The sequence below is a fragment of the Nonomuraea sp. NPDC049625 genome (assembly GCF_040675285.1).
Taxonomy (GTDB): domain Bacteria; phylum Actinomycetota; class Actinomycetes; order Streptosporangiales; family Streptosporangiaceae; genus Nonomuraea; species Nonomuraea angiospora_A.
On record NZ_JBFAOQ010000026.1, the window covers coordinates 57,672 to 112,323 of the forward strand.

56 protein-coding genes and 1 pseudogene (1 of these 57 running past the window's edge) are annotated in these 54,652 nt (G+C 69.7%); 23 read left to right on the top strand and 34 right to left on the bottom strand.

Going from position 1 to position 54,652, the window contains the following annotated elements:
• The 9 genes from AB0J87_RS58070 to kdpF form a co-directional block, all read right to left on the bottom strand.
• Nucleotides 1–350, bottom strand: the 5' end (the start) of a protein-coding gene (locus AB0J87_RS58070) for a condensation domain-containing protein (RefSeq protein WP_363983664.1). Its footprint begins 2,881 nt before the window's first position; only the first 350 of its 3,231 coding nucleotides appear in the window; it begins with the start codon at nt 348–350; the stop codon falls past the left edge of the window.
• A 79-nt stretch (nt 351–429) separates the two neighbouring features.
• Nucleotides 430–1,287 (bottom strand): ABC transporter ATP-binding protein, encoded by an 858-nt coding sequence (locus tag AB0J87_RS58075; RefSeq protein WP_363983666.1) that lies wholly within the window; start codon nt 1,285–1,287, stop codon nt 430–432.
• Nucleotides 1,284–1,700 carry a GntR family transcriptional regulator gene (locus AB0J87_RS58080; RefSeq protein ID WP_363983668.1) on the bottom strand — a complete coding sequence of 139 codons (417 nt, stop codon included), beginning with the start codon at nt 1,698–1,700 and terminating at the stop codon, nt 1,284–1,286. The genes AB0J87_RS58075 and AB0J87_RS58080 overlap by 4 nt, the downstream gene beginning before the upstream one ends.
• 73 nt (nt 1,701–1,773) lie before the next feature.
• On the bottom strand, nt 1,774–2,442 hold the full coding sequence (locus tag AB0J87_RS58085) for a response regulator (RefSeq protein ID WP_363983670.1): 669 nt from the start codon (nt 2,440–2,442) through the stop codon (nt 1,774–1,776).
• Nucleotides 2,439–4,979, bottom strand: coding sequence for a DUF4118 domain-containing protein (locus AB0J87_RS58090; protein WP_363983672.1), 2,541 nt, complete (start codon nt 4,977–4,979; stop codon nt 2,439–2,441). The genes AB0J87_RS58085 and AB0J87_RS58090 overlap by 4 nt, the downstream gene beginning before the upstream one ends.
• Nucleotides 4,976–5,812, bottom strand: coding sequence for a potassium-transporting ATPase subunit C (locus tag AB0J87_RS58095; protein ID WP_363983674.1), 837 nt, complete (start codon nt 5,810–5,812; stop codon nt 4,976–4,978). The genes AB0J87_RS58090 and AB0J87_RS58095 overlap by 4 nt, the downstream gene beginning before the upstream one ends.
• Nucleotides 5,812–7,908 carry a potassium-transporting ATPase subunit KdpB gene (gene kdpB / locus AB0J87_RS58100; RefSeq protein WP_363983676.1) on the bottom strand — a complete coding sequence of 699 codons (2,097 nt, stop codon included), beginning with the start codon at nt 7,906–7,908 and terminating at the stop codon, nt 5,812–5,814. Before kdpB ends, AB0J87_RS58095 begins: the two co-directional genes overlap by 1 nt.
• Before the next feature lies 1 nt (nt 7,909).
• Nucleotides 7,910–9,571, bottom strand: coding sequence for a potassium-transporting ATPase subunit KdpA (gene kdpA, locus AB0J87_RS58105; RefSeq protein ID WP_363983678.1), 1,662 nt, complete (start codon nt 9,569–9,571; stop codon nt 7,910–7,912).
• The gene (gene kdpF / locus AB0J87_RS58110; protein WP_350737184.1) at nt 9,571–9,660 is read right to left on the bottom strand and encodes a K(+)-transporting ATPase subunit F; all 90 of its coding nucleotides are present in this window, start codon (nt 9,658–9,660) and stop codon (nt 9,571–9,573) included. Before kdpF ends, kdpA begins: the two co-directional genes overlap by 1 nt.
• A gap of 408 nt (nt 9,661–10,068) precedes the next feature.
• On the opposite strand from kdpF, the gene AB0J87_RS58115 reads away from it, so the two are divergent.
• Both AB0J87_RS58115 and AB0J87_RS58120 read left to right on the top strand, forming a co-directional pair.
• Nucleotides 10,069–11,859, top strand: a complete 1,791-nt coding sequence (locus AB0J87_RS58115) for an APC family permease (RefSeq protein ID WP_363983680.1) — start codon at nt 10,069–10,071, stop codon at nt 11,857–11,859.
• Nucleotides 11,856–12,329 carry a hypothetical protein gene (locus AB0J87_RS58120; protein WP_363983682.1) on the top strand — a complete coding sequence of 158 codons (474 nt, stop codon included), beginning with the start codon at nt 11,856–11,858 and terminating at the stop codon, nt 12,327–12,329. Before AB0J87_RS58115 ends, AB0J87_RS58120 begins: the two co-directional genes overlap by 4 nt.
• A gap of 20 nt (nt 12,330–12,349) precedes the next feature.
• Here the strand turns inward: AB0J87_RS58120 and AB0J87_RS58125 are convergent, their stop codons facing one another.
• A complete protein-coding gene (locus AB0J87_RS58125; protein ID WP_363983806.1) occupies nt 12,350–12,703 on the bottom strand; it encodes a YbaB/EbfC family nucleoid-associated protein in 354 nt (117 codons plus the stop codon).
• A 239-nt stretch (nt 12,704–12,942) separates the two neighbouring features.
• On the opposite strand from AB0J87_RS58125, the gene AB0J87_RS58130 reads away from it, so the two are divergent.
• From AB0J87_RS58130 to lysA, 3 genes are all read left to right on the top strand, one after another.
• Entirely contained in the window at nt 12,943–13,104 is a 162-nt protein-coding gene (locus tag AB0J87_RS58130) for a hypothetical protein (RefSeq protein WP_363983684.1), read from the top strand.
• 322 nt (nt 13,105–13,426) lie between these two features.
• Nucleotides 13,427–13,687, top strand: a complete 261-nt coding sequence (locus tag AB0J87_RS58135; RefSeq protein ID WP_363983686.1) for an SAV_915 family protein — start codon at nt 13,427–13,429, stop codon at nt 13,685–13,687.
• Between the two features lie 347 nt (nt 13,688–14,034).
• Nucleotides 14,035–15,378, top strand: a complete 1,344-nt coding sequence (gene lysA, locus AB0J87_RS58140; RefSeq protein WP_363983688.1) for a diaminopimelate decarboxylase — start codon at nt 14,035–14,037, stop codon at nt 15,376–15,378.
• Between the two features lie 194 nt (nt 15,379–15,572).
• On the opposite strand, the gene AB0J87_RS58145 is transcribed toward lysA, so the two are convergent.
• The 6 genes from AB0J87_RS58145 to AB0J87_RS58170 all read right to left on the bottom strand — a co-directional run bounded on the left by AB0J87_RS58145 (nt 15,573) and on the right by AB0J87_RS58170 (nt 21,346).
• A complete protein-coding gene (locus AB0J87_RS58145) occupies nt 15,573–17,468 on the bottom strand; it encodes a CocE/NonD family hydrolase (RefSeq protein WP_363983690.1) in 1,896 nt (631 codons plus the stop codon).
• Between the two features lie 355 nt (nt 17,469–17,823).
• A complete protein-coding gene (locus tag AB0J87_RS58150) occupies nt 17,824–19,041 on the bottom strand; it encodes a cytochrome P450 (RefSeq protein ID WP_363983692.1) in 1,218 nt (405 codons plus the stop codon).
• A 32-nt stretch (nt 19,042–19,073) separates the two neighbouring features.
• Complete coding sequence (locus tag AB0J87_RS58155; RefSeq protein ID WP_363983694.1) at nt 19,074–19,835, bottom strand: ABC transporter permease; 762 nt, start codon at nt 19,833–19,835, stop codon at nt 19,074–19,076.
• A gap of 10 nt (nt 19,836–19,845) precedes the next feature.
• On the bottom strand, nt 19,846–20,613 hold the full coding sequence (locus tag AB0J87_RS58160; RefSeq protein WP_355205888.1) for an ATP-binding cassette domain-containing protein: 768 nt from the start codon (nt 20,611–20,613) through the stop codon (nt 19,846–19,848).
• A complete protein-coding gene (locus AB0J87_RS58165) occupies nt 20,613–21,014 on the bottom strand; it encodes a DUF1048 domain-containing protein (protein ID WP_363983696.1) in 402 nt (133 codons plus the stop codon). The genes AB0J87_RS58160 and AB0J87_RS58165 overlap by 1 nt, the downstream gene beginning before the upstream one ends.
• Before the next feature lie 2 nt (nt 21,015–21,016).
• Entirely contained in the window at nt 21,017–21,346 is a 330-nt protein-coding gene (locus AB0J87_RS58170) for a PadR family transcriptional regulator (protein ID WP_350737154.1), read from the bottom strand.
• 489 nt (nt 21,347–21,835) lie between these two features.
• Here AB0J87_RS58170 and AB0J87_RS58175 point away from each other — a divergent pair.
• Together AB0J87_RS58175 and AB0J87_RS58180 are read left to right on the top strand one after the other, a co-directional pair.
• A pseudogene (locus AB0J87_RS58175) lies at nt 21,836–22,423 on the top strand (KUP/HAK/KT family potassium transporter); the annotation flags it as partial.
• A 73-nt stretch (nt 22,424–22,496) separates the two neighbouring features.
• A complete protein-coding gene (locus AB0J87_RS58180; RefSeq protein WP_363983699.1) occupies nt 22,497–23,684 on the top strand; it encodes a KUP/HAK/KT family potassium transporter in 1,188 nt (395 codons plus the stop codon).
• 35 nt (nt 23,685–23,719) lie between these two features.
• On the opposite strand, the gene AB0J87_RS58185 is transcribed toward AB0J87_RS58180, so the two are convergent.
• On the bottom strand, nt 23,720–25,048 hold the full coding sequence (locus AB0J87_RS58185; protein WP_363983701.1) for an erythromycin esterase family protein: 1,329 nt from the start codon (nt 25,046–25,048) through the stop codon (nt 23,720–23,722).
• 62 nt (nt 25,049–25,110) lie between these two features.
• Between AB0J87_RS58185 and AB0J87_RS58190 the strand changes: the two genes are divergently transcribed.
• Nucleotides 25,111–25,662 carry a helix-turn-helix domain-containing protein gene (locus tag AB0J87_RS58190; protein ID WP_363983703.1) on the top strand — a complete coding sequence of 184 codons (552 nt, stop codon included), beginning with the start codon at nt 25,111–25,113 and terminating at the stop codon, nt 25,660–25,662.
• A gap of 35 nt (nt 25,663–25,697) precedes the next feature.
• Here AB0J87_RS58190 and AB0J87_RS58195 read toward each other — a convergent pair whose 3' ends face one another.
• The gene (locus AB0J87_RS58195) at nt 25,698–26,084 is read right to left on the bottom strand and encodes a serine hydrolase (protein ID WP_363983705.1); all 387 of its coding nucleotides are present in this window, start codon (nt 26,082–26,084) and stop codon (nt 25,698–25,700) included.
• Between the two features lie 152 nt (nt 26,085–26,236).
• On the opposite strand from AB0J87_RS58195, the gene AB0J87_RS58200 reads away from it, so the two are divergent.
• Nucleotides 26,237–26,419, top strand: a complete 183-nt coding sequence (locus AB0J87_RS58200; protein ID WP_363983707.1) for a hypothetical protein — start codon at nt 26,237–26,239, stop codon at nt 26,417–26,419.
• A gap of 165 nt (nt 26,420–26,584) precedes the next feature.
• Here AB0J87_RS58200 and AB0J87_RS58205 read toward each other — a convergent pair whose 3' ends face one another.
• A complete protein-coding gene (locus tag AB0J87_RS58205; protein WP_363983709.1) occupies nt 26,585–26,815 on the bottom strand; it encodes a hypothetical protein in 231 nt (76 codons plus the stop codon).
• A 135-nt stretch (nt 26,816–26,950) separates the two neighbouring features.
• On the opposite strand from AB0J87_RS58205, the gene AB0J87_RS58210 reads away from it, so the two are divergent.
• The 3 genes from AB0J87_RS58210 to AB0J87_RS58220 all read left to right on the top strand — a co-directional run bounded on the left by AB0J87_RS58210 (nt 26,951) and on the right by AB0J87_RS58220 (nt 29,372).
• Nucleotides 26,951–27,154, top strand: a complete 204-nt coding sequence (locus AB0J87_RS58210) for a hypothetical protein (protein WP_363983711.1) — start codon at nt 26,951–26,953, stop codon at nt 27,152–27,154.
• A gap of 13 nt (nt 27,155–27,167) precedes the next feature.
• Nucleotides 27,168–27,815 (top strand): nitroreductase family protein, encoded by a 648-nt coding sequence (locus AB0J87_RS58215; protein WP_363983713.1) that lies wholly within the window; start codon nt 27,168–27,170, stop codon nt 27,813–27,815.
• A 213-nt stretch (nt 27,816–28,028) separates the two neighbouring features.
• Entirely contained in the window at nt 28,029–29,372 is a 1,344-nt protein-coding gene (locus tag AB0J87_RS58220; protein ID WP_363983715.1) for a HAMP domain-containing sensor histidine kinase, read from the top strand.
• A gap of 102 nt (nt 29,373–29,474) precedes the next feature.
• Here AB0J87_RS58220 and AB0J87_RS58225 read toward each other — a convergent pair whose 3' ends face one another.
• Nucleotides 29,475–31,448, bottom strand: a complete 1,974-nt coding sequence (locus tag AB0J87_RS58225; RefSeq protein ID WP_363983808.1) for a heavy metal translocating P-type ATPase — start codon at nt 31,446–31,448, stop codon at nt 29,475–29,477.
• A 125-nt stretch (nt 31,449–31,573) separates the two neighbouring features.
• On the opposite strand from AB0J87_RS58225, the gene AB0J87_RS58230 reads away from it, so the two are divergent.
• Nucleotides 31,574–31,975 carry a metalloregulator ArsR/SmtB family transcription factor gene (locus AB0J87_RS58230; RefSeq protein ID WP_363983717.1) on the top strand — a complete coding sequence of 134 codons (402 nt, stop codon included), beginning with the start codon at nt 31,574–31,576 and terminating at the stop codon, nt 31,973–31,975.
• 114 nt (nt 31,976–32,089) lie between these two features.
• On the opposite strand, the gene AB0J87_RS58235 is transcribed toward AB0J87_RS58230, so the two are convergent.
• Nucleotides 32,090–32,881 (bottom strand): hypothetical protein, encoded by a 792-nt coding sequence (locus tag AB0J87_RS58235; protein ID WP_363983719.1) that lies wholly within the window; start codon nt 32,879–32,881, stop codon nt 32,090–32,092.
• On the opposite strand from AB0J87_RS58235, the gene AB0J87_RS58240 reads away from it, so the two are divergent.
• Both AB0J87_RS58240 and AB0J87_RS58245 read left to right on the top strand, forming a co-directional pair.
• Nucleotides 32,880–33,290, top strand: coding sequence for a hypothetical protein (locus AB0J87_RS58240; RefSeq protein ID WP_363983721.1), 411 nt, complete (start codon nt 32,880–32,882; stop codon nt 33,288–33,290). The genes AB0J87_RS58235 and AB0J87_RS58240 overlap by 2 nt on opposite strands.
• A gap of 475 nt (nt 33,291–33,765) precedes the next feature.
• Nucleotides 33,766–34,611 carry a hypothetical protein gene (locus tag AB0J87_RS58245; RefSeq protein WP_363983723.1) on the top strand — a complete coding sequence of 282 codons (846 nt, stop codon included), beginning with the start codon at nt 33,766–33,768 and terminating at the stop codon, nt 34,609–34,611.
• On the opposite strand, the gene AB0J87_RS58250 is transcribed toward AB0J87_RS58245, so the two are convergent.
• From AB0J87_RS58250 to AB0J87_RS58265, 4 genes are read right to left on the bottom strand one after another with little or no spacing between them, the layout of a single operon-like run.
• On the bottom strand, nt 34,601–35,725 hold the full coding sequence (locus tag AB0J87_RS58250) for an LLM class flavin-dependent oxidoreductase (protein WP_363983725.1): 1,125 nt from the start codon (nt 35,723–35,725) through the stop codon (nt 34,601–34,603). The two genes, AB0J87_RS58245 and AB0J87_RS58250, sit on opposite strands and share 11 nt — an antisense overlap.
• Nucleotides 35,725–36,552 (bottom strand): ABC transporter ATP-binding protein, encoded by an 828-nt coding sequence (locus AB0J87_RS58255; RefSeq protein ID WP_363983727.1) that lies wholly within the window; start codon nt 36,550–36,552, stop codon nt 35,725–35,727. The genes AB0J87_RS58250 and AB0J87_RS58255 overlap by 1 nt, the downstream gene beginning before the upstream one ends.
• On the bottom strand, nt 36,536–37,570 hold the full coding sequence (locus tag AB0J87_RS58260; protein WP_363983729.1) for an ABC transporter substrate-binding protein: 1,035 nt from the start codon (nt 37,568–37,570) through the stop codon (nt 36,536–36,538). Before AB0J87_RS58260 ends, AB0J87_RS58255 begins: the two co-directional genes overlap by 17 nt.
• A gap of 16 nt (nt 37,571–37,586) precedes the next feature.
• A complete protein-coding gene (locus tag AB0J87_RS58265; protein ID WP_363983731.1) occupies nt 37,587–38,366 on the bottom strand; it encodes an ABC transporter permease in 780 nt (259 codons plus the stop codon).
• Between the two features lie 344 nt (nt 38,367–38,710).
• Here AB0J87_RS58265 and AB0J87_RS58270 point away from each other — a divergent pair, with 344 nt between their 5' ends.
• Nucleotides 38,711–40,000: a dicarboxylate/amino acid:cation symporter gene (locus AB0J87_RS58270; protein WP_363983733.1), complete on the top strand. Its 1,290-nt coding sequence runs from the start codon at nt 38,711–38,713 to the stop codon at nt 39,998–40,000.
• 83 nt (nt 40,001–40,083) lie between these two features.
• Here the strand turns inward: AB0J87_RS58270 and AB0J87_RS58275 are convergent, their stop codons facing one another.
• On the bottom strand, nt 40,084–40,989 hold the full coding sequence (locus tag AB0J87_RS58275; protein WP_363983735.1) for a TIGR03564 family F420-dependent LLM class oxidoreductase: 906 nt from the start codon (nt 40,987–40,989) through the stop codon (nt 40,084–40,086).
• A gap of 90 nt (nt 40,990–41,079) precedes the next feature.
• Here AB0J87_RS58275 and AB0J87_RS58280 point away from each other — a divergent pair, with 90 nt between their 5' ends.
• From AB0J87_RS58280 to AB0J87_RS58305, 6 genes are all read left to right on the top strand, one after another.
• The gene (locus AB0J87_RS58280; protein ID WP_363983737.1) at nt 41,080–41,604 is read left to right on the top strand and encodes a TetR/AcrR family transcriptional regulator; all 525 of its coding nucleotides are present in this window, start codon (nt 41,080–41,082) and stop codon (nt 41,602–41,604) included.
• A gap of 229 nt (nt 41,605–41,833) precedes the next feature.
• Nucleotides 41,834–42,310: a Chromate resistance protein ChrB gene (locus AB0J87_RS58285; protein ID WP_350737102.1), complete on the top strand. Its 477-nt coding sequence runs from the start codon at nt 41,834–41,836 to the stop codon at nt 42,308–42,310.
• Nucleotides 42,307–42,738, top strand: a complete 432-nt coding sequence (locus tag AB0J87_RS58290) for a chromate resistance protein ChrB domain-containing protein (protein WP_363983740.1) — start codon at nt 42,307–42,309, stop codon at nt 42,736–42,738. Before AB0J87_RS58285 ends, AB0J87_RS58290 begins: the two co-directional genes overlap by 4 nt.
• Nucleotides 42,735–43,916 (top strand): MFS transporter, encoded by a 1,182-nt coding sequence (locus tag AB0J87_RS58295; RefSeq protein ID WP_363983742.1) that lies wholly within the window; start codon nt 42,735–42,737, stop codon nt 43,914–43,916. The genes AB0J87_RS58290 and AB0J87_RS58295 overlap by 4 nt, the downstream gene beginning before the upstream one ends.
• Before the next feature lie 167 nt (nt 43,917–44,083).
• The gene (locus tag AB0J87_RS58300; protein WP_363983810.1) at nt 44,084–44,395 is read left to right on the top strand and encodes a hypothetical protein; all 312 of its coding nucleotides are present in this window, start codon (nt 44,084–44,086) and stop codon (nt 44,393–44,395) included.
• Between the two features lie 98 nt (nt 44,396–44,493).
• A complete protein-coding gene (locus AB0J87_RS58305) occupies nt 44,494–45,537 on the top strand; it encodes a cupin domain-containing protein (protein WP_363983744.1) in 1,044 nt (347 codons plus the stop codon).
• 13 nt (nt 45,538–45,550) lie between these two features.
• On the opposite strand, the gene AB0J87_RS58310 is transcribed toward AB0J87_RS58305, so the two are convergent.
• The 8 genes from AB0J87_RS58310 to AB0J87_RS58345 form a co-directional block, all read right to left on the bottom strand.
• Entirely contained in the window at nt 45,551–45,808 is a 258-nt protein-coding gene (locus AB0J87_RS58310; protein ID WP_363983746.1) for a hypothetical protein, read from the bottom strand.
• A 20-nt stretch (nt 45,809–45,828) separates the two neighbouring features.
• Entirely contained in the window at nt 45,829–47,022 is a 1,194-nt protein-coding gene (locus tag AB0J87_RS58315; RefSeq protein ID WP_363983748.1) for an Nramp family divalent metal transporter, read from the bottom strand.
• Nucleotides 47,023–47,377: 355 nt separating this feature from the next.
• Nucleotides 47,378–47,950, bottom strand: a complete 573-nt coding sequence (locus tag AB0J87_RS58320; protein ID WP_363983750.1) for a DUF6506 family protein — start codon at nt 47,948–47,950, stop codon at nt 47,378–47,380.
• A gap of 170 nt (nt 47,951–48,120) precedes the next feature.
• Nucleotides 48,121–49,209: a mandelate racemase/muconate lactonizing enzyme family protein gene (locus tag AB0J87_RS58325; protein WP_363983752.1), complete on the bottom strand. Its 1,089-nt coding sequence runs from the start codon at nt 49,207–49,209 to the stop codon at nt 48,121–48,123.
• 14 nt (nt 49,210–49,223) lie between these two features.
• Complete coding sequence (locus AB0J87_RS58330; protein WP_363983754.1) at nt 49,224–50,114, bottom strand: carbohydrate ABC transporter permease; 891 nt, start codon at nt 50,112–50,114, stop codon at nt 49,224–49,226.
• Entirely contained in the window at nt 50,111–51,034 is a 924-nt protein-coding gene (locus tag AB0J87_RS58335; RefSeq protein ID WP_363983756.1) for a sugar ABC transporter permease, read from the bottom strand. The genes AB0J87_RS58330 and AB0J87_RS58335 overlap by 4 nt, the downstream gene beginning before the upstream one ends.
• On the bottom strand, nt 51,034–52,386 hold the full coding sequence (locus AB0J87_RS58340) for an extracellular solute-binding protein (protein ID WP_363983758.1): 1,353 nt from the start codon (nt 52,384–52,386) through the stop codon (nt 51,034–51,036). Before AB0J87_RS58340 ends, AB0J87_RS58335 begins: the two co-directional genes overlap by 1 nt.
• Complete coding sequence (locus AB0J87_RS58345) at nt 52,373–53,662, bottom strand: alpha-L-fucosidase (RefSeq protein WP_363983760.1); 1,290 nt, start codon at nt 53,660–53,662, stop codon at nt 52,373–52,375. The genes AB0J87_RS58340 and AB0J87_RS58345 overlap by 14 nt, the downstream gene beginning before the upstream one ends.
• 133 nt (nt 53,663–53,795) lie before the next feature.
• On the opposite strand from AB0J87_RS58345, the gene AB0J87_RS58350 reads away from it, so the two are divergent.
• On the top strand, nt 53,796–54,497 hold the full coding sequence (locus AB0J87_RS58350; protein WP_363983762.1) for a GntR family transcriptional regulator: 702 nt from the start codon (nt 53,796–53,798) through the stop codon (nt 54,495–54,497).
• The last annotated feature ends 155 nt before the right edge of the window (nt 54,498–54,652 follow it).

The window sequence follows — 54,652 nt, forward strand, 5'->3', positions numbered from 1 at the left end:
TTCTCCAGCCACAACCGCTCCTGGTCGAACGACAGCACCGGCTCGGCCTCGGCCGTACGCGGCTCGACGGCGGAACCCTCCGACGACGAGCGCGCGGCCACCACCGCCGCCAGCCCGGCCACGGTGGGGGCGGCGAAGAACTCCTTCACCGAGACCCGCACACCCAGGATCTTCCTGATCCGCGCCACCACCTTGGGCGCCAGCAGCGAGTGCCCGCCCAGCTCGAAGAAGTCGTCGAACACGCTCAGGTGCGGAGAGCCGAGGATGTCGCGCCAGATGTCCGCGACAACCTCCTCATAGGGGGTACGCGGGGCCATGCGCCGGCTCGGAGCCCAGGAAGGGTGTGCCATAGCCGAACCGTACGTGTCGCCCCCGGGCGTCCGGATGTCACACAAAAGGGGGATCGCAGCAGCCCGGCCCGTCCGGGCGCTACCCCCGGATCACGTGCTCCGGGCCGGGCAGCGCCGCCGACTCGGGGCTGCGCAGATATCCCATGACGAGATCGGCCAACCCGGCCCGCCGCGCCTGCCCGCTCGGGTCGGGGGCGGGCTCGCCCCTGACGAGGAGCTCGGCCTGCCTCCCGGCACGGCTCGCGCTCACGACCGCGGCCCCGGCTGCCATCGGCCCGGCCGGCTCGGTGGACCCGGTGAGGACGTAATGGCCGGCCAGTAACTCCTCGATGTCGCCGCTCACCTGCACCTGACCGTGGTTCAGCATGACCAGCCAGTCACAGGTCTCCTCGATGTCGGCGACCACGTGCGAGGACAGCAGCACGGTCAGCTCCCGCTCGGCCACCTCCGCCATGATCGAGCGCATCACATCGTGCCTGGCCAGGGGGTCGAGGTTGGCCAGCGGCTCGTCCAGCACGAGAAGGTCGGGCCGCCGGGCCATCGCCAGCGTGATCGCCACCTGCGCCCGCTGCCCGCCTGACAGGACGCCCACCTTCCGATCCAGAGGCACACCCAGCCGGCCGAGCCGGTCACGGGCGGCGCCGTCGTCGAAGCGGGAGTTCACCCGGCGGCCGAAGGCGAGCATCTCGGCGGCGGTGAACCTCTCGGTCAGCGGCCTGTCCTGGGCCACGAACGCCACCTCGCCGTGCACCACGACGCTGCCGCAGGTGGGCTTGAGCATGCCGACGGCGGTGTGCATGAGCGTGGTCTTGCCCGCGCCGTTCGGTCCTACGAGCGCGGCCACGCGCCCGGCCGGGATGGACAACGAGCAGTCACGCAACGCCCAGGAGCGGCGGTACCGCACACCCAGCCCGTTCGTCTCCAGCGCCGGCCTCACGCCGCCCCTTCCTTCGTGCCCTTCCCGGGGCCGCCCTTCTGGGAGTCCGCGAGGACAACGGTGACCAGCGCCCTCAGGTCCTCCTGGTCGAGCCCGGCCTCGCGCGCCTCGCGTACCCACCTCTCCAGGTCGCGCCGCAATCGGGTGTGCGCGACGAGCGTCGCGCCCGTGACGCTCTGCAGCACGAATGTCCCCATGCCCGGCCGTCCTTCGACCAGCCGGTCCCGCTCCAGCTCGCGGTAGGCCTTGAGCACGGTGTTGGGGTTGATGGCCAGGCTCTCGACCACCTCGCGGGCGGTGGGCAGCTGGTCGCCCGGCCGCAGCGTGCCGAGCCTGAGAGCCTGCTTGACCTGGTGGACGAGCTGGAGGTAGGTCGACACTCCCGAGCCGCGGTCGAGATGGAACTCGATCACCGCAACACCCTTTCTCTATTCGATTAGTGAAAGAGTGTTGCAGGGGATCACCTGTTGTCAACTCCGAGCCGCGTCATGGGGTGAAGCGGTAGCCCATGCCCGGCTCGGTGATCAGGTGGACCGGGTGGGCCGGGTCGCGTTCGAACTTCTTGCGCAACTGGGCCATGTACTGGCGCAGGTAGTGGGTCTCCTTGACGTGCTTGCTGCCCCACACCTCCGTCAGCAGGTAGCGCTGGGGGATGAGCTTGCCGGGGTTGCGCAGCAGGATCTCCAGGATGTGCCATTCGGTGGGGGTGAGCCGCTGGCCACCCGAGATGGTCTTGCCGACGAGGTCGACCGTGTGGTCGCCGATCTGGATGCTGGCCAGCTCGGCCTCGTGGATGGCGGCGCGGCGGGAGACGGCCCGGATGCGGGCCAGGAACTCCTCGATGCTGAACGGTTTCGTCACGTAGTCGTCGGCGCCGGCGTCCAGAGCGTCGATCTTGTCCTGGTTCCCGGCCCGGCCGGACAGCACCACGATCGGGATCCGGGTCCAGCCGCGCAGGCCGTGGATGACGTCGACGCCGTCGATGTCGGGCAGGCCGAGGTCGAGCACGACGAGGTCGGGATGCCATTCGGCGGCTTCGCGCAGCGCGGAGGAGCCGTTCTCGGCGACGGCGACCTCGTACTGGCGGGCGGCCAGGTTGATGCGCAGGGCCCGCAGGATCTGCGGTTCGTCGTCGACGACGAGGATCTTGGTCATGCTGTCACCGCCTGGGATGAGATGGGCATCTGGACGGTCATGGTGAGACCTCCCCCTGGTGTCTCCTCCGGTATGAGCGTGCCGCCCATGGCCTCGGTCAGGCCGCGGGAGAGCGCGAGCCCGAGGCCGACGCCCGTGCCGTTGTCGCGGTCGCCGAGCCGCTGGAACGGCTGGAAGACCCGGTCGCGGGCCTCGGGCGGGATGCCGGGGCCGCGGTCGATGACGCGGATCTCCACCTGCTCGTCGTGCCAGCTGGCGGTGATGAGCACCTTCCGGCCGGCGGGACTGTAGCGGACGGCGTTGGTCATCAGGTTGACCAGGACGCGCTCCAGCAGGGCGGGGTCGGCGACGATCTCGGGGAGTTCGATGGAGATGTCGCCCTCGACGCGGTCGCGCAGCGATCCGAGGTCGTCGATAGCGCGGGGCACGACCTCTTCCAGGGCGACGGGCTGGAGCGCCAGGCCGAGCACTCCGGCCTGCAGGCGGCTCATGTCGAGCAGGTTCTCCACCAGCCGGTCGAGGCGGCCCAGCGATTCATGGGCGGTGTCGAGCAGTTCGTCGCGGTCCTGGGGAGACCAGTCGATGTCGGCGCTGCGCAGACTGTCGACGGAGGCCTTGGCGGCGGCCAGCGGGGTGCGCAGGTCGTGGCTGACGGCGGCCAGCAGGGCGGTGCGCATCTTGTCGGCCTCGGCCAGCGGCTTGGCCTGCCCGGCCTCCTCCTCCAGGCGTTCCTGCCGCAGCGCGACGGCGGCTTCGGCGGCGAACGCCTCCAGCACCCGCCGGTCGCTGGCGTCCAGCAGCCGGCCGCGGGCGGCGAGCACGAGCCGGTCGTTGATCTGCACGTCGGTGTCGGCCGCGCCGGGGTTGGTGCACGGGGTCTGGCCGGTGGTGGCGATGATGCGCCAGGCGGCGGGCTCGGACTGGTCGTCCGGGGTGGGCTCGCCGAGGCGTTCGAGCAGGGTGACCGAGTCCAGCCCGAACGTCTCGCGCAGGCGGCCGAGCAGCGACGGCAGCGCCGCCTCACCGCGCAGCACGTGCCCGGCCAGCGTGGACAGCGCCTCGGCGTCCGCGCTCGCGCGGGCGGCCTGTCTGGTACGGCGCGCGGCGAGGTCCACGATCGAGCTGACCGCCGCCGCGACCAGCACGAACACGACCAGCGCGAACAGGTTCTCCGGATCGTTGATGGTGAACTCGCCGAGCGGCGGCGTGAAGTACCAGTTGAGCAGCAGCGATCCTCCGACGGCCGCGGTGACGGCCGGCCACATGCCACCGGCCAGCGCGACCCCGACGGTCAGGCAGAGGAAGAACAGGATCTCGCTGGGCAGCGACAGCACGTCCCTGAACGGCGCGAGCAGGGCCGTGAGCAGCGGCATCCCGGCCACCGCCAGCGCCCAGCCGGTCAGGCGGCGCTTCCTGGTCAACGCGGCCCGCGAGCGTTCGGGACGCCTGCGCCCCTGCTTGACCTCCTCGTGGGTGATCATGTGGACGTCGATGGAGCCGGACAGGGCCGTGGTCTCCACGCCGACGCCCCGGGAGAAGATCTGGGCGAAGCGGCCTCTCCGCGACGCTCCGAGGACGAGCTGGGTGGCGTTGACGCCGCGGGCGAAGTCGAGCAGCGCCTGGGGGATGTCGTCACCGACGACCTGGTGGTAGGTGCCGCCCATGCTCTCGACCAGCGTGCGCTGGCGGGCCAGGTTGGCAGGGTCGCCGCCGGCCAGTCCGTCGGCGCTGGTGACGTGGACGGCCAGCAGGTCGGCGCCCTTGGTGCGGGCGGCGACGCGGGCCGCCCGGCGTACCAGCGTGTCGCCTTCCGGGCCGCCGGTCAGTGCGACCACGACGCGTTCCCGGGTGTCCCAGGTGGTGGCGATGCCGTGCTCGGCGCGGTAGCGGTCGAGCTGGTCGTCGACCTTTCCCGCGACCCAGAGAAGGGCGAGCTCACGGAGGGCCGTGAGGTTGCCGACGCGGAAGTAGTTCGACAGGGCGGCGTCGACCTTCTCTGGCATGTACACGTTGCCGTGCGCCATGCGGCGGCGCAGCGCCTCCGGCGACATGTCGACCAGCTCGACCTGGTCGGCGCGGCGCACCACCTCGTCGGGGACGGTCTCGCGCTGCGGGATTCCGGTGATCTCCTGGACGACGTCGTTGACGGACTCCAGGTGCTGGATGTTCACCGTCGAGATGACGTCGATCCCGGCGTCCAGGATGTCGTCGATGTCCTGCCAGCGCTTGACGTTCCTGGAGCCGGGCACGTTGGTGTGGGCCAGCTCGTCGATCAGCGCGATCTTCGGCTTGCGCTCGATGACGGCGTCCACGTCCAGCTCGGTGAAGGTGGCCCCGCGATAGACCAGCGTCCCGCGCGGGATCACCTCCATGCCCTCCAGGAGGGCCGCGGTGCGGGCGCGGCCGTGGGTCTCGACGAAGCCCACGACCACGTCCCGGCCGCGCTCCATACCGCGACGGCCCTCGCTGAGCATCGCGTACGTCTTGCCGACCCCGGGCGCCGCCCCGAGGTAGACCCGCAGGCGGCCCCGGCTCATGATCGATCCAGCGCCAGGTTGAGTTCGAGGACGTTGACGGCGGGTTCGCCCATGAAGCCGAGCACCCGGCCGGTCGTGTTCTCGTCGATGAGTGCCTTGACCCTGTCCAGGGCCAGGCCGCGTTCCCTGGCCACCCGGGGGGCCTGGAGCTCGGCGTAGGCGACGGAGATGTGCGGGTCCAGGCCCGATCCGCTCGCGGTCACCGCGTCCGCGGGCACCGGCACCCGGCTCACCTCGCCGCGCACGGATACGGTCCGGCCGGCGGCGTAGTCCTCGCCCGGCTTGGCGCACTCCACCTTCAGCCCCTGGTAGGTGGCGACGAAGGGGGCGGCCGGGCAGGCCTGGTTGACGCTGACCGCCCGGTCGGGGAAGACCTTCAGCACCGCGCCGACCCCGTCGGCGGTGCAGTACGGGCGGGCGCCGCTGACGCCCTCCAGCTCGCCGACCGCCTTGGACCGGGCGCACACCCGGGTCAGCAGCGACTGCCTCCCCTCGGCGCCCGGCACCGGCAGCACGTCGACGACGTCCTCGGGACCGAGGTTGCTGGCCCCGGTCGAGGTCGGGTCGTAGCCGTCGCCGGCGGCCGACGGGCGGGACTGGAAGTACTTCTTGACCGCGTTGCCGTCGGCGTCGGTGAAGGACTGGCCTATGATCGCGCTGCCCACGTCCTTGCCGCCGGCCCGCACGATCGAGCCGTTGGCCTTGCCGTTGAACAGCGCCTGCGCGATCCCGGTCGTGGCCAGCGGATAGATCAGGCCGAGCAGCACGGTCAGGACGGCCACGGCCCTGATCGCGGCCAGATGCCGGCGCAGCCAGCTGGGTAGACGGTCCATTACGACATCCCCGGAAGAAACTGGATGAACAGGTCGATGATCTTGATGCCGACGAACGGCGCGACGATGCCGCCCAGGCCGTAGACGTACAGGTTGCGCGAGAGCAGCTTGGAGGCGCTGGAGGGCCGGTACCGGACGCCGCGCAGCGCCAGCGGGATCAGCGCGATGATGACCAGGGCGTTGAACACGACCGCGGACAGGATCGCCGACTGCGGGCTGGCCAGGCGCATGACGTTCAGGGCGTCCAGGCCCGGGTAGACCGCCGCGAACATGGCCGGGATGATCGCGAAGTACTTCGCGATGTCGTTGGCGATGGAGAACGTGGTCAGCGCGCCGCGGGTGATGAGCAGCTGCTTGCCGATCTCGACGATCTCGATCAGCTTGGTCGGGTTGGAGTCGAGGTCGACCATGTTCCCGGCCTCCTTGGCGGCCGAGGTGCCGGTGTTCATCGCCACGCCGACGTCCGACTGGGCCAGTGCGGGGGCGTCGTTGGTGCCGTCGCCGGTCATCGCGACCAGGCGGCCGCCCTGCTGCTCCTTCCTGATCAGGGCGAGCTTGTCCTCGGGGGTGGCCTCGGCCAGGAAGTCGTCCACGCCGGCCTCGTCCGCGATGGCCTTGGCGGTCAGCGGGTTGTCGCCGGTGATCATGACGGTGCGGATGCCCATGCGGCGCATCTCGTCGAAGCGTTCGCGCATGCCCTGCTTGACCACGTCCTTGAGGTGGATGACCCCGAGCACGCGGCCCTTCTCCGCGACGACCAGCGGAGTCCCGCCGGAGCCGGAGATCCCGTCCACGATGTGCCCGACCTCGTCGGTGGGGTGGCCGCCCCGGTCGCGGACCCACTTCATCACCGCGGTCGCCGCACCCTTGCGGACCTGCCGCTCGCCCAGGTTGACCCCGGACATGCGGGTCTGGGCGGTGAACTGCACCCACTCGGCGCCGTGGATCTCCCGCTCGCGCAGGCCGTAGCGCTGCTTGGCGAAGACCACGATCGAGCGGCCCTCGGGGGTCTCGTCGGCCAGGCTGGACAGTTGCGCCGCCTCCGCGAGCTCGGCCTCGGTGACGCCGTTCACGGGGACGAACTCCGACGCCTGCCGGTTGCCCAGGGTGATCGTGCCGGTCTTGTCCAGCAGCAGCGTGGACACGTCCCCGGCGGCCTCCACCGCGCGGCCGCTCATCGCCAGCACGTTGCGCTGGACCAGGCGGTCCATGCCCGCGATGCCGATCGCGGACAGCAGCGCGCCGATCGTGGTCGGGATCAGGCAGACCAGCAGCGAGACCAGCACCACGCCGGTGACGCCGTCGGCGTTCAGCGCGAGCGAGTCCGGCACGCCGGGGTTGGTGAGCTTGGAGTAGATGGCCAGCGGCTGCATGGTGACGGTGGCCACCAGGAAGATGACCGTCAGCGCGGCGAGCAGGATGTTGAGGGCGATCTCGTTCGGCGTCTTCTGCCGGTTCGCCCCCTCGACCAGGGCGATCATGCGGTCGATGAAGCTCTCGCCGGGCTTCTGGGTGATCCGGACGACGATCCGGTCGGACAGCACCTTGGTGCCGCCGGTGACCGCCGAGCGGTCGCCGCCGGACTCGCGGATCACCGGGGCGGACTCGCCGGTGATGGCCGACTCGTCCACCGACGCGATGCCCTCGACCACGTCGCCGTCGCCGGGGATGGTCTCCCCGGCCTCGACGATCACGAAGTCGCCCTGCCGCAGCTCGGGCGCGCCGACCACGTCCCAGTCCGTGGACGTGCGGCTCTTGAGGCGGCGGGCCCGGGTGTCGGTCTTGGCCTTGCGCAACGTGGCCGCCTGCGCCTTGCCGCGCCCCTCGGCGACGGCCTCGGCCAGGTTGGCGAAGACGGCGGTCAGCCAGAGCCAGACCACGATGGCCCAGGCGAAGAACGACGGGTCGAGGATCGCCAGCACGGTGGTGAACGCGGCGCCGACCTCGACGATGAGCATCACCGGGTTGCGCCACAGCGTGGCCGGGTTGAGCTTCTTCAGCGCGTCCGGCAGCGACCTCAGCAGCTGCTTCGGATCGAGCAGACCGCCGCCCACGCGGCCGTTCCGCTCCGCTGTCTTGAGCGCGGGGGATGACATGTCAGGACAGTCCTTCTGCGATGGGGCCGAGCGCGAGCGCCGGGAGGAAGGTGAGGGCGACCAGGATGATCGTCACGCCGACGACCATGCCGACGAACTGCGGCCGGTGCGTCGGCAGCGTGCCGGCGCTCTCGGGGACCGGCGACTGCGCGGCCAGCGATCCGGCCAGCGCCAGCACCAGGATGATCGGCAGGAACCGGCCGAACGCCATGCACAGGCCGAGCGCCACGTCGTACCAGGGTGTGTTGACGGTGATCCCGGCGAAGGCGGAGCCGTTGTTGTTGGAGGCGCTGGTGAACGCGTACAGCACTTCGGACAGGCCGTGCGGGCCCGCGTTCAGCATGCTCGCCCGCTGCTGCGCCGAGCCCATCGCGAACGCCGTGCCGACCAGCACCAGCACCGGCGTGACCAGGAAGTACAGGGAGGCCAGCTTGATCTCGCGCGAGCTGATCTTCTTGCCCAGGTATTCGGGGGTGCGGCCCACCATCAGGCCCGCCACGAACACCGTGATCACGGCCAGGATCAGCATGCCGTACAGGCCGGAGCCGACCCCGCCCGGCGCTACCTCGCCCAGCATCATGTTGAACAGCGTCATCATGCCGCCGAACGGCGTGTAGGAGTCGTGGAAGGAGTTGACCGCGCCGGTCGACGTCAGGGTGGTGGCGGCGGCGAAGGTGGCCGAGTTGGAGACGCCGAAGCGGGCTTCCTTGCCCTCCATGGCCGCCCCGACCGCCTGCGGCACCGTCGCGTGTCCGCCCAGCTCGAAGACGTTGGTGAGCAGCACGCTGGCCAGCGCGATCACGCTCATCACGGCGAGGATCGCGTACCCCTGCCTGACCTGCCCGACCATCTTGCCGAAGGTGCGCGTCAGCGTGAACGGGATCACCAGGATCAGGAAGATCTCCAGCCAGTTCGTCCAGGTGGTGGCGTTCTCGAACGGGTGGGCCGAGTTGGCGTTGTAGAAGCCGCCGCCGTTGGTGCCCAGCTCCTTGATAACCTCCTGCGAGGCCACCGGGCCGCCGGTGATCGGCTGGGTGCCGCCGGTCAGCGTGGTGACCTCGTGCGGGCCGGAGAAGTTCTGGATCAGCCCGCCGGCCACCAGCACCAGAGCGCCGACGAAGGCGATCGGCAGCAGGATCCGCAGCAAACCGCGGACCAGGTCCACCCAGAAGTTGCCGATCGTGTCGGAGGTGCGCCGGGCGAACCCGCGCACCAGGGCGATGGCCACGGCCATGCCCACCGACGCCGACACGAAGTTCTGCACCGCCAGCGCGGCCATCTGGGTCAGGTGGCCCATCGTGGACTCGCCGGAGTAGGCCTGCCAGTTGGTGTTGGTCACGAAGCTGATCGCCGTGTTCCAGGCGATGTGGTCGGTGACCGGCTTCATCCCGACGCTGAGCGGCAGCTTGTCCTGCAGCCGCTGGATCGCGTACACGAACAGGATCGAGATCAGCGAGAACGCCAGCAGGCTGCGGGCGTAGACACCCCAGCTCTGCTCGGCGTCCGCGCGCACCCCGAGCAGCCGGTAGATCACGCGCTCGACGGCGTTGTGCTTGGCGCTCGTGTAGACCCGGTGCATGTAGTCGCCGAACGGCTTGTGCGCCAGGGCCAGAGCGGCGATCAGGGAGACGATGAAGATCATCCCTGCGACGGTCGTGCTCATCAGAAACGCTCCGGGAACAGCAGGGCCACGACCATGAAGATCACCAGACCGGCGACCACGATCAGGCCGGCGGCGTTGACGGCACTCACAGCCGCTCCACCGCCTTCACCACGAGCCCGAAGATCACGAAGATCGCGATCGTCAGGGCGACGAAGATGACGTCAGCCATCCCCACTCCTCAATCTGGACATGTTGGTTGGGCCGCGCCCATCTCGGGCGGCGCCAAGGCCAGCAAACCCCGAGATTTGGGGCGTTTTTCCTTTCTTGACGGCTTCCATACGGCCGGAGCCTGATTTTTGACGGCATCTCTACGCGCCGCTCCGAGCGCGCCTTGGAGTTCCCCGGTCGCGGCCATGCTGCGGTACCTGGTCCTCGGCGGCGGTGACGTCCCGCCGCTGACCGGCCTCGTAGGTTTCACATAGGTATTTGGGCGTTTCACGTCTTAAATGCGTATATATGGACATCCCTGGCAGTGCGTCGGGATCAGCATGTTCTCCATGTCCATCGTGAAAACTCCCACCGCCAAGGAGCCTGCCGATACCGGCGAACGGCATCGCCTGTCCGTCGTCGGCGGTCTGGCCGCGCTGTCCCTGGACGCGATGGCGTCGGTGGCGTACGGGCCCGAGGCGATCGTGCTGGTGCTCGCCCTCGCGGGCGGCGCCGGGCTCGGCTTCACCATCCCGGTCACGCTGACCATCGCGGGCCTGCTGGCCGTGCTCACCCTCTCCTACCGGCAGGTCATCGCCGCCTTCCCCGACGGCGGCGGCGCCTACGGGGTGGCCAGGACGTACCTCGGCCGCCGGGCATCCCTGGTGGCGGGGGCCTCCCTGGTCATCGACTACGTGCTCAACGTCGCCGTCTCGGTCGCCGCCGGGGTGGCCGCGCTCACCTCGGCCTTCCCGGAGCTGCTGCCGTACACGGTGTGGTTGTGCCTGGCCGTGCTGGCTCTCGTGACGGCGGTCAACCTGCGCGGGATCGCGCACAGCGCCCGCGCGTTCATCGCCCCGACCGTGATCTACGTGGGCGCGATCCTGCTCGTCGTCGTGGCCGGGCTCATCCGCCGCGAACCCGCCGTGGACGTCTCCCACCAGGTGAGCGGCCTGCAGACGGTCGGGGTGCTGCTGTTGCTGAAGGCGTTCGCGAACGGCTGCGCGTCGCTGACCGGCGTGGAGGCCATCGCCAACGCCGTGCCGTCCTTCAGGAAGCCCCGCGTACGGCGGGCGCAGCGGGCCGAGGTCGCCTTGGGCGCCCTGCTGGCGGTCATGTTGCTGGGCATCGCCGCGCTGATCGAGAAGTTCGCCATCGCCCCGGCGGACGGGGTGACCGTGCTCGCCCAGGTCACGCGGGCCTCGCTCGGGGACGGGCCGCTGTTCTACGTGGTGCAGTTCGCCACCGTGGTGCTGCTGGCGCTGGCCGCGAACACCTCCTTCGGCGGCCTGCCGGTGCTGGCCGAGCTGCTGGCCCGCGACAACAACCTGCCGCACTTCTTCGCCCTGCGCGCCGACCGCCAGGTGCACCGCTACGGCATCGCGTTCCTGACCGTCACCAGCGCCCTGCTGCTGATCGTGGCGGGCGGCGAGATGAATCTGCTGGTGCCGCTGTTCGCGATCGGGGTGTTCGTCGGGTTCACGCTGTCGCAGGCCGGCATGGTCCGGCACTGGGTGGGCGAGCGGCCCGCCGGGTGGCGGTGGCGGGCCGGGCTGAACGGGTTCGGCGCGCTGCTGACCTTCGTGGCCGCGATCGTGGTGACGGGCTCGAAGTTCGGTGAGGGCGGCTGGCTGATCGTGGTGGCGCTGCCGCTGATGGTGGCCGTCATGGAGTGGGTCAACCGCTCGTACGCGCGGATCGGCGGGCGGCTGGAGCTGGGCAGGACGCCGTCGCCGCCGCGGCCACGCCGTTCGCTGGTGGTGGTGCCGGTGCACGCGGTCACCCGGCTGACCCGCGACGCCTTGTCGGCGGCGCTGTCGCTGGGGGACCGGGTGGTGGCCGTCAACGTCACCCACCCCGAGGACGAGCGGCAGGCGCGGGCGTTCGTCGACGACTGGGACCGGTGGGACCCGGGCGTGGAGCTGGTGCAGCTCTTCGATGCCCACCGGCGGCTCGCCGAACCGCTGCTCACCTACCTGGCCGAGGTGCCCGAACCGCACGTGTTCGTGCTCATCGCCGAGGTCGAGCCGGAGCACGCCTGGCAGCGGATGCTGCAGAACCAGCGCGGCGCGGTGCTGGCCAGGGCGCTGCGGCGGCGTACCGACGCGGTGGTGTGCCGGATGAGGTTCCGCGTCTCATGAGGCCCACGGGGGAGTGGGCGTGGGCGGGACGGGGTCATCGGGCGCACGGTGTGACGGCGCTGGTCGCGCTCCTGGCCGGCTGTCTCGCCGGGCTGCCGGCGGCCGGGTCGCTCGTACGCGAGATCGACGCCTACCGGGCCACGCACCGGCAGGTCGTCGCGCGGATCGTCGAGGAGCGGGCCATCGTGTCGCACGTGGTCTGGGACGGCGGGCGGCAGGGCGGCTGGGCCCGCGGGCCGCTGGACCGGGTCTCGGACACGACCGCCCGGATCTGGCTGGACGCGCGTGGCCGCCTGGCGCCGCGGCCTCTCGGTACGGTGGAGGTCGTCTTCGGCGCCTTCATCGCCGCCGTCCCCGCCGGGGCGTTGGGGTGGCTGGTCGTGGGGGCGCTGCTCCCGTGGTGGGCCGCTCGCCGGGCCGTCCTGCGGGTGGATCGGGAGTGGCGCGAGTACCGCTCGTCAGGGCCGTAGCGCCGGTTCGGTTGGGCTTGTCATGGTCGGAGCAGGGCCCGTACCCGGTCCATGGTCGCGGCGGCGCGCTCCAGATTCTCCTGGAACGTGCCGGTGGCGTGCCGGAGCTGGTCGGCGATGACCTGCTGGTCGGTGACGAGCCCGTTGCCGCCCAGGAACTCCTCGGCTCTCTTGCGCTGTTCGGCCTCGGCATGCTCCCTGGCCTGGTGGATCAGGCCGAGGATGGTCTCGGCCAGCCGCGCCGACTCCATGCGCATGGCGCGTGCGTCGAGCCGCAGGTCCGTGACGCCTGACGCGCTGCTGTACTCGACGCTCACCCAGCCGTCCCGCGATTCCGCGCGGGTCGTCGCGGCACTGTCCCGCAGGCGGCTCAGCCGGCCGAAGAAGCGGTCGGCGTCGGCCGCCGGCCGCTCGGGGGGAGCCGTCGGCCGCCTGCTCCGACACGTACCGGCCGGTCACCGTCTGGCTGCCCGTCGAGATGTCATTGACCGCCTCGGCGCCCGCCGGCTGGGGCAGGCCCTGCGGAGGGCTCGCCCATATGCCCTCGCCCGGGACGCGGCCGGTGAGGCCGTGGGCGGTCAGGCCGCGTTCGACCCGGTTGGCCGTGCGCCAGATGAGCATGGGGCCCTGGGCGAAGGTCGCCGCCGCCAGATCGTTCAGGCCGCTGTGGTCGCCGCGGGCGGACTCGATGCCCACGTCCACGGTCACGACCGCGCTGAGTGCGGCGGCGCACCCGTGCAGCAACACGTTCAGCAGTGACTCCACCGCGCGGTAGCCCTCGAAGAGCTTGATCGCATCCTGCCAGTTCGTGAGGGACGCGGTCGTGCCGTCCTGGATCCGTACCATGTCCTCGGCCCGGTGGCGCAGCTCCGCGATGGTGAACGCCTCGACCTCGAGACCCGGCGGCCAGGCCCTGGCGGCGGGCAGTTCGCCCCGCCCGCTCGAAACGCGGGCGTGCGCGTCCCCGAGCCAGTAAAGGCCGTCAAAGCTGCGCCAGTATTTACGCGGTCAGCGTCAGAATTGCGTAGCGATCGCGGATTGCGGCCGACGCCGGCTCTAGCGTCTTCTGCGTACGACAGTTCGCTGGAAGGAAGCAGATGTCAGAGCCCCGATTGTGCGTCCCGGTCACGGTAGGAACGTGCGCCTTGACCCTTCGGTTGTTCCGCACGGCCTCGGGCAAGCGGACAGCGGTCGCGTTCTCCTCGCCGCTCAAGCTGGCCAAGGTGCTCGGAGCCGACCAGCGGTGGGTGCTGCTCACGGCCCCGGCGCTGCGTGGCATGATCGCCGACCTGGACGTCATCGGCATCGTCATCGATCCTGCGGGCACGACGACCAGGCCCGCGAAGCGGGTGGCCTGATGTGCCTCCTGCAGCAGGATCAGGCGGGGCAGGAGTCCGGCTCCGGATTCCAGCAGGTCGCGGACGCCGAGGGGACGCCGGGTGCTTCCCCTCGGGCGGCGGGGGGAGACCGTCCCCTTTGCTGAAGCGTCGGGGACCGGCCGTCAGGAGCGGCCGGTGCCGGCGGTGTCGATCGCGGCGCCTGCCTGGTCCGCCGGCGTGACCGCGACCAGCCGGGCCTGCAGGCAGCGGCGTCAAAACCGCGTCAGAGTTTTCGTGATATGCGTCCAGATTGCGTAGAAATTTGCCGATTTATCCTGCGATGCCTTTAGCGTCCAAATTGAAGCATTTCTCGCAGGAGGAACCAGATGTCAGAGCCCCGATTGCTCGTCCCCGGCCCGCGTGAGCCCGCACGCTTCGACGAAGCCGTGGAGCCCTGGTCGGCCACCACCGGTTTCCGGCCGGTCGCCGCCACCGGAGGCGTGCCGCTCATGGACATCGTCGAGCGCTTCGGCACCCCCGCGTACGTGGTGGACGAGGCCGACGTGCGCCGGCGCTGCCGGGCCTTCCACGCCGCCCTGCCGGACGCCGACATCCGGTACGCGGCCAAGGCGTTCCTGTGCCGGGCGATGGCCACCTGGATCCGGGAGGAGGGGCTCGGCCTGGACGTCTGCTCCGGCGGCGAGCTGGCCACCGCCCGTTCCGTCGGCTTCCCCGCCGAGCGGATCGTCTTCCACGGCAACGCCAAGACCCCGCACGAGCTGGCCGAGGCGGTTCACTACGGGGTCGGTCGCATCGTCGTCGACAACCTCGCCGAGGTCGCCCGGCTCGCGATGCTGGTCCCGCACGGGCACCGGCAGAAGGTGCTGCTGCGGGTCATTCCGGACATCGAGGCGGGCGCCTGTGCGGCGATCCGCACCGGTGGCGAGGGCCAGAAGTTCGGCCTGTCCATAGCCTCCGGGGACGCCGCCGCAGCCGTCGCCAGAGTGCTGCGCCAGCCGGAGCTGCGGCTGGCGGGTCTGCACTGCCACCTGGGCTCCCAGATCCACACGACCGAGCCGTACGAGCAGGCCGCCAGGGTCATGGTCGAGCAACTGGCCGCGATCCGCGACACGTACGGGATCGTGCTGCCCGAGCTGGACCTGGGCGGCGGCATGGGCATCGCCTACCTGGAGTCGGAGCACGGCCTGACCCCCGACGAGTACGCCACGACGGTCACCAAGGCCGTGGTGGAGCGCAGCGCGGCGCTGAACCTGCCCGTACCCCGGCTGACCGTCGAGCCGGGCCGGGCGATCAGCGGCCCGGCCGGGCTCACCCTCTACCGCGTCATCGCCGTCAAGCGCACCCTCACCCGCACCTTCGTGGCCGTCGACGGCGGGATGAGTGACAACCCCCGCCCGTCCCTGTACGGCGCGCGCTACACGGCCCGCCTGATCGGCCGCCGCTCCGCCATGGCCGCCCGCGAGGTCACCCTGGTCGGACACCACTGTGAGGCGGGCGACGTCATAGCCGAAAGCGTGCCGCTGCCCTCGGACATCAGGCCCGGCGACGTCATCGCGGTCCCGGCCACGGGCGCCTACCACCACTCGATGGCCTCCACCTACAACCTCACCGGCCGCCCACCCGTCATCGCGGTCGCCGACGGCGCGGCGCGGGTGGTCGTGCGCCGGGAGGAGATCGACGACCTGCTGCGCCGGGACGTGGGACTGTGACGCGCATCCGGCCCCGGCAGGGAGTCCGGAAGGGCGTCCGACCAGAGGGCCTCGTGCTCCTGGCTCTCATCGCGCTCGTCGCGCTCCTCACACTGATCCGGACAGGGGCCTGATGCCGCCTGCCATGCTTCCGGTCGGCAGGTCGGGGCCGCCGTGTGTACGGTCGCGACTGTCCGCTCGTGTCGATCTTGCTCCTACTCGATGGGTGTGCCGTTGACCACCGGCAGCGAGATCGAGGTGCCGGCCAGGTCGACGGTGACCTTGGCCCCGGTGCCGGGTTCGACGTCGGTGCCGGTTCCGGTGCCGCTCTCGTCGAGGTTGAAGTCGTCGTTGGCTCCGGTCATGATCAGGCCCAGCCGGTGCCCGGCCTTGAACTCGTAGTCCTGCGGCAGCGTCTTCCAGGTGATCTGGTACGACTTGCCCGGCGTCAGCGGTGTCGAGCGGCTGAGCGACTTGTGGTTCTGGGCGTCCAGGATTCCGCGGGTGACCACGTTGAAGCCGGAGGTCGCCGTGTTGTCGCCGCCCCTGAGGTAGCAGCCGTCGTCATCGGCCGTGCTTTCGCCGACGCAGTCCTCGCCGCCGATGAACTTGAGGCCCTCCGCGGACGTCGCGGAGCGTTCGCGGTAGTTGATGCGGGTGTCCTGGCCGTAGTCGACGAGCAGGACGCCCAGGTTGGCGGTCGGCTTGTCCATCTTGAGGCGCAGGCTCGCCGTCGGCGTTCCGGACATCCTGATCGCGTTCTTCAACGGCGGGGTCAGGTAGGCCAGCCGGTGGGGGTTGGCGGTGGCGGGGTCGGCGGCCATCGCGATCTCGGTCTGGGCGATGTCGACGTAGCCGGCGGTGCCGGTCGAGGGCGTGCGGCCCAGGGAGCCGTCCTGCCGCGGCCGCAGGGTCGTCGTCCGCGCCGTGGGTGCGGGCCAGTCGGCCTGGGTGATCCAGCGGTCCGGGCCGAGCTGCACGTCGACGCGCGGACGGCGCAGGATGTCGTTGGAGACGCCCATCAGTTCGTGGTCGAACCACTGGTTGAGGGTGGTGAGCCACACCTCGCGGCGGGCCCAGAACGGGTCGAGGTGCCCGTACTGCGTCACCCACGCCTTGCGCTGCACCGTGCGGGGCAGCTTGGTCCACCACTCGGAGAACTGGCTGCCCACCACGTTGCGGTCCTGCATACCCATCACCGAGAAGACACTGGCGCGGACGTTGCGCACCTTGGAGATCGGGCCGGTCCGGTAGTTGCGTTCGTCCCAGTAGGCGTTGTAGTTGCCGGTCTCATCGTCGGATTCGGCGTCCATCCGCTGGCGCACCGCCTCGCACTTCTCCGCCGGATCCTTGTCGACCCGCTCGGACTGCCACCTCGCCCCGCCCTTGAACCAGGTGAGGGTGCCGTTGGCGTGCGAGTTCTCGTAGCCGCTGGTGTAGCCCGAGATGTTCACGATCGTCGCCAGCCCCTGCACGCCGGTGCCGGCGACGCCGACGCCGAGCGCTCCCTCGTACGAGTGGCCGATCATCCCGGTACGGCCGGTGGTCCAGGTGGCTCTGACCGGATCGCCCTGGTCGTCGTAGGCGGTCGCCCGGCCGTTCAGCCAGTCGACGACCGCCTTGCCGCCGAGCACGTCGGAGGCGCCGTAGGAGGTGGGGCAGCCGTCGGACAACCTGGTGCCGATCATGTCGACGGACACGAACGCGTACCCGCGCGGCACGAAGTAGTTGTCGTAATACATCGGGAATTTCGTCACGTTCCCGTTCGCGTCGTATTTCTTCTTCTCGATCTCGAAGCCGACGCCAGGGTCGTCGTAATACGGGCTTTCCTGCATGATCACCGGAACCCTGAGTCCGGAACCGGACTCCTTCGGCCGGATGATGTCCACCCGGACCAGGTCCTTCTTGCCGTCGCCGTCACTGTCGACCTGCGACTGCACCCGGACGTGCTCACGGATGGCGTCCTTGTAGGAGAAGACCGGCCGGGTGAGCCCACCGGAGACTTTGATCTTCGGCTCCGCCGTCGCGGATGCGGCGGGAGCACCGGCGACCACGAGCGGGATCGCGAGTGCGACTGCGGCGAGGAACCCTCGCCGTCGGGAGTTTGACATGTGCCTTCCTACTGCTGTCGGTGGGATCGGCGGCGGCCGACGAAGCGCGCGGAGACGGCGGCGTAGTGCGCTGACGGGCAGCAGCGAGCTTGCCGTGATGAGAGTGCGACCGGCTTTGGCCTTGGTGCGGCGCGAGCGCATCGGGCGGAACGCCTTGCGCCACGGGTTTCAGCCTGACGGCGCCGACAAGGGGATCTGGTGCCCAGCCGGGCAGGTCGCGGTGTAGATGGCGAATGCGTCGAGGGCTGCGGTGATCTTGCGGATCATGTCGGCCCCGGTAGGTCCGGGTGGCTGCTTCGACGGCGACGATGGCAGTGTTGCGGAACGCGGTGGCGTTCTCGCCATCGGCCGTCGGTCACGCGTCCCAGGCGATCGGGAGGCTCTTGACGCCGTAGATGTCGGCGGTCTCCGGGCGCAGGGCGACCTCTTCGGCCGGTACGGCCAGGCGCAGGGTGGGGAAGCGGTTGACCAGTGCGGGGAGCGCGACGCGCAGCTCGACGCGGGCCAGCTGCTGGCCCAGGCACTGGTGGATGCCGTGGCTGAAGGCCAGGTGCCCGCCGTCCTGCCGGCGGATGTCGAGTACGTGGGGGTCGGTGAAGCGCTCGGGGTCGCGGTTGGCGGTGGCGTACGACAGGATGACCGTCGAGCCGCTCTTGACGGTCTGGCCGCCCAGCTCGACGTCCTCCAGCGCCACTCTCTGGAACTGCTTGGCGACGGTCAGATACCGCAGCAGCTCCTCCACGGCCGGTTCGGCGAGCGCGGGGTCGGTGCGCAGCGCGGCCAGCTGCTCCGGGTTCTGCAGCAGCGCGAAGGTGCCCAGGGCCAGCATGTTGGCAGTGGTGTCGAAGCCGGCCGACAGCAGGATCAGGGCCATGCCCTGCAGCTCCTCATCAGTCAGGTCGCCGTCCATGAGGTCGCTGAGCACGTCGTCGGTGGGGTTGGCGCGCTTGGCGGCCACGAGCTGCGCGAGGTACTGCTGGGTGGCGGTGTAGGCGGCGATCAGTTCCTCGTCGCTGACCTCCCCGCCGAGGAACTTGTCGATGTTGTCCTGGAAGGAGCCCCGGTCCTCGTACGGCACGCCCAGCAGCTCGCAGATGATGATGGCGGGGATGGGCTTGGCGAAGGCGGTCACCAGGTCGGCCGACGGTCCGGCCTTCTCCATGGCGTCCAGGTGTTCGGCGGTGACCTGCTCGACGCGCTCGGTGAGCAGCCGCATCCGCCGGACCGTGAACTTGCCCACCAGCGGTTTGCGGTAGCGGCTGTGCTGCGGGTCGTCCATGAGGAGGAACTCGCCGGGCGGCGCCGGGGGGACCTCGATGTCGCCGTACTCGCTGTAGTCGATCAGCGGGTGGTGGCGCATGAGCTCCTTGCGCGAGCTGAACCGCGGGTCGGCCAGGACCGACCGCGCCAGGTCGTAGCCGGTGACCAGCCAGCCCTCGTGCCCGTCGGGGAAGGGGAAGCGGCTGATCGGGCCGTGCTCGCGCGCCTGGATCAGCTCCTTGGGCGGGTCGAAGGGGCAGCCGGGCTGACGCTCCGTCGGCATCGTGGGGAGGGTGTGGAGGGATTCAGTCATAACCGTTCCTTCGTTGCAATGAATGGGGGAAGTCAGGAGATCTTGCGGCGGTAGGCGTTCATGGCGAAGACGTACGCGACGGCGAGGATGCCGACACACCAGGCCAGGGCGACCCAGACATCGGTGCCGACCGGCTGCCGGCTGAACAGGGCGCGGATGGCGTTGACGATGGAGGTCACCGGCTGGTGCTCGGCGAAGAAGCGCACCGGGCCGGGCATGGTGGCGGTGGGTACGAAGGCCGAGCTGAGGAACGGCAGGAAGATGAGCGGGTAGGAGAACGCGCTCGCGCCTTCCATGGTCTTCGCGGTCAGGCCGGGGATGATGGCGATCCACGTCAGCGCCAGGGTGAACAGGATCAGGATGCCGGCGACCGCGAGCCATGCCTGCACTCCTGCCGCCGAGCGGAAGCCCATGAGCAGGGCGACGAGCACGACGACCGCGAGCGAGATCAGGTTGGCGACCAGCGAGGTCAGCACGTGCGCCCACAGCACGGACGAGCGCGCGGTCGGCATGGACTGGAATCGCTCGAAGATGCCGCTCTTCATGTCCATGAAGAGCCGGAACGCGGTGTAGGCGACGCCCGAGGCGACCGTGATGAGCAGGATGCCGGGCAGCTGGTAGTTCACGTACGAGTCCGACCCGGTGTTGATCGCACCGCCGAACACGTACACGAACATCAGCATCATGGCGATCGGCATGACCGCGGTCGTGATGATGGTGTCCGGGCTGCGCGTGATGTGGCGCAGAGATCGTCCCAGCAGGACGGTGGTGTCGCCGAAGAAGTGCTTGGTCATCGTGGTTCCCTTAGGTGTTGTTGGCGGCGACGAGGGAGAGGAAGACGTCCTCGAGGGTCGGCTGCTTTTCGATGTATTCGACCTTGGCGGGCGGGAGCAGCTGCTTGAGCTCGGCCAGGGTGCCGTTGACGATGATCCGGCCCTCGTGCAGGATCGCGATCCGGTCGGCGAGTTGTTCGGCCTCGTCCAGATACTGCGTCGTCAGCAGCACCGTCGTACCCCGGTGGGCGAGTTCCTTGACTGCCTGCCACACCTCGATGCGCGCCTGGGGGTCGAGTCCGGTGGTCGGCTCGTCGAGGAAGATGACCGGCGGGTTCCCGATGAGGCTCATCGCGATGTCGAGGCGGCGGCGCATGCCCCCCGAATACGTCGCCACCTTCCGCGCGCCGGCGTCGGTCAGCGAGAAACGAGCGAGCAGGTCATCGGCGACCTTGCCCGGGTTCTTGAGGTGCCGTAGCCGGGCGACCAGTACGAGGTTCTCCCGCCCGCTGAGGATCTCGTCGACGGCGGCGAACTGTCCGGTGAGGCTGATGGACTCCCGCACGTCGCCGGCCTGCGTGGCGACATCGAAGCCGTTCACGCTCGCCGTGCCCGCGTCGGCCTTGAGCAGCGTGGACAGGATTTTCACGGCGGTGGTCTTGCCTGCCCCGTTCGAGCCGAGCAGGGCGAAGATGCTGCCGGGCGCCACCTCGAAGTCCACGCCGCGCAGCACGTGTAGTTCCTTGTACGACTTCTCCAGGCCTCGCACCTGGATCGCCTGGGCTTGCTGTTTCGTCATCAGCTGGTCCTGTCTTCTGTGTCTTCGCCGGCGGCGCGCACGATGGCGCTGGTGAGGCGGTTTCGCTCCCGGGCTCTCCACTGCCCGATGGGGTAGTTCTGTGCGAACGCCTCGACGAACTCCACGGGGTCCTCCCCGAAGATGTCGCGGATCGGGGTTCCGTCCGCCGCGCTCCGTTCGAACAGGTCGGCGAGGTCCTCGTACATCGCGATCGAGCCCTCCACCGGCCCGGTGTGGATCAGGTACCGATCCATCGCTTCGACTGCCGTGCGGTAGTTCTCGGGAAGCTGCTTGATGCGCGCCTTGTACTGGCGGTAGCGCCGCTTCTCCTCGAGCGACCCCGTGACCACCTCCAGGTACTGCAGGTAGCGGCTCTTCTGCTCGTTCGGCTCTGTGGCCATGCCTACTTACCTCCTTCGTGGAGCTGTTCGAGCCGTTCTGCGAGGAAGCTCCAGGTCCTCCAGAACTCCTCGAGGTACGCCTGTCCCTGAGCGTTGAGGGAGTACACCTTGCGCGGCGGCCCCTTCTCGGACGGGACCTTCTCCACGTCTACGAAGCCGCGCTGCTCGATCCTGACCAGCAGGGCGTAGATGGTGCCCTCGGCGATGTCGGAGAAGCCCTGATCCCGCAGCCACGCCGTGATCTCGTAGCCGTACGCGGGCCGACCGGACAGGATCGCCAGGACGATGCCCTCCAGCACGCCCTTGAGCATCTCCGTCATCTGCTTGCCCATGGAACATCCTTCAGCTACTCGGTATTGCTAGCTACTGGTACATAGTAACGCTGAATAGCTGAAAGGCAAGCCGGGATGTCGATCCCCGGATTCGCCGGCGCGGATGTTCATGGCGTCCACCATCGCCTGCCGCGCTGACATGAGGCCGTTGCCGTGCTGACATGGCACCTGGGGCGATGACGTTCGTGAGTTCAATGGCGGGCCGGAGGAGGTGGATGCGGCTGCTCAGACCCGGGGGCCGAGGAAGCAGCGCGGTCGAACGCCTCGGGGGTGATCGTCTCGACCGAGTCGGCGGATGCGTGGTGTCGACATGGTCGGTGCGGGTGATCTGGGCTACCGGCGGTTATGTTGAGGCATCGGTATCGTCCGGTCGCGCGATAGGGGAGCGTTGTGAGCGATCGCCGGCACGTGCCCGCGCCGGAGGCGGCTCGTGGTCCGGGCGCGCACGACGCGGTGCGGCTCGCGTTGGTGGTCGGTGCCCTCGGTGTGGTGTTCGGCGACATCGGGACCAGCCCCATCTACACCCTGCAGACGGTGTTCAACCCGAGCGACCCGCATCCCGTTCCGGTGAGCACGGAGAACGTGTTCGGGGTGGTGTCGCTGGTCTTCTGGTCAGTGATGATCATCGTCACGGTCACGTACGTGTTGCTGGCGATGCGCGCCGACAACGACGGTGAGGGCGGCATCATGGCGCTGATCACGCTGGTGCGGCGGTGGAGCACGCAGCGGGGCCGGCGGACCGTCGCCGTGCTGGCGGCGCTGGGCATCTTCGGCGCTTCACTGTTCTTCGGGGACAGCATGATCACCCCGGCGATCTCGGTGCTGTCCGCGGTCGAAGGGCTCAAGGTCGTGGAGCCGTCACTGGAAGGGCTCGTCGTGCCGATCGCCGCGTTGATCATCGTGCTGCTGTTCCTGGTGCAGCGCCGGGGGACCGCGGCCGTCGGCCGGGTGTTCGGGCCCGTGATGATCGTCTGGTTCGTGACCATCGGCGCGTGCGGCGTGGCCGGCATCGCCGAGCACCCGGACATCCTCAAGGCGCTGTCGCCGACGTACGCGATCGGCTTCCTGACCGGTCATTTCGGCGTCGCCTTCTTCTCCCTGGCGGCGGTCGTGCTCGCGGTCACCGGCGCCGAGGCGGTTGTACGCCGACATGGGCCACTTCGGCCGCCGGTCGATCAACCGCGCCTGGCTGATCCTCGTGTTCCCCGCGTGCGTTCTCAGCTATCTCGGCCAGAGCGCGCTGATCCTCGCCGATCCGGCCAACATCAGCAGCCCGTTCTTCCTGCTCGTTCCCGGCTGGGGGCGGCTGCCGATGGTCCTGCTGGCCACGGCGGCGACCGTGATCGCGTCCCAGGCGGTGATCACGGGCGCGTACTCGGTCGCATCCCAGGCCGCACGACTCGGCTACCTGCCGCGGCTGCGGATCGCGCACACCTCCGAGTCCACCATGGGCCAGATCTACGTCCCCTGGATCAACTGGCTGCTGATGGTCTCGGTGCTCACCCTGGTCTTCGCCTTCCGCAGCTCCACGGCGCTGGCCTTCGCGTTCGGCATGGCGGTGACCGGGACGATCACCATCACCACCCTGCTGTTCTTCTACGTGGCCCGCGCGAAGTGGGGCACACCGGTCTGGATCATCGGCCTCGGCGCGACCGTGTTGTTGTCGGTGGACCTGCTGTTCGTCGCGGCCAACCTGACCAAGCTCGTCCACGGCGCGTGGCTGCCGCTGCTGATCGGCCTCACCGCGTTCACCGTCATGACCACCTGGCAACGGGGCCGCGAGATCATCACCGCGGAGCGCGAACGGCGCGAAGGCTCGCTGCGCGAGTTCGTCGGCCGGCTGCGCACCGGGAAGGCGGCGACGCGGCGGGTCCCGGGCACGGCCGTCTTCCTCAACCGGGGCAAGGAGACCGCGCCGCTGGCCATGCGCGCCAACGTCGAGCACAACCACGTGCGGCACGACCACGTCCTGATCATGTCCATCGAGACGGAGCCCGTGCCCCGCGTTCCGGCCGATCGGCGCATCGCCGTCGACGACCTCGGCTACGCCGACGACGGGATCTTCCACGTCACCGCCCGCTTCGGCTACATGGAGACCCCGGACGTGCTCGGCGCGCTGGCGCTGCTCGACCCGGCCATGACCGAGGGGCGGCTGCGGCTCGACCAGGCGTCCTACTTCCTGTCGAAGGTCGAGCTTCGGCGTGGCACGGCTCCGACGATGGCGCCGTGGCGCAAGCGGCTGTTCATCGCCACCTCGTACATCACCGCCGACGCCGCCGAGTTCTTCGGCCTGCCCCGAGACCGCACGGTCATCATGGGCTCGCAGATCGAGGTCTAGCGCGACGGGGGCGACCTCGCGGGGGATGCGCCCGGCTACTCGGGCTTGTAGTGGGAGAACACGTCCCGCACCTCCTGCGGCGAACAGGCGAGCGCGGCCTGGTCGGGGTCGGCGCCCGTGACGTGAGGCAGGTGCACGACGATGTCGTACGCGTCCAGCGCGCTCACAGGGGAGTAGTACGCGCCGACACCGGCGCGTTGCACGGTGGCACCCCGGACGGCCTCGGCGTCGGCCGGCGACAGTCGCCGCAGATCGGTGGCGAAGGGGCCGTCGTGGCCGGCGTGCATGAGGGCGTCGAGGCTGCCGGGCTCCGGAGCCTCCATCGGCGCGAAGAGGACGCCGGCCTGGAAGGCCGCGAAGTCGGAGTTGAGCATGTGACCGGTTCCCGAGGTGGCGCCGATGACCAGGTAGTCCTTGCCCAGCCGGTCGGCCAGGTGCATCCCCATCGGGGTCACCGGGTCCATACCGGGGAGCGTGGCGGGCCCGCGCTGGACGTGGCCGTTGTGGGCGGCCAGGACGATCCGGTCCTGTCGCCGCAGAATCCATTCGACCGTGTCGGCGATCTCGGCGTCGCGGTTGTACATCACGCTCTGCTGGTCGCCGCCGGTCATGCCGCGGATGACGGACTCCAGGGTGAGCGCGTGGTGCATGGATCGCAGCGCGCGCTCGTACTCCTCGGCGGTGGTGCGCCGGACGTACTCCAGGCGCCGGCCCTTCATGCGCGCGGCGAGGCCGGTGAGGCCCGCCGTCAGCGCGTCCTTCGTCTCGGGCGGGAGCTGGGCGTAGACGGCCATGGTCGCGGGAGCGGCGAACGCCGACGTCGCCGCGAAGGCCGAGGCCGTCTCCCGGATGGCCGGGTCGAGCTGGAAGCCGGGATCGGCCTGCGCGAGGTAGGCGAGCACGGCGTCGAGGGCGGGAATCAGGGAGGCGTTCTGGCCTCCCAGATCTATGCCGTAGAAGCCGACGGGGCGCCCGGCGGTGGCGTTGTGCCGGCGCATCCACTCCAGGTGGGCTCCCATCTGCCGCCAAAGTCCCGTGAGTGAGGTCAGGCCGCTCGCCATGATCTCGCCGAGCCGGTCCTCGCCGCCTCGAACCCAGGCGTCGGTACGCCGGCCCTCCGTGAATCCGGTCTCCATCGCGTACGCGCCGAACCCGTGCCGCTCGGTCAGGTAACGCAGCAGGCGGTGGCGCAGCTCGTAGAACTCCCGGTTGTAGTGCGCGCTCTCGCCGATCGCCACCACCCGCGCGTCACCGATCGCGTCGTCCAGCCATTCCAGGTCGTCCAGCGCGGCGCCCGGGTCCAGCGTGCGCAGGGGGATCACCGCCTCGTCGCTGAGCCGTGCCGGTGTCGTGGCCGCGGTCATCGATTGCCCCTCTCGAATAGTCCCAACTTTGGGAACAGTACCAGTTATGGGAATATTGGAGAATGGACACGCTTGAGTTGATCTTGCATCCCGTCAGGCTGCGCATCATGTGGGCACTGTCGGGTGGGCGCACCCGCACCACGTCCGACCTGTGCGAGAGCCTGCCCGACGTGCCCAAGACCACCCTGTACCGGCACGTCGGCCTGCTCGCCGACGCCGGGCTGCTGGAAGTGGCCGACGAGCAGCGGGTACGGGGGATGGTCGAGCGCTACTACCGGCTGCGGCAGAACGCCGCGCACATCGATCTCGACACGGCCAGGGCGATGTCACTTCAGGACCATCGCCACGGGTTCGCGGCGGCCATGGCGGCGCTGCTCGCCGAGTTCAACGCCTATCTTGACCGGCCGGGCGCCGATCCGGTCGCGGATCGGGTCGGGTATCGGCAGGGGACGCTGTGGCTCACCTCGGAGGAGATGGAGGAACTCGCGGTTGAGCTGCGGGAGGTGCTCAGGGCGCGGACGGGGAACGGGCCCGGACCGGAGCGGCGACCGCACGTGATCAGCGCGATCTTCTTTCCGACGGAGGAGCGGGGGCAGGACGAAGGAAGCCCGTGAACTCGTCCCGGACGGCAATGCCCAGCGCGGCGAGGTCAGTCGTCGATTGCCTGGTAGAGGGTGGTCCAGAAGTCGTGGATGGCCCGCGCCGAGTCCGGGGTGGACATGCCGGTCTGGGTGAGCAGGATGCCGACGAGCTGGTTGCGCGGGTCGGCGTAGGTGGTGGTGCCGGCTCCGCCGTCCCAGCCGAACTGGCCGATGGGCGCGTAGTCGCCACGGTAGGTGCGCACCGCCATCCCGAAGCCCCAGCCGCCATGCTGCCCGGTGCCGTACGCCAAATGGGCGACGCCGCGGGCCCAGGCCTCTCGGGCGGCTTGCTGCTCGGGCGTGAGGCGGTTGGTGGTCATCAGCTCGACGGCGGGCCGGGACAGGATCCGCTCGCTGCCGTGCATCCCGTGGTTGAGCACCTGCCTGTACGTCACCGACTCTGGCACCCTCACCGCCGCCGACCTGGTCCATCGCCTTCCTCGAACAGCAGGGACTGCTCAAGCGGGAACGAACTCCCGGCGGGCGCCGCGAACGCTATGTCGTCGACGACGAGCTCTGGGTCCGATCCATCCTTGCGGCACTGGAAATGAACGACACTCTGATCGCCGCATCGCAGCGCGCGGCGGAGATCCTCGGGGCCACGACCCCGGCCGGCGCCCGCTTCGGCTTCTCTGCCGAGTTCCTGCTCCTCGTGAACGCGCCCCTCCGGCAGGCCATGGAGCAGTGGCAGCAGGGCCGGGCAGACCGGAACGCCGAGCACCGGTCATGATCTCTCGCGGCTTTCGTTGAGGGCCTTTCCGGCCACCCCGCGCACGGCCAACCCCAACACCCAAACTCCTACGCCCCGGCCGCAGGAGTTTGGCGAGGATCGCGCTCGGCCGGCCGCGCTCGTCGAAGGTGAGGGCTTGGAAGGCGTCATCAAGGAAGGCCGGAATCAGGGCTTGGGCCCCGGCGGGCCGGCGGCGGCCTGAGCCGGTGATGGTGACTGCGTAGGACCGCCGGTCGCGCGGGTTGCGTTCCCTGCGGACGCGGCCCCCGCGGCGTGCACTTCGGCGGCGCGGGTCACGGCGGCCGAGGCCCGGTGCGGCGCGATGTCCAGCCGCTCGGCGGCGAGTCGCGGAAAGTAGGCCGTCCCGCGCCCCGTCGTCCTGGTCGTTGCCGCCATCACTCTCCTCTTGCGTCCACCCGGCAGCCTATCGCAGATCCATCTCCAGGAAGATTGTTTGACAGCAGATGATTTGCAGGCATACGGTCCGAACCGTCTGTCCGCCAATTGTTTGCACGCAGATGGAGAGTGACCGTGATCCGAACCGACGGCCGCCACCAGGTGGCCCTGGCGTTGCCGTGCGCCGCGGTGTTCCTGGACTCGATGGACCTGTCGTTGATGGGCGTGGCCCCGCCCGCCATCGGGCGTGATCTGTCGCGGGCGGCTTCTCCCTGGCCGGCGCCCTCATCCGCCTACGGCCTGCGCTCGCGCCGCCCCGTACCCGTCCCCACCGCCTGACAGGAGACCCATCGTGACGCTGGACCTCACCCCCGACGAACTGCTGAGCACCACCCGGGCCGTGCGCAAACGCCTGGACTTCACCCGGCCGGTGCCTCGCGAGCTGATCGAGCAGTGCGTCGACCTCGCCGTGCAGGCGCCCACCGGGCGCAACCGGCAGCGCTGGCACTTCATGGTCGTGACCGAGGCCGAGCAGCGCCGGGCCGTGGCCGACATCTTCCTGCGCGCCCTGACGCTGGCCACGGGGCAGCCGCTGACCGAACGTGATCTGTGGCGCATGAGCTACCATTCCGGTTCCACCGAGCGGGTTTTCGATGGCCTGCGGTACCTGGCCGCCAACATCCACCGGGTGCCCGCGTTCGTCATCCCCGGCGTGGAGGGACGCACCGACCATGAGCCGGTGGCCGTGCAGGCGGGGGCGTGGGGGTCGATCCTGCCCGCGGTGTGGAGTTTCATGCTGGCCGCCCGGGCGCGCGGGCTGGGCACGGTGTGGACCACCGCGCAGGCGCCGCTCGAACGCGAGCTGGCCAAGGTGCTCGGCGTGCCGTACGAGGAGGTCATGCTGGCGGCCTTCATCCCGCTGGCCTTCACGCTCGGCACCGACTTCAAGCCCGCTCCCCGCATCCCACGGGAGGAGGTTCTGCACTGGGACCGGTGGTGAGCGGGCCGGCCAGACCGCCCTGACCCAGGTGCGGCCTGGTGAGCTCGGCCGCTGACCCACCGCACCCGGGCGCTCGGTGGTCCGAGACTTGGAAAGGTCTTGGAACGTCCCATGCCATTACCCGAACGCCTCGTGCACAGCCTGCTACGGCCCGCGTGTTCAACTGGGGCGGAGGGATGGCGCATGAAGACTCCGCGACGTTGGACGATTACGGTGCGTATCACGGTGTTCGCGGGGGCGGTGGCGGCCCTGCTGTCCGCGCTCCTCGCCACGATGGTCATGATCGCGATCCATCGGGTCGCCATGGGAGACCTCATGGGGGAGCTCGCCGCCGCTGGTGGTCGTGTGGCCCATGAGGTGGAGCACAACGAGGTGGTCACGCCGCTGGTCGAGTACAAGGGCCGCAACCTGCAGATCGTCGACGGCACGGGGAAGGTCGTCGCGGCGACGCCGCAACTGCAGGGCAAGCCGGTCATGGCCGGCATCACCCCCGACCGCAAGAACGTCTCCAGCGGCGTCGTCTGCGGCGGGGTCTTCCGTTCCGGCGAGTGCAACGTCGTGGTCGCGCAGTCGGCGTACCGGCCGGGAGACGACTGGGTCGTCTACAGTTCCTCTCCCACGGTCCCTCTGTACGTCGATCCGTGGCTGGCCGCGACGGTGATCGGCGCCGCCGTGGCGATGGCCGTGGCCATCACCACGATCGGCCATCGGATCGTCACCGAATCGCTCAGACCGGTGAACGCCATCCGGATGGAGCTCGACAAGATCACTGAGACCCGTCCCGACCGGCGGGTGCCTCTTCCGCGGAGCCAGGACGAGATCCACGAGCTGGCCGACAGCGTCAACCGGACTCTGGCGCGGCTGGAGGCCGCCATGAAACTGCAGCGGCATTTCACCTCGGACGCCTCCCACGAGCTGCGTACCCCCATCGCCGCGATACGGGCCGAGGTCGAGGACGCCCTGCACGCGCCCGAGGAGACCAGCGTGCCCACGCTGGGCAACACCGTTCTGAGGAGCGTGGACCGGCTCGAGGCGATCGTGGGCGACCTGCTGACCATCGCACGGCTGGAGGCGGGCAAGGAGGTGGAACGCGAGCCGATCGACCTGGCCGAATTCGTGACCTCGGAGTGCGAGAGGCGCCCGAAGCAGGACAAGCGGTTCGAGTTCTCGCTCGAGCGCGGTGTGGTGGTGACCGGCGACCGGGTTCAGCTGTCGCGCCTGCTCACCAACCTGATCGACAACGCCGAGCGGCACGCCGCCACCACCGTCGCCTTCCACGTAAGGCGCTCGTTCTGCCCCAAGCGCGACATCCAGCGCTTCCCGAACGGCATCGCGATGCTGGAAGTGATCGACAACGGTCCGGGCATCGATCCGGAGAAGCGCGAGCTGGTCTTCCAGCGCTTCACCCGGCTGGACACCGCCCGTGACAGGTACGCCGGCGGCACCGGGCTGGGCCTGCCGATCGCCCGGCAGATCGCCGAGGCGCACGCCGGCACCCTTCGGATCGAGGACAGCCCCCACGGCACACGGTTCATCCTCCGCCTTCCGCTCGGCTAGGCGTGGCCGGGAGGAGGGTGGTCCAGAAGTCGTGGACGGCCCGCGCGGAATCCGGGCTGGGCCGACCGGGCGGCATTGGCTGCAGGGCTCAGGGCCCGTGACTCAATGTTCGAGCGGCACACGCCTCCACGCCGCATCGCGCAGCAGGCGCAGGCCGTTGAGGCCGACGATGACGGTGGAGCCCTCGTGCCCGGCCACCCCCAGCGGCAGCGGCAGCTCACCGAACAGATCCCAGGCCACCAGCACGGCGATGAACGTGCCGGCGATGACAAGGTTGGCGACCACCAGGCGGCGGGCGCGGCGGGCCAGGGCGAGGACCGCCGGGACGGTGGACAGGTCGTCGCGGGTGATGACGGCGTCGGCGGCCTGCAGGGTGAGGGCGGCCCCGGAGCCACCCATCGCGATGCCGGCGTGCGCGCTGGCCAGAGCGGGGGCGTCGTTGACGCCGTCGCCGACCAAGGCCGGCCGGGCGCCTTGCCGCCGCAGTTCGTGGACGGCCTCGACCTTGTCCTGCGGCAGCAGTCCGGCCCGTACGTCGGTGATGCCGGCCTGGTCGGCCACGCGGGCCGCAGCGCGGGGGTTGTCACCGGTCAGCAGGACGGGGGCCGTCCTGGTCAGGCCGGTCAGCTGCGCCACCGCCCGTGCTGCGCCGGCACGCATGCGGTCGGCCAGACCGAGCACCGCGACGGGACGGCCGTCCAGGAGCAGCAGCACGGCGCTGTGCCCGTCCTCCTCGACCTCGGCGACAACCTGGCGGGCCTGCTCGGCATCGCCGGACATGGCGCCGCCCGCGGTCTGGTCCAGCAGGCGAGCGGGGCTGCCGATCTCGACCAGGCGTCCATCGACGCGGGCGCGGACGCCGCGCCCGGGCAGGGCGGCGAAGTCAGCCGCCGCGGGCAGCGGCAGGCGCTGGTGGCGGGCGGCGGCGACGATGGCGCGGCCGAGCGGATGTTCCGAGCCCTGCTCGGCCGCCGCCGCCAGTGCGAGCAGCCGATCGGCCTGCACCCCGGCCCCGCGCTCTGATCCACTTCTCGCGGTGGCCGTCGTGCCGGTCAGGACACGCAGGCAGGACAGGTACGGCCGGCCCTCGGTCAGGGTCCCGGTCTTGTCGAAGGCGACCAGGTCGACGTCGGCCAGGTGTTCCATCACCACCGCGGACTTGACCAGCACGCCGTTGCGGCCGGCGGTGGCGATCGCGGCCAGCAGCGGCGGCATGGTGGCCAGCACCACCGCGCACGGCGAGGCCACGATCATGAACGTCATCGCCCGCAGCAGGCTGTCCTGCACCGAGGTGCCCCACAGCAGGGGCAGCGTGAACAGAGCGAGGGTGGCGGCGACCATGACGATCGAGTAGCGCTGCTCGACCTTCTCGATGAACAGCTGGGTGCGGGCCTTCGTGGCGCTGGCCTGCTCGACCATGGCCACGATCCGGGCGATCACCGTCTCGCCGGCGGGCCGGGTGACCTGGACGCGCAGCGCGCCGGTGCCGTTCATCGTCCCGGCGAACACCTCATCGCCGCTCTGCTTGTCGGCCGGGAGGCTCTCGCCGGTGATGGAGGCCTGGTCGACGTCGCTGACCCCGGCCACGACGCGCCCGTCGGCGCCGATCCGCTCGCCCGGCCGTACCACGATGACGTCGCCCACCCGCAGGTCGGCGGCCGCCACGACCTCCTCGTCACCGTCGGAGTCGATGCGGGTGGCCTGGTCGGGGGCCAGGTCCAGCAGGCCGCGCACCGAGTCCTCGGTGCGTTTGGTGGCCACCGCCTCCAGCGCGCCGGAGGTGGCGAAGATGACGATCAGCAGCGCGCCGTCGAAGACCTGACCGATCGCCGCGGCGCCGATCGCGGCGACGACCATGAGCAGATCGACGTCCAGGGTCTTCTCGCGCAGGGCCTTCAGCCCGGCCAGGCCCGGTTCCCAGCCGCCGGCGGCGTAGCAGGTCAGATACAGCGCCCACCACAGCCAGGCGGGCGCGCCGGCGAGCTGGGCCAGGCCGCCCGCGGCGAACAGCGCGGTGGCCGCCAGGGCCCAGCGCACCTCCGGCAGTGAGCCCGCCCCCGAGCGCCACCAGCGCAGTGGTCTGGATACGGGCGCCGGGCGTGCGGCGGCTTCGAACGTGGTCAGATCAGTGGTCACCGAAGCATCGTATATGCGCAGTCACGCAGATACGCATGCAGTGAGGTTCGGGGTAGGCTTGCCGCATGCACACCTCGCTGCCCGACTTCGACATGCCGAACGAGGAACAGGTGCATCTGGCCGCCGAGTCGTTCCGCCTGTTGTCCGATCCCACCCGCATCAAGATCCTTTGGGCGCTGCTGCAGGGCGAGTCCAACGTCGCCTGCCTGGCCGAGCTCGCCGACGCCGCTCCCACCGCGGTCAGCCAGCACCTGGCCAAACTCCGGCTGGCCGGACTCGTCAAGGGCCGCCGCGAGGGAACCTTCGTGTACTACAGCGCCGCCGACGAGCACGTCCGGCGCCTGCTGGCCGAAGGACTGTTCCACGCCGACCACCTCGACCGAGCCGGCCAGGCTGAAGGGGCCGGTCAGGCCGAGGCTCGGCTGGACGCGCCGCCGGGCGAACGGGCGGCCGCGCACGCACGCTGACCCGTCCAGCCGTCGCGGGTAGGCGTTTCGGACGCTCCAGCGGCATCGATCATGAGTCCGGAGACGCTTTAGATCACAACAGGTCAGCGCGGTGCAAGCGGCAGGATCGAAATTTCAACCGCCGACGGGCAGACGGTCGAGTGTGTGCATGATGGCGGCTTGACCGGTGCGCAGGGCGGCGGCCGGGTCGGTCTCGACCGGTCCCTGCCGGCGGAGGTAGACCATGGTGGTGCCCTGGCGCACGCCCACGGCGACATGAGCAACCGAGTGGCGGTAGGTGCCCTTGGGCCGACGCGATGGGTCGGGGCGCTGCACGGCGAAGGTCCTGATCTCGCCCGTCCACGGGCCACTGGTGAAGGGTTCGAGTCGGGGATCGATAGAACGGATACTGCAGTGGCGGCTTCTCCACGTTTCCCCGGACGACGCGCTCGCGTCCGGGAGAACATTGAGGAACACCTGGAACCCCCCGTCCCCGGCGAAGGAGCCTCGGCAGGTTGGCGGAAGTGGCCGAAGCCGCGGTGTGGAGAAGTCGGCCACCTGGGACTGTTTCTCCTGTTCACGCCGGGGGTCTTTCATGAGCAGGAGGTCGGACGTGACTTCGATGGGCTCCTCGGCTCCCGGATCGAAGGGCCCTTCACGACCGGCCCGGAACGGCCGGAAATCCTGGCGCGACCGCATCCACTGGGAGATGGTGAGCGCTCTGGCGGGCATTGGCGGGTTGATCGTCGCTCTTGCCGCGCTTCGGGCGGGTGGAGAACCTGGATCAGGGATCACGTCGGCGTCACCGACGCCGACGGTGACGGTGACCGAATCGGCGGCCCCGTCTTCCCGCTCTCGTTCCAGGACGCCGAAGCCGACGGTCGAAGAGGACCCGTCGACCGAGCCGACGGGGTCGGCGTGCGTCATGACGACGGGCGAGTGCCGGCTGGAGAAGATGCTCGGCTCGGCGGACTTGCGGAACTGCCGGCCTGCCGCTCGTCCTCCGGCCGGTGCGGTGGCCGCGCTCGACTGCACGGCCGTCCGGTCGGGTCCGGTTCACGATCCGATGATCGTGCTGTTCCGCAGCGACGCCGACGCCGAGACGTGGGTGGAGTCGTACTGGTGGGCCCTGCACGACGGCCGGGGAGGCAACTGTGCCACCGGGGCCGAGTACAAAGGCACCTGGGTCAGGGGCAAGCTGCTCTGCACCCTCAACGGGCCGTACTACGCCATGTCCTGGACGTACACAGGTCGGTCCGTGGCCATGACCGCCGAGGCCTGGACGCCACAGCCGCTGTACGCCTGGTGGCAGGGCCTTTCACTGCTGAGCAACTGAGCCGGCCAGACTGTCTTGAGCAGGAGTCGCTGTCGCAGTTCACCGAGTCGGGATCGTGCCTCGCCTGGGTGCGCGAGCTCGGGACGACGCACCTGATCGTCCGATGCCAAGCCCGATCCCGGCGGGTGCTGGCCGGCTGCTGGCGCGTGAAGTGCCCATATTTCGGCCGCAGTTCGTGTTATCGACACCCATCGGTCCGATTGCTAGGTTCGTCGTGATCAACCAAATCAGCCGAACGACCGGCAGGGTGATGCACTTGCGCGAAAATGCCCACATCGGCGGAGCATCTGCCATAAGCCGTCGCACGCTCCTCCGAACCGGTACAGGGATAGCCGCCGCCGCCGCCAGCGGCGGCCTTTCCTTGTTCGCGGCCGAAGCGGCGTCCGCGACCGTCCCGACATCGCAGCGTTTCGTGTTCGAAGGGGCCGGCGGCGATCCCGTTGTGCGGGCCCCGCTTCACCAGCCTTACTGGCCGATGCAGTCCTTCGCCTTCGACCACGTCCACGGGCACATCTACTTCGCGCAGAGCAAGGTCGGGAGCACGAACGGCGACCTCTGGATGGCCAGGACCGACCTGAGCGGCAAGGTGCTGGGCGCCATGGCGCTCCACGGGTTCGACCACGGTTCGTCGATGGCGATCCAGCCGGACACGTCCGGGTCTCCGTATGTGTGGCTCGCGGGCGACTGGAGGAGTTTGTCCCCCGATACGGCACCGAACAGTCACACGATCTGCCGCATCAAGTACAGCGACGGGGGCGTGCTCGACTACGCCAACGGCGCGGGGGTCCGGAACTTCCCGGTCCGCCTCTCCGATTTCCTGGACTGTCCGAGACCGTCGATCGATCCCTACACCAACCGGCTGCTCGTCCGGTACATGGGGACGACGAGCCCGTGGCGCCTCGCGCTGTTCGACCTCGCCGCCGTCCTCGACAACGGCATCGGCGACACCACTCCCGTCCTTGCCATGCGCGCTCTGCCGACCAACGCCCAACTCGGTCTCTCCGGCTCCGACCTCTTCCAGGGCGTGACCTCGTACGGCCAGTACGCGTACCTCTCCTACGGCGGTCCGCCCGCGCAGCCTTCGGACCCGGCCAAGCCGTCCTACCTGGTCCGTCTCGACATGAACAAGACCGGGGGTTCGGTCGAGGAGGTGTACCGGACGAGAGCGGGCGAGTCGCTGCCCGGTCGCGAACCTCAGGGAATGGCGATCTGGCGCTCGTCGGACGGCCAGCGCCTCGCGTTCGGCTTCTCCAGCAAGATCAGTGGCAGTCCTGACCAGTTCCAGGCGACCGTCTTCTACAAGAGCCAGCTCACCGGGTAAGTCGCCCAGGGAGCCGGCGCACGTCCGTGGAGAAGCCAAGCGTCGCTACGCGCGCCAGGCGGGGGAGTACGTGCTCGCCGACCCGGTACGCCTCCTCCAGATGCGGCCAGCCCGACAGCACGAACTCGTCCACCCCGGCGGCGGCGTATTCCCGGAGCAGGGCGGCGACCTCGTCGTACGAGCCGACCAGCGCGGTGCCCGCCCCTTCGCGCACCAGCCCGATCCCGGCCCACAGCCCCGGGTGGATCTCCAGGTCGCGGGTGTCGCCGGTGTGCAGATCCACCATGCGGCGCTGGCCGACGGAGTCGTAGCGGGCGAAGCGGTGCTGGGCGGCGGCGATGCGGGCCGGATCCATGCCCGTCAGCAGCCGGTCGGCCTCGGCCCAGGCGGCGGCGCCGGTGTCGCGGGCGATGACGTGCACGCGGAGGCCGTACCGGAGCTCCCGCCCGGCTGAAGAGGACAGCGAGCGCAGGCGGGCGATGCGCTCGGCGATCGCGTGTGGTGGCTCGCCCCACATCAGCACCACGTCGGCATGCCGGGCCGCGACCTGCTCAGCCGCCGGGGACGCGCCGCCGAAGTACAGCTCGGGAGCCGGGTCGAGGGGCTCGGCCAGCCCGCCGCCCTCGACGCGGTAGTGCTCGCCGTGGTGGTCGAAGGGCACGCCCTCCCAGGAACGGCGCAGCACCTGCAGGAACTCGGCGGTCCTGGCGTAGCGGGCGTCGTGGTCGAGGAAGTCCCCGTACGCGCGCTGCTCCACCGGGTCGCCGCCGGTCACGACGTTGAGCAGCAACCGCCCGCCGGAGACCTCCTGGAAGGCCTGGGCCTGCTGGGCGAGCAGGGTGGGCAGCGCGTAGCCGGTGCGGAAGGCGACCAGCATCTTCAGGCGCTCGGTGTGCTGGGCCAGCGCCGCGCACACGATCCACGGGTCGGGGCAGCCCGCGCCGACCGGGGTGAGCGCGGCCTCGAACCCGGCCTGCTCCGCGGCCCTGGCGACCTGGGTCAGGTAGGCGACGGTGGCGGGGCGGGCCGAGGGACGGAACGTGTCGGTCGTGGTGATGGCCGAGCGGACGTCGTGGCCGTCGCCGGTCGTCGGCAGGAACCAGTGGAAGCGCATCAGGTCACCTCGGGATCGGAGGAGGCGGCCCGCCGTACGGCTGCCGCCACGGTCTCGCGTACGGCGGGGAACTCCGGGTGGGTGTGCGGGTCGAGCGCGTGCGGGAGGTCGGAGGGCTGATCGAGCACGATGCGGCCGGGCCGGCGGCTCATCACCAGCAGGCGGGTGCCGAGGTAGACGGCCTCGTCGACGCTGTGCGTGACGAACAGCACGGTCTTGCCCGTGGCCTGCCAGATGCGCCGGATCTCCTCCTGCAGGCGCTCCCGGGTGAGCGCGTCCAGCGCGGCGAACGGCTCGTCCATGAGCAGGATCGCGGGGTCGGGGGCGAGCGCGCGGGCGATGGCGGCGCGCTGCTGCATGCCACCCGACAGCTCGTACGGCCGCCGCCCGGCCACGTCGTCCAGCCCCACGAGGTCGAGCAGTTCGGCGGCCCGGGACCGCCTGACCGGCGCCGAGACCCCGGCCATCCGCAGCCCGAACTCCACGTTGCGGCGCACGTTCAGCCACGGGAACAGGCGCGGCTGCTGGAACACCACGCCCCGGTCCGGCCCCGGTGCCGTCACCGGTTCGCCTGCCACGGCGATCTGCCCGGCGGTCGGGAACGCGAACCCGGCGACCAGCCGCAGCAGCGTGCTCTTGCCGCAGCCCGACGGCCCGACGATGGTCACGAACTCGCCCGCGCCGATGTCGGCGCCGATGCCGCGCAGCGCCTCGACAGGCTCGGACCTGGACCAGCGGGAGCGTGGGCCGTATGTCAGCGAGACCTCGCTCAGCCGCACCGCGGCCGCGGTGCGCGCCGCGGTGAGCGTCTCATCCTGCGAACGCATCGCGTAGCTCCTCGGTGGCCAGCCCCTTCTGGAAAACGGTCAGTTCGGGTACGGCGGGGAGCTTGTTCTGCGACTTGAGGAACTCGGCGGCGCTGCGCAGGTTCTCGGCGAGCGCGCCGGGCTTCTCGGGCGTGCCCAGGTAGTCGGGGCCGGCCTGCTCCTTGCCGTCGAGCAGGATGAGTTCGTCGATCTGTTCGGCGGCCGCGGCCGGGTCGAGGTTGAGCTGGCGGCCGACGGCCGCGGCGGCTGACGCCTTGTCCGCGCGTACCAGCTTGACCGCCCGGTCCTGCTGCCGCAGCCAGGTCCGCAGGGCCGCCGGGTACGTCGTGGCGAACTGGGTGCGGACCACGGCCAGGTCGGCGGTGAGCTTGCCCTTGGCGGCCAGCTCCTTGCTGGTGACCAGCACCTTGCCGGACTTGCGCAGCTCGCCGAGCACCGGCGTCCAGACGTAGGCGGCGTCGATGTCGCCGCGCGTCCAGGCGGCCTGGATGTCCGGCGGCTCCAGGTCGACGACGGTGACGTCGGACTCGCCAAGCCCGGCCTCCTGCAGGGCGGCCAGCAGGCTGTAGTGGGAGGTCGAGGAGAACGGGGTGGCGATCTTCTTGCCCTTGAGCTCGGCGACCGAGGCGGCCTGGCGGGCCACGAGCGCCTCGTTCTCGCCGATGACGTCGAAGATCCACGGCACCTGGTACGGGATGTTCAGCGGCGCGGACAGGCCGCGGGTGACCGGGCTGCTGCCGGCCAGGCCGATGTCGATGCTGCCGGCGACCATCGCGGTGTTCACGTCGCCGCCGGAGTCGAACTTGATCCAGCTGATCTTCGTGTTCGGCAGCGAGGTCTCCAGCCATCGCTGGTCCTTGACGATCAGGTCGCCGTTCGGAATGAGCTGGTAGCCGATGCGCAGTTCCTTGGGGCTGCCGTCGGCGTTGGGCGCGGCGCTCGTCGTGGCGCCGGTGCCGCTGGAGCACGCGGCCAGGCACAGGGCGAGCACGAGCGCGGGGACGAGGCGGTGTCTCATGGCTGATGCCTTCTTGTCATGCCTTGCCGCGCCAGGGCACGAGCAGGCGCTCAGTGAGTTGCAGGAGAGCGTCGATGAGCAGGCCGGAGGCGCCGATGACGAGCAGCCCGAGCACGACCACGTCGGTCTGGTTGTAGCGCTGCGCGTCGCGGATCATCCCGCCGATGCCCGGCACCCCGTTGACCGTCTCGGCGGCCACGACCGTGGTGTAGGCGACCCCGACGGCCACCCGGATGCCGGTGATCACTTCGGGCAGGGCCGAGGGGAGCACGATCCGGTACGGGAGCTGCCAGCGCCTCGCCCCCAGCGACCGGGCCGCGTGCAGATAGTCCTCGTGCACGCCGCGTACCGCGTCCGCGGTGGCCACCGCCACGGGTGGCAGCGCGGCCACGAACAGCAGCGAGACCTTGGGCGGCTCGTCGATGCCCAGCCAGATGATCAGGAGGCTGAAGTAGGCCAGCGGCGGCAGCGTCCGCACGAACGTGATCAGGGGGTTCAACAGGGCCCGCACGGTCGGCACGAGCCCGACGACCAGGCCGAGCGCGATCCCGCCGGCGATGCCGTAAAGGCTGCCCAGGGCGATGCGGCGCAGGCTGGCCAGCAGGTGCTCCGAGAGCAGGTAGCCGCTGTAGCCGCGCTGCCCGTCGTGCACGGAGGAGGTCAGGAACAGCTGCTCCCACACGGAGCCGGGGGAGGGGACGAACACCTCGGGCCACAGGTGGGCGGCCGAGACCGCCCACCAGATCGCGGCCAGCAGGACCACACCCGCCACCCGGAGCCCGACACCACGGATCACCGGCTCTTCCCCTATTCCCCAAAAGCGACTGGTTTAGTGGGAATTACGGTAGATGATTCCACCTGAGCCGCGCAACCTGCTGTCGACGGGTGCGCGGCGAGCTCGCCGCGGCTCGGCCGGCGTCCGACTCTTAACTCCCTACCGGGAAAGTCTTGATTTGCGAAGTAGATCACTCTTACAGTCGAAATACTGACCCATTCGTACGACTTACTCGCCTAGTGAGGTCTATCGTCCTGTCTGCGTGGCTTGTCTGACCGGCTCCCCCCGTCACTGATCGCGCTCTGACGTAGCGCTCGATCCCACCCCCCCCTTCTCGCACGCCTTCTTTCGGAGCCTTCCTCATCGTGAAGAGATTCTCTTTCTCCCTGCAGTTGCTGCTGGGCCTGGTCCTGGGAGTCGCTCTCGGCTTCGCCGCCCGCATCTGGGACCTTGCCTGGCTGGCCACGACCCTCACCGAAGTCGGAGCAATCTTCGTCCAGCTGCTCAAACTGGCAGTGCCGCCGCTGGTGTTCACCGCCGTTGTGGTCAGCGTCGCCAACCTCCGCAACGTCAACGGCGCGGCCAGGCTGGCGGGCAAGACGCTGTTCTGGTTCCTGGCCACCGCGCTGATCGCCGTCATCGTCGGCATCGGTCTCGGCCTGATCATCAATCCCGGCCAGGGTGTCACCCTGAGCACGGCGGGCGCCAAGGCGCCCGAGCACGTCGGATCCTGGGTCGACTTCCTCACCGGCATCATCCCGACGAACATCGTCACGGCGTTCACCGAGCTCAACGTCCTCCAGATCGTCTTCCTGGGGATCGTCCTCGGCGCGGCGGCCATCGCGATCGGCGAGAAGGCCGAGCCGTTCCTCAACTTCAGCCGCTCGATCCTCGAACTGGTCCAGAAGGCGCTGTGGTGGGTCATCCGCCTGGCCCCCATCGGGACCGCCGGCCTGATCGGCAAGTCGGTCGCCACGTACGGGTGGGATCTGCTCGCGCCGCTGGCCAAGTTCAGCCTCGGCGTCTACGTCGGCTGCTTCATCGTCCTGCTGGCCGTCTACCCGGCGCTGCTCTCGCTGGTCGGCAAGGTCAACCCGATCACGTTCTTCCGCAATGCGTGGCCCGCGATCGAGCTGGCCTTCGTCTCCCGCTCCTCGGTCGGCACGCTGCCGCTGACGCAGAAGGTCACGATCGAGCGTCTGGGAGTCGACCGCGACTACGCCTCCTTCGCCGTGCCGTTCGGTGCGACCACCAAGATGGACGGCTGCGCCTCGATCTACCCGGCGCTGGCGGCGATCTTCGTGGCGCAGGTGTTCGACATCCCGCTGGGGGTCGGCGAATACCTGCTCATCGCGTTCGTCTCCGTGGTCGGCTCGGCCGCGACGGCCGGTCTGACCGGCGCGATCGTCATGCTCACGCTGACCCTGAGCACGCTGGGCCTGCCGCTCGAGGGCGTCGGCCTGCTGCTCGCCATCGACCCGATCCTGGACATGATCCGCACCGCGACCAACGTCGCGGGACAGATCGTGGTGCCGGTCCTCGTCGCCCGCGGCGAGGGCCGGATCGACGAGGCGGTGCTCAACGCTCCGCCACAGCCGCTCGACGAGTCTCCGGTGAGCGCGCCGCGCCCCTCCGGCGAACCGGCGATCGCATGACCTCCTCGCTCGGATGACCAGGCGGAGCGGCCCGCGCAAGGGCCGCCCCGCCTGGCCGTGGTCCAGCACGCCAACCCGAGGCTTTACGTGGGTGCGTCACGGCTGAAGGAGGCGAGGGTGCGCGCCTGCTCCTGCGCGTCGCCGACCGGGCTGACCAGGAAATCCGTTACGCCGGCAGCCGCGAACCTGGCGACCTCTTTCTCAACGGTGCGCTCGTCCCCGGCGATGACCGTTTCGTGCACACCCGACAGACCCTGGCGTTCCAGCATGGCTCGATAGCCCGCGAAGTCGCCGGCGAAGCCCAGGCGCGCGTGGACGTCACGCCGCACGCGGTCGGGGTCATGGGTGATCGCCACCATGGCGCTGGCGACCACGCGTGGTACGGGGCGGCCCGCCGCTCGCGCGGCCTCGGAGATACGGGGCACGATGTGGTCGCCGATGGCCCGGGCACCCGTCCAGACGGTGATCGTCCCGTCCGCCAGCTCTCCGGCGATCCGCAGCATCTCAGGGCCGAGCGCCGCCAGCAGCACGGGCGGGGCGCCGCTGCCGGGCGCGTCGATCTGGCCGGTGACCGACAGCGTCTCACCTCGGTAGTCGACCGCCTCGCCGCGCAGCAGTGGCATCAGCGCGGTGAGGTACTCGCGTACATGCCTGGCCGGGCGCTCGTACGACAGCCCGTACGAGCCTTCGATGATCTCCCGGTGGCTCGGGCCGAGGCCGAGAGTAAAGGCGTTCCTGCTGATCGCCCGTGCCGTGAGCGCCTGTCCGGCCAGCGCCAGCGGGTGCCGGGGGTAGGTCTGAACCACGGCCGTGCCCACCTCGATGCCCGGCGCCTGCCGTCCGGCCAGCGCGGCCACGCTGATCGAGTCCCATGACGTCAACTGGCTGAAGAAAGCGCTGTCGAAGCCGGAGCGCCTGGCCGCACTCACCTTCTCCAGGAGGGTGTCCAGATCCGCGCCACCGCTATGGAGGTAGACGCCCATTCTCATGCCGCACTCCTAACATGAATCGGAAATTCCGGTTCCGGTCCAGTACGGTACAGTATCCGGAATCCGGGATTCACATTAGAGGTGGGCATCATGCGGGCCGACGCGCGGCGCAACCGCGAACGCATCGTGACGACGGCGCTCGACTTGTTCGCCGAGCGGGGGCCCGGCGTCTCGATGGAGGAGATCGCCCAGGCGGCCGGCCTGGGCGTCGGCACCCTGTACCGCCATTTCCCCGACCGCCGCGCCCTGGTCGACGACCTGGCGGCGAGCACGCTGGAGGGCCTGCGGGCGTACATCCGAGCCCAGCTCGACGCACGGGCAGGCACGCACTGGGAGGTGCTGCTCCAGGTGGTGCGCTACTGCACGGGACAACCGCTGGCACTGATCACGTCGCTAGCCGGCTCACCGCCGGTGCCCGCCTCCCGGGCGGGACTCGTGGGCGAGATCGACGTACTGCTGGCGGAGATAGCCGGGCAGGCGCAGAAGGAGGGCTCGATGCGTCGCGACCTCGCTCCCGCACAAGTCGTCGCCCTGCTGAACGTCATGGTCTGCCGCCCCGGCGCCCACTTCGACGACCCGCTCACCACGGTCATGCTCGACGGCCTCCGGGCCTGAGAAGGCCCTCATCCTGCGCATCCATTTTCCTGTAGGGGATTCGAGCGCGGCGTGGCGTCATGGACCGGCTCGCGGCGGCTGTAAGCATCGTGCGAGTCTCCCCGGTTCGCTCAGCGCTGCTTTCGGCTGCCGGACAGTAGCGGTCAGGGTTCGTATCTCTGACGACCATGCCTGGACTCATGAGCGCAACCATGGTTACGGTAACTGTGGTTGCAGCAAGGGAGGCCGGATGGCGGAGACGGTGGGGCAGTGGGTGCTGCTGGCGTACCGCATCCCGCGCCAGCCCTCGACGTTGCGGATCACGATCTGGCGCAAGCTGGACCGGCTCGGCGTGGCGCGGCTGGGCGACGGGCTTGTGGCGCTGCCCGCCGACGCCCGTACGCGCGAGCACCTGGAGTGGCTCGCCGAGGAGATCGGCGAGCTGGGCGGCAGCTCGACCATCTGGCTGGCCGCGCCGGGCAACGCGGCGCAGGAGAAGGCCATCGCCGTGGACATGCGCCGGGCGCGGACGGCCGAATATCGCGAGGTGATCGCACACGCCGAGGCCGCCGCGCACGCGCGGCCCGGAGAGCGCAGCCGGGCGGTCAAGCGGTTGCAGGCCGAGCTGCGCAGGATCGGCCGCCGCGACTACTTCCCGCCCGCCGAGCGCGAGACCGCGCAGCGGGCCGTGCGCGCTCTGGCCCGAGAGATGGAGAGCGCCGGATGAGGTGGGCCACGCGTGCCGGGGTGCACATCGACCGGGCGGCGTGTGCCTGGCTGATCCGCCGCCGTCTCGATGCGGAGGCGGAGTTCGTGTTCGTCGATGATCCGGCCGAGGTCCCCGCCGATGCCACGCCGTTCGACATGCGCGGCGTGGAGTTGTCGCACCACGGCGGCGACTGCAGCTTCGAGACGATCCTGCGCCGGTACGACCTCGACGATCCGGTGCTGTGGAAGCTGGCCGAGATCGTGCATGAGGCCGATGTCGACGATGAGCGCTATGACGCGCCCGAGGCCGCCGGTCTGGACGTGATCCTCCGCGGGCTGTCGACGACCTGCGACGATCGGCGGGTTCTCGAGCTCACGGGCCCGCTCTTCGAGGGGCTGTACGAGTTCTACCGGCGCTCGATGCTGCTGGAACGCGAGCCGGCATGATCCGGAATGTCGTCGGCATCCTGCTTGCCGCCCAGGCGCTACGCGGCCTGGGGTACGGCGTCGCCGCGGTCCAGCTCGGTGTGATCCTGCGAGCCGACGGGCTGTCGCCGGCCGAGGTCGGGCTGATGCTGGCGGCGATCCTGGTCGGCACGTTCGCCTCCAGCCTCGTCCTGGCGCGCTGGGGTGATCGTGTCGGCCGCCGCCGGGCGTACGCGGCTCTGTACGGCGCGCTGGCCTGTTGCGGGATCGTCATCGCGGTCGGGGCGCCCATATGGCTGCTGGCCGTGGTGGCCATGACGGGCGCACTGTCGGTCGAGGTGATCGAATCCGGGCCGTTCACCACGCTGGAGCAGGTCATGCTGGCCAGCACGGGGCGCCCGCAACGCGAGGTCGTCCGCGGGTTCGGGCTCTACAACGCGGTCGCGGCGGTCGCCGGGACGCTGGGTGCGCTCCTCGGCGCGCTTCCGGCGGACCGGCGGCTGCTCGGCGGTGTGCTGATCATGGCAGGGGCCGTCGGCGCGGTGCTGGCGGCGCGGCTGCCCGCGAGCGTCGAGGCGCCGGTGACGCTGCCCGGTCTGCCGCGTCCGCGGTTGCTCGCTCGTTCCCGTGGGCCGGTGGCCCGGCTGGCCGCGCTGTTCGCGGTGGACAGCCTGGCCGGTGGGTTCGTGGTGCAGGCGTATCTCGGGTACTGGCTCAGCGTCAGCTACGGCGCCACCACGCAGACGATCGGGATCACCTTCGCCGCGCTCGGTGTGTTGCAGACCGCGTCCCTGCTGGCCGCGCCGGTGGTGGCGGGGCGCATCGGATTGCTGCGCACGATGGTGTTCACGCACCTGCCGGCCAACCTGCTGCTGGCAGCGGTCCCGTTCGCGCCTGTCCTGCCTGTCGCGGTCGCACTGCTGCTGGCTCGTGCCTGCCTGTCGCAGATGGACGTGCCCACCCGGCAGGCGTACGTGATGGCGCTCGTCCCGGCGGAGGAGCGGACCGCGGCGGCGGGTGTCACCAACACCGCCCGCTACCTCACCCGGCCCGTCGGCCCGGCACTTGCCGGCCTGCTGTTCCCGCTCGGGTTGGCGTTGCCCTTCCTGATCGCCGGAGTCGCCAAGACCGGCTACGACCTGACCTTATGGCGGATCTTCCGATCCGTCCGCCTGCCCGCCGATCAGCCTTCTCCTTGATGAGGTCGCCACGACCTGATCCCGTTTCGGCAGGCGTCATGCAGCGCACACTCGTCGAGGAGAAGCGCTGGATCGGTCGGCAGCGCTCTTCAACCACGCCTTGAACTACCGCATGCTGCTGCCCGGACCGGAGGCGCGGCAACTGGCCATTTACCACCCGAGGTGGGCTGGTGGCGGGCACCCTCTTCGTGCTGCCCGGCATGCCGGCGCTGCTGGTCCTGTCGGCCGGCTACATCCTGTGGCAGGACACCACGGTGGTGGCCGCGCTGTTCGCCGGAATCGCCCCTGCGGTGCCGGCCGTCGTCGCGGTGGCCGCCTTTGTCGTGCCGGCGCTGTGCTGCCGGCGTGAACGCAGAGCCATGCCTTTCGGCCAGTTGCACAACGTGGTCGAACGGGCGACACGCTGCACCACAATCCGCTGCAGCGGACACATCATGCTTAACCTTGGAAAACGGGAGCGGGCGAAGGCCAACTCATAGACCACCGGCGTGGACGCGCCACGCGACCCGGGGCGACATTTTCGCGGTGGCACGCATTCGACCTTGAGCGTGCGGGTTGCGGCAACGAAGGGAAAGCCATGACGAACGCATCGCCGCACATCACCTCCTTGGCGACCGTGTCACCCGCATTCGAGAACGAGCTCGGCTCGGTCACCATGGTCGACGCCACCGTGCTGCCGATCCTCAACCGGCTCTCGCTCAAGCGCGTCGTCCTCGAACCCGGCGCGATCCGCGAGCCGCAGTGGAATGTCAACGCCAACCAGCTCGGCTACTGCCTTTCCGGCACGGTCCTGGTGTCGATCCTCGGCAACGCCGACGCCTTCTCCTCGTTCATCGTCAGCGCCGGTCAGATGTATCACGTCGAGTCCGGCGCCGTTTACCACATCGAGAACATCGGTGCCGAGCGCGCCGAGTTCCTCCTGGCACTGCGCAACGAGCGCCCGCAGCATTTCTCGCTGCACGACAGCTTCAACGCGATGACCGACGCGGTGCTCGGCAACACCTATGACCTGCCCTCATCGGCGTTCAGCGCCTTCGAGCGGTCTCCGGCCCAGCAGATCGTCCGCCGTACCGGTGCCGCCGACGTCCCGTCCACGGCCGGGCTGCCCAATGCTCACCTGTTCGACGCCGAGGGCCAGCACGCGCCGCTGTCCTACGCCTACGGTGACGCCCGCCTGGCCCGTAAGCAGTATTGGGCCGCCCTGGAGGACATCTCCATGTACTCCCTGCGCATCAGGGAGAGCGGGATGCGCGAACCGCACTGGCATCCGGTGACCGCCGAGATGGGATACGTCGAGAAAGGTCACGCGCGCATGCGCGTCCTGGACCCCGACAACACCCTCGACGAGTATCTGCTCGGCCCCGGCGACCTGTACTTCGTGCCGCGAGCCTTCCCGCACCATATCGAGGTCATCGGCGACGAGGACATCCACTTCCTCATCTTCTTCGATCAGCCCATGCCCGGCGACATCGGCTATCGGGCCACCGCGTCGGCGTTCTCCCGCGAAGTCCTCGCCGCGAGTTTCGGCATTCCCGAGCGTGAGCTTCCTCAATTCCCCTTCACGCCGATAGACCCGCTCATCGTCGCCCGGGCCAACCCCAGCGATCCTGTTCGGCAATGACGGCCGGCGGCTCTCATCGCCAGTCTCGTTTCGGCGGCATGAAGAAAAGGGAACGGACCAGCTCCATCCCTCCTATGATCGCCACGGCGAGCAGAATCGCGGCACACGTGAGCAGCAGCGTGAGGGTGAGCCATACGGTCGCACCGAAAATCGCACAGCCGACGGCCAGTCCGGCGAAGACGAAGAACTTGACCCGAATTCTGGCCAGGGAAATCGGAATGACTGTCTCGGGCGGGGTGCGGTCCTCGTCGGGCCCGGTGTGGTCGTGCATCGAAAGACCCCGTTCACAGGTCAGAACAGCAGGAGAACCGGCAGCGAACAGCCGAGAAGAGCGACGATCGCCGCGGCGGTGCCTGCGATCCAGGTCGTGTGCGGGGCATTGACGAGCGGACCCATCAGCGACCGATCGCGGCAGAAACGGACGAGCAGGAACAGCACCACGGGCACGCCGAGGGAGATGACCACCTGGCTGAGAATCAGCAGGTCGGTCAGCGGCGCGCCGGAGAACAGCGCGAGGACGGCCGGCGTCATGGTCACGATCCGGCGCACGTGCACGGGCACCCGCCGGCCCAGGAAGCCCTGCATCACGATGTCGCCTGCGAGCGTTCCGATCCCGGAGGAGGAGATCCCGGACGACAGGAGCGCGATGGCGAAGGCGAGGGCGGCGGCTCCGCCTATCCGGGCGCTCAGTTCCGCATGGGCGGCCGGCAGGTCGCCGGCCCACGCGCCGCCGGTCTCGGCGCCGAGCCCGGCGCCGAGGGCGATCATCGACACATTGATGACCGTGGCGACGCCCAGGGCCAGTGAGCAGTCCAGGCGCAGGATCCCTCGGACGAGGTCCGGCTGCGAGCGGGCGGCAGCGGTCGTCATGCCGCGTCCCTGCACCAGCGCCGAGTGCAGGTAGACCGCGTGGGGCATGACCGTGGCGCCGACGATGCCCATGGCCAGGAGCAGCGCTCCCTCACCTCCGAGGCTCGGGATCAGCCCGGTGGCGAGTCCGCTCGCGGACTGGTTTCCCGTGACGATGATGTCGTACCCGATGCCTGCGCCGACGAACAGGAGAGCCGCGGCGCTCATGAGTTCGAACGGGCGGGTGCGGTCCTTTCGACGCAGTTCGAGCAGCGCGAGCGACACCGCCGCCGTCGCCACCGCCGACACCCCCACCGGCATGCCGAACAGGAGCTGCATCCCGATCGCCGCGCCGACGAACTCCGCGAGGTCGGTCGCGAGCACGACGACCTCGACCTGCAACCACAGCATGAGGCTGCCCGTCCGGGTGAACCGCTGCCGGCACAACTGCGGCAGGTTCTTCCCGGTCGCCATGCCGAGTTTCGCCGCCTGGAACTGCACGAGGATCGCGACGAGGCTGGCCGCCACGACGACCCATACCAGGGTGTAGCCCAGCGTCGCGCCCGCGGTGAGGTTGGTGGCCACATTCCCGGGGTCGACGTACGCGATCGCCGCGACGAAGGCCGGCCCCAGCATTTCCGGCCTCGTAGCGGCGGTGGCGGTGCGGAGTCTGCCGGACCACCTACTCGAATTCGTCGGCTTGAGGCGAGCAATCACCGAGCTTCCCTAATGATGATGTATTCGGCATTTTTCCGTGTCGCCAGAATTGGCATGCCGAGTCAGGGATACCCGCACAAAGAGGGTCGTGAAACGCGATCATTTCACGAAAGGGATCGGATCGATATCGTGGGAGTGCTAAATTGCCATCAATCCATTCGAAGAGCTCTATCTTCAGGTTTCCCTGCAAATCGAGGCGATCTGGGTATGTGGCACGGGGGCCTCAACCGGAACACCCGCCGGCCCCATACTCGGCGGTGCCAGGCACCCTCCTCTAACGCCGGTACGCGCTGACGCCGACCGGCACCTGGCCGTCCACGGCGCGGATGACCGGCTCGGCACCCTCGGGCCCGGACCCGCCGTACAGCTCGATCAGCTGCAGCTCGCCGGCCATCTTCCCGGCCACCTCGCCGGCGACGGTCTCGTCGGGCACCGCCACAAAGGTCGTCCTGCTGCCGTCGGCCTTCTCGTGCACCACCACGTCGACCGCTGGATCGGCTCCTTCGTGCACGATGATGAACGCCTCGGACAGCGTCTCCCCGGCCTCGAAACGGGTCTTGTACGAGGCCACGCCGGTCAGCGACTCGAACCCGTAGTAGATGGCCCCCACGGGGACCTTCCCACCGGCCGCCCGGCCGGCCGCGGCGTGCCAGACCGCGCCGAACCCGCCGCAGATCTCGACCTGGGTCGCCCCTTCGCCGACCAGCCGGGACACGAGCTCGGTCATCTGCCCCGGCTCGCCGACGGCCCGCACCCGCGTGCGCCCGCCCTCGTTCTGGATCGTCATGACGTCGGTCCACGGGTCGGCGCCGGTCTCCTCATAAATGATCACTCTGTCTTCGCTCATGTCCACGAGTCTGCTACCTCAACCAAACTTGAGGTCAACTCGGCGGACCCACCCTGAACCGGCCTCGGCGCTGGGTGCCGGCGGCGCTGTGCGGGGCGACCGGGGCAGCGGGTGGGCGGTCCCGCTGCCCCGGTCCGTCGCCACCCGTGTCATCGGCCCCCTCGTCCCGCTCAGGCGACGCGGTGGTCGTCGAGGGCATCGGGATCCCAGTCGATCCCGATGCCGGGCATGTCGGGCGGTGTCACATGGCCCTCCTCGATCACCAGAGAGCTGCGGGTGATCGCCTGCAACTGCGGGATGTGCTCGACGTACATCCCGTTCGGCACGGCGGCGGCCAGGCTGACGTGCAGTTCCATGAGGAAGTGCGGGCTCACCGCGACGTTGAACGCCTCGGCGGCGTGGGCGACCTTCAGCCATGGGGTGATCCCGCCGATGCGGGCCACGTCGACCTGCACGATGCCGACCGCGCCCGCGGCCAGGTAGTCGCCGAACCGCTGGACGGAGTAGAGGGATTCGCCGACCGCCACCGGCACCGAGGTGGAGGCGGCCAGTCTTCGGTGCCCGTGCAGGTCGTCGGCCGGCAGCGGCTCCTCGAACCAGGCGATGCCGAGCGGCTCGTAGGTCCGGGCGCGTCGGATCGCCTCCGCGGAGGTGAACGCCTGATTGGCGTCGACCATGACCTCGAAGCCCGGTCCCACCGCCTCGCGGACGGCCGCGAGCCGCTCGGCGTCCTCGGCGAGCGACGGCCTGCCCACCTTGATCTTCACCCCGCACAGCCCGGCCGTGGCCGCTCGCTTCGCGCCGTCCACCAGTTCCTCGACGGGCAGGTGCAGCCAGCCGCCCTCGGTGTCGTAGACGGGCAGCCGCTCGTGCGCGCCGCCTGCCATCTGCCACAGCGACTCACCGGTACGCCGGCCGCGAAGGTCCCAGAGCGCGGTGTCGACGGCGGCGAACGCCAGCGAGGTGATGGCCCCGACGGTGGTCGCGCGGGTCTGGTCGAGCATGTGCCGCCACAGCGCCTCCACCGGCCGGGCGTCCCGGCCCAGAAGCGCCGGGACCAGGTGGTCGGTGATGAGCGACATGACGGCCCGCCCGCCGGTCCCGATCGTGTACGAGTACCCGGTACCGGACAGCCCGTCGGAGGTGTGCACGGTGACCAGCACCGTCTCCTGCTTGACGAAGGACTGCATCGCGTCGACGCGGACGGCCGCCGGTTGCAGGTCGACCAACTGGACGTCGATTCGTTCGATTCGGGTCATGTCATATGCCTTCTTCACTTGAGCGCACCCAGGGTGATGCCGCTCGTGACGTAACGCTGGAAGATCAGGAAGAGGATGACGATCGGGAACGTCGCGATGACGAGGCCGGCGAAGAAGGCCCCCTGGTCGCTGACGAACTGGCCCTGGAAGGAGAGCAGGCCGACCGACAGCGTGCGGTTCTGCGGGCGGGTCAGCAGGACGACGCCGAACTGGACCTCGCTCCACACGAAGATGAGCCCGAGCAGCGTGACCGAGACGAAACCGCCCTTGCTGACCGGCAGGACCACGCGGAGCAGCGCGGCCAGCTCCCCGTAGCCGTCGATCTTGGCCGCTTCGAGCAGCTCCCGCGGTACGGCGGCGAACACCGACCGCATGATGAGGGCGATGGTGGGCGTCATGAACGCCGCGTAGACCAGCGAGATGCCCGGCACGCTGTTGAGCATCTGATACCTGCCCAGCAGCTCGAACGTCGGGATCAGCGCGACGACCAGCGGGACGCTCAAGGCGAGGACCATGACGCGGCTGACCGCGTTCGACAGGCCCCTGGTCGCGCGGGCCAGGCCGTAGCCGGCCAGGCTGCCGCAGGTCACGCCGATGGCCAGGCTGCAGAGTGCCACCAGCACGCTGTTGATGATGTACGTCGACAGCGGCGCGCCACCGACCACGCCCCGCCAGGCGTCGGCGTAGTTCGACAGCACCCACTCGCCGCCCAGCCCCAGCGGGTGGGCGTAGATGTCGCTGGTCGGGTGCAGCGACAGCAGCAGCATCGACACGAACGGCACGACCGTGATCGCCGTCCAGACCAGCAGGAGCGTGTAGCCGACGTACCAGAGCGGGCCGTGCCGCCAGGCAGATCGTCGCCGTACGGCCGGCCGTGCCCCGCTCGGGGTCCGCGGCGCCGTCATCGCGCGTCCAGGGTCTGCTGGCGGAAGATCCGCATGACCATGATCCCGATGACGGCGACGATCAGGGTCGTGATGACCGCGGTGGCCGAGCCGTAGCCGTAGTCCTGGTCGACGAAGGACTGCTTGTAGACCAGCACCGGGAGGATGCTCGTGGAGTTGCCCGGGCCGCCCCGGGTCATCGCGTAGATGACGCCGAACGCGTTGAACGAGAACACCGAGGTCAACGTCGTGATCGTGCCCAGCATCGGCACGATGTTCGGCAGGGTGATCCGGAACAGCCGTCCGGCCGCTCCGACGCCGTCGATCGTGGCCGCCTCGTGCACCTCCTGGGGGATGGCCTCCATCGCGCCCAGCAGGATCAGCATCGCGTACCCGGTCTGCGTCCACACCGCGACGAAGATCGCCGCGTACAGCGCCGTCGAGGACGACGCCAGCCAGGCGTGCCCGTCTCCGAGCCCGATCAGGCCGAGCAGGGAGTTCACCACACCGGTCGTGGGCTGGAACGCGTTCGACCAGAAGATGCCCGCGATGCTGACCGGGATGATCACCGGCAGGAACCAGACGACCTTGAAGATCCGGGCGCCGGGGACCTTCCGGCTGATCGCGTTGGCCAGCAGACAGCCCAAGGTCACCGTGAACACCACGGTCCCGATGAAGAACTGCAGGCTGGTCCCGATGGACTGCCAGACCAGCGAATCGTGCAGCAGCCGCCGGTAGTTGTCCAGGCCGTGGTAGACGACCGCGCCGACGCCGTCCCAGGAACCGAGGCTGATGCGCACGGATCCGGCGATCGGGTAGGCGACGAGCGCGAGCAGCAGCACCAGGGCCGGGGCCATCACCGCGATCGGGAAGATCCGTGCCCTCCGGCGAGGCGGCCGCGCCGTGGCGGCCGCCGCCAGAACGACTTTGTCGGCGGTCATCAGTCGGACGCCCCCGACACCTTGCCGGACTGCAGGTCCTCCAGCGCCGACTGGTACTGCTGCGCCGCCTGCTGCGGGGTCAGCTTGTCCGCCACGAGCTTCTGCAGCACCGGCACCGAGAACGCCTGCCCGAGGGTGGAGGGCACGGTGGAGTCCCAGATGTTGACCAATCCGACGGACTGCGACAGCTCGAACTGCTGCTGCACCAGGTCACCGAGGTTCGACAGGCTCGATGCGGGGATCGAGGTGAACACCGGGAGCGACCCGGTGGCGGCGATGACGCTGACCTGGTACTTGTCGGTCATGAAGAACTGGAGGAACTTCTTGGCCAGCTCCGGGTTCGCCGCCTTGGCCGGGACCACCAGGGTGTCACCGTTGAAGGCGTTGAACGGCGTCTTCCGGCCCGGGGTGAGCGGGGGCAGCAGGAACCAGCCCATCTCGAACGACGGCTTGGCCTCCTTCAGGCTCGCGTAGGTGTAGTTGCCGCCCTGCAGCATCGCGAGTTTTCCGCTGGTGAACAGTCCCTGGGCCTGGTCGGTGTCCATGCCGAGCATCCCGTTCTGGTAGATGCCCTTCTTCTGCCAGTCCTGGATCGTCTGGAGCACCCTCACGAAGCCGGGGTCGGTGTACTTGACGTTCGTGGGGGATCCGGGCTTGAAGTTGGTGAGCATGGCGGCGTAGTCGTCGGCCGACACCGCGGTGGGCAGCAGCGCGTCCAGCGTGTGCCCCAGGTCGTACGGGCTCGAACCGCCCACGCCGAAACCCTCGTAGCCGGCGGCTTTGACCTTGCCCACCATGGACTCGAAGTCGGCGACGGAGGCGATCTGGTGGTCGGCCGGCTCGGGGATGCCGGCCTTCGCGAAGGCCGCCTTGTTGTAGTAGACGGGGTTGATCAGCAGTTGCTCGTAGAGGACGCCGTAGTGGCGCCCGTCGGTCGTGTAGTAGTCGACCTGGCTCTTGGAGTACTTGTCCGCCAGGCCCGCGGCCTTCCAGACGTCGTCCAGCGGGGTCAGCTGCTTGTTCTTCAGCAGCGCGGACCAGACGCCCGTGCTGCGCTGCAGGTAGCCGATGTCCGGGGTGCCGGTCGAGCTGAGCAGGGCCACGTTGGGGCCGCGGGAGCTGCCGGAGTCGACGCCCTCGAAGGTGACCACCGTGCCCGGGTTGGCCTTCTCGAAGTCCTTGCCGACCTGCTGCATGGCGCTCGCCAGCGGTCCGGTGGGGATCTGGATCCGGAGCGACTTGCCGTCGCCGCCGCCCGGTCCGGTGCCGGTGCCGCACGCGACGCCGACGGCCGCGAGCAGGACGCCCGCGAGGACCGGCCTGACTGCCCTGAGAGTTCTAGAGAGTGGCACGGGACCCGTCCTTCCAGGGGGCTGACAGCTCTATGGCGATGACATCGATGAGCGCGCCGGTCGGTGGTGGCACGGTGATGAACAGCTCACCGAGCGGCTCGTCGTCCGCGCCGTTCGCCTTGTGCACCTCCTCGTTGACGCTGTACGGCAGCTGTTGCTCGGTGCCGAGCAGGCGGACGCCGACGACCGAGCCGATGGGAACGTTCCGGACGATGAGCACCTCCTGCGGCTGCAGCAGCAGGTGGAGGTAGACGTTGTTGCCGCGCTGCGTGGCCGGGCCGTGGAAGTCGAGGCGTTCCGGCGCGGGCGCGGCCCCGACGATGCTCTCGCCGTGGCTGGCGAGCCAGCCGCCGAGCTGCTTGAGCGTGGCGACCTCGGTCGGCACCAGCGACCCGTCACCCCGCGGCCCGATGTTGAGCAGGAGGTTTCCGCCCCGGGAGACGACCTCGCTCAGGTAGGAGGCGAGCAGTCGCGGGCTCTTGTAGTCGAGGTCGTCGGGCCGGTACGCCCAGCTCTCGCTCATGGTGAGACACAGCTCCCACGGTCCGCCCGGTGGCCGGCGCGGCATGCCCTGTTCGGGGGTCGCGTAGTCGCCCTGGCCCGGCAGCCGGTCATTGATGATCACGTCCGGCTGCAGGGACTTGATCAGCTCGCGCAGCTCGGCGGCGTGCCACTCCTCCGCGGTGCGTTCCCACTCCCCGTCGAACCACAGCAGGTCGATGGTCCCGTACTCGGTGAGCAGTTCGGTGAGCTGCCCCTTGACGTAGTCGAGATAGCGGGCCCACTGCTCAGGCGCGGGCCGCCGGTAGCGTTCGTGCGGGTAGGGACGATCGGCGTCGGTGAACGCCGGGTAGTCGGGATGGTTCCAGTCGAGCAGCGAGTAGTAGACGCCGACGCGCAGGCCCTCGGCGCGCAACGCGTCGAAGAACTCCCGGGTGATGTCACGTCCGTACGGCGACGCCGCGACGGAGAACTCCGACTGCCTCGTGTGGTACATCGAGTACCCGGCGTGATGGCGGACGGTGAAGACCACGTAGCGGGCACCCGAGTCGCGGGCGAGCCGCGCCACGTCTCGCGGGTCCCAGCGCCGCGGGTCGAACGTGGCCGCGCTCGACTGGTACTGCGTGATCGTGATGTCGGCTTCGGGTTCTGTCCGGCCCGGAAGGATCGAATGGCCGACCAGGGGCCAGCCGATCTCCACGCCTTGTTGACTCGCATGGTCCCAGTGCACGAACAGGCCGAAACCCGCGTCACCGAACCAGCCGGGAATGGTCACGAGCTCATCCTTCTGCGTTGGGCGAGCTTGCCCAGATCGGATACGATACGATTTGCATGAGGATGCAGGGCGGTTCGGGCATGTGTCAACCACGACGGCGAAGATGTCCGTGGTGGCCTCAGAGGGAGGGACGATGAGTGACTCCGCGCCGGTGGCAGGCGCATCCAGCGGCCCGGGTTCCGACGAGCGGGCCAAGGTCAGTGTCCGCGAATCGGTCTTCCAGGCGCTCAAGGCCCGGCTCATGGATCACGACCTGGAGCCCGGGACGAAGCTGTCGATCGACGGGCTTTCCCGCGAACTCGACGTGTCGCAGACACCGGTCCGCGAAGCGCTCGCGCGCTGCGAGTCGGAGGGGCTCGTCGTCCGCCGGCCGAACGCCGGCTATCTGGTGGCTCCGCTGCTCGACCGGGCCGCCCTCGACGACCTCTACGACGTTCGCCTGCTCCTCGAACCGTCCGCTGCCGCGCGTGCCGCACGGCACGCCACGGCCGCCGAGGTGGCCGCCATGCGGGAGGCGCTGGAGCAGATGATGTCGCCGCTGCTCGGCGACACGTACGAGGCGTACCGTGGCTTCGCGGAACTGGACGCCCTGTTTCACAACGCGATCGCCGAGGCCAGCCGCAGCCCGCTCATCGCCGACACGCTGCGCAGGTTCCGCGCGCACACCCATGGTTACCGCCTCTACTTCCGCCACGGGATCGCCACCCACGCCGCCGATGAGCACCGCGCGGTGCTCGACGCCATCTGCCGCAAGGATCCCGAGGCGGCGGCGAGCGCCATGACCGCGCACCTCGAGGCGTCGCGGTCACGGCTGACGAGCGCCTACGAAGCCTGACCCTGCCAGGTCCGCGGAGAGTGGGGCGTCGCGGGCCAGGGGCAGCGCAAAATGCCTGATCAGAGGCTGCTATCCTCGCCCGCATGCCCGAACTGATCACACCCACACGTCGACTCCAGTCCTCATGGCTCGCGGCGCGTGACGAGTGGCCTCCA

What these genes read in the sequence shown, in the direction of transcription:
- AB0J87_RS58315 (WP_363983748.1), bottom strand. Translation starts at nt 47,022, where the DNA reads ATGCTGGGGCCGGCCTTCGTCGCGGCGATCGCGTACGTCGACCCCGGG.
- AB0J87_RS58285 (WP_350737102.1), top strand. Translation starts at nt 41,834, where the DNA reads ATGGCGGAGACGGTGGGGCAGTGGGTGCTGCTGGCGTACCGCATCCCG.
- AB0J87_RS58240 (WP_363983721.1), top strand. Translation starts at nt 32,880, where the DNA reads ATGACGACGGGCGAGTGCCGGCTGGAGAAGATGCTCGGCTCGGCGGAC.
- AB0J87_RS58280 (WP_363983737.1), top strand. Translation starts at nt 41,080, where the DNA reads ATGCGGGCCGACGCGCGGCGCAACCGCGAACGCATCGTGACGACGGCG.
- AB0J87_RS58200 (WP_363983707.1), top strand. Translation starts at nt 26,237, where the DNA reads ATGAACGACACTCTGATCGCCGCATCGCAGCGCGCGGCGGAGATCCTC.
- AB0J87_RS58115 (WP_363983680.1), top strand. Translation starts at nt 10,069, where the DNA reads ATGTCCATCGTGAAAACTCCCACCGCCAAGGAGCCTGCCGATACCGGC.
- AB0J87_RS58155 (WP_363983694.1), bottom strand. Translation starts at nt 19,835, where the DNA reads ATGACCAAGCACTTCTTCGGCGACACCACCGTCCTGCTGGGACGATCT.
- AB0J87_RS58295 (WP_363983742.1), top strand. Translation starts at nt 42,735, where the DNA reads ATGATCCGGAATGTCGTCGGCATCCTGCTTGCCGCCCAGGCGCTACGC.
- AB0J87_RS58260 (WP_363983729.1), bottom strand. Translation starts at nt 37,570, where the DNA reads ATGAGACACCGCCTCGTCCCCGCGCTCGTGCTCGCCCTGTGCCTGGCC.
- AB0J87_RS58205 (WP_363983709.1), bottom strand. Translation starts at nt 26,815, where the DNA reads ATGGCGGCAACGACCAGGACGACGGGGCGCGGGACGGCCTACTTTCCG.
- kdpA (WP_363983678.1), bottom strand. Translation starts at nt 9,571, where the DNA reads ATGAGCACGACCGTCGCAGGGATGATCTTCATCGTCTCCCTGATCGCC.
- AB0J87_RS58135 (WP_363983686.1), top strand. Translation starts at nt 13,427, where the DNA reads ATGTCAGAGCCCCGATTGTGCGTCCCGGTCACGGTAGGAACGTGCGCC.
- AB0J87_RS58095 (WP_363983674.1), bottom strand. Translation starts at nt 5,812, where the DNA reads ATGGACCGTCTACCCAGCTGGCTGCGCCGGCATCTGGCCGCGATCAGG.
- AB0J87_RS58130 (WP_363983684.1), top strand. Translation starts at nt 12,943, where the DNA reads ATGAGCATGGGGCCCTGGGCGAAGGTCGCCGCCGCCAGATCGTTCAGG.
- AB0J87_RS58325 (WP_363983752.1), bottom strand. Translation starts at nt 49,209, where the DNA reads ATGACCCGAATCGAACGAATCGACGTCCAGTTGGTCGACCTGCAACCG.
- AB0J87_RS58255 (WP_363983727.1), bottom strand. Translation starts at nt 36,552, where the DNA reads ATGCGTTCGCAGGATGAGACGCTCACCGCGGCGCGCACCGCGGCCGCG.
- AB0J87_RS58245 (WP_363983723.1), top strand. Translation starts at nt 33,766, where the DNA reads ATGCAGTCCTTCGCCTTCGACCACGTCCACGGGCACATCTACTTCGCG.
- AB0J87_RS58250 (WP_363983725.1), bottom strand. Translation starts at nt 35,725, where the DNA reads ATGCGCTTCCACTGGTTCCTGCCGACGACCGGCGACGGCCACGACGTC.
- AB0J87_RS58165 (WP_363983696.1), bottom strand. Translation starts at nt 21,014, where the DNA reads ATGGCCACAGAGCCGAACGAGCAGAAGAGCCGCTACCTGCAGTACCTG.
- AB0J87_RS58230 (WP_363983717.1), top strand. Translation starts at nt 31,574, where the DNA reads ATGCACACCTCGCTGCCCGACTTCGACATGCCGAACGAGGAACAGGTG.
- kdpB (WP_363983676.1), bottom strand. Translation starts at nt 7,908, where the DNA reads ATGTCATCCCCCGCGCTCAAGACAGCGGAGCGGAACGGCCGCGTGGGC.
- AB0J87_RS58160 (WP_355205888.1), bottom strand. Translation starts at nt 20,613, where the DNA reads ATGACGAAACAGCAAGCCCAGGCGATCCAGGTGCGAGGCCTGGAGAAG.
- AB0J87_RS58305 (WP_363983744.1), top strand. Translation starts at nt 44,494, where the DNA reads ATGACGAACGCATCGCCGCACATCACCTCCTTGGCGACCGTGTCACCC.
- AB0J87_RS58170 (WP_350737154.1), bottom strand. Translation starts at nt 21,346, where the DNA reads ATGGGCAAGCAGATGACGGAGATGCTCAAGGGCGTGCTGGAGGGCATC.
- AB0J87_RS58290 (WP_363983740.1), top strand. Translation starts at nt 42,307, where the DNA reads ATGAGGTGGGCCACGCGTGCCGGGGTGCACATCGACCGGGCGGCGTGT.
- AB0J87_RS58185 (WP_363983701.1), bottom strand. Translation starts at nt 25,048, where the DNA reads ATGACCGCGGCCACGACACCGGCACGGCTCAGCGACGAGGCGGTGATC.
- lysA (WP_363983688.1), top strand. Translation starts at nt 14,035, where the DNA reads ATGTCAGAGCCCCGATTGCTCGTCCCCGGCCCGCGTGAGCCCGCACGC.
- AB0J87_RS58145 (WP_363983690.1), bottom strand. Translation starts at nt 17,468, where the DNA reads ATGTCAAACTCCCGACGGCGAGGGTTCCTCGCCGCAGTCGCACTCGCG.
- AB0J87_RS58330 (WP_363983754.1), bottom strand. Translation starts at nt 50,114, where the DNA reads ATGACGGCGCCGCGGACCCCGAGCGGGGCACGGCCGGCCGTACGGCGA.
- AB0J87_RS58120 (WP_363983682.1), top strand. Translation starts at nt 11,856, where the DNA reads ATGAGGCCCACGGGGGAGTGGGCGTGGGCGGGACGGGGTCATCGGGCG.
- AB0J87_RS58150 (WP_363983692.1), bottom strand. Translation starts at nt 19,041, where the DNA reads ATGACTGAATCCCTCCACACCCTCCCCACGATGCCGACGGAGCGTCAG.
- AB0J87_RS58190 (WP_363983703.1), top strand. Translation starts at nt 25,111, where the DNA reads ATGGACACGCTTGAGTTGATCTTGCATCCCGTCAGGCTGCGCATCATG.
- AB0J87_RS58320 (WP_363983750.1), bottom strand. Translation starts at nt 47,950, where the DNA reads ATGAGCGAAGACAGAGTGATCATTTATGAGGAGACCGGCGCCGACCCG.
- AB0J87_RS58235 (WP_363983719.1), bottom strand. Translation starts at nt 32,881, where the DNA reads ATGACGCACGCCGACCCCGTCGGCTCGGTCGACGGGTCCTCTTCGACC.
- AB0J87_RS58335 (WP_363983756.1), bottom strand. Translation starts at nt 51,034, where the DNA reads ATGACCGCCGACAAAGTCGTTCTGGCGGCGGCCGCCACGGCGCGGCCG.
- AB0J87_RS58090 (WP_363983672.1), bottom strand. Translation starts at nt 4,979, where the DNA reads ATGAGCCGGGGCCGCCTGCGGGTCTACCTCGGGGCGGCGCCCGGGGTC.
- AB0J87_RS58180 (WP_363983699.1), top strand. Translation starts at nt 22,497, where the DNA reads ATGGGCCACTTCGGCCGCCGGTCGATCAACCGCGCCTGGCTGATCCTC.
- AB0J87_RS58275 (WP_363983735.1), bottom strand. Translation starts at nt 40,989, where the DNA reads ATGAGAATGGGCGTCTACCTCCATAGCGGTGGCGCGGATCTGGACACC.
- AB0J87_RS58350 (WP_363983762.1), top strand. Translation starts at nt 53,796, where the DNA reads ATGAGTGACTCCGCGCCGGTGGCAGGCGCATCCAGCGGCCCGGGTTCC.
- AB0J87_RS58310 (WP_363983746.1), bottom strand. Translation starts at nt 45,808, where the DNA reads ATGCACGACCACACCGGGCCCGACGAGGACCGCACCCCGCCCGAGACA.
- AB0J87_RS58085 (WP_363983670.1), bottom strand. Translation starts at nt 2,442, where the DNA reads ATGACCAAGATCCTCGTCGTCGACGACGAACCGCAGATCCTGCGGGCC.